60 protein-coding genes and 1 pseudogene (2 of these 61 cut by a window edge) are annotated in these 53,795 nt (G+C 63.6%); 27 read left to right on the top strand and 34 right to left on the bottom strand.

The window, feature by feature from the left end; translation table 11 throughout:
• Both AU465_RS24285 and AU465_RS24280 read left to right on the top strand, forming a co-directional pair.
• Positions 1 to 1,028, top strand: the 3' portion of a protein-coding gene (locus AU465_RS24285; protein WP_192253940.1) for a branched-chain amino acid ABC transporter substrate-binding protein. The gene continues 37 nt to the left of window position 1, outside the view; the window shows 1,028 of its 1,065 coding nt (coding positions 38–1,065); the start codon falls outside the window, past its left edge; the stop codon is at positions 1,026 to 1,028.
• Positions 1,028 to 2,044 carry a P1 family peptidase gene (locus tag AU465_RS24280; RefSeq protein ID WP_192253938.1) on the top strand — a complete coding sequence of 339 codons (1,017 nt, stop codon included), beginning with the start codon at positions 1,028 to 1,030 and terminating at the stop codon, positions 2,042 to 2,044. The genes AU465_RS24285 and AU465_RS24280 overlap by 1 nt, the downstream gene beginning before the upstream one ends.
• Before the next feature lie 71 nt (positions 2,045 to 2,115).
• On the opposite strand, the gene AU465_RS24275 is transcribed toward AU465_RS24280, so the two are convergent.
• Complete coding sequence (locus AU465_RS24275) at positions 2,116 to 2,376, bottom strand: DUF2171 domain-containing protein (protein WP_192253936.1); 261 nt, start codon at positions 2,374 to 2,376, stop codon at positions 2,116 to 2,118.
• 134 nt (positions 2,377 to 2,510) lie between these two features.
• Here AU465_RS24275 and AU465_RS24270 point away from each other — a divergent pair, with 134 nt between their 5' ends.
• Positions 2,511 to 3,080 (top strand): hypothetical protein, encoded by a 570-nt coding sequence (locus AU465_RS24270; RefSeq protein WP_246506352.1) that lies wholly within the window; start codon positions 2,511 to 2,513, stop codon positions 3,078 to 3,080.
• A 61-nt stretch (positions 3,081 to 3,141) separates the two neighbouring features.
• A complete protein-coding gene (purB, locus tag AU465_RS24265; protein ID WP_192253935.1) occupies positions 3,142 to 4,458 on the top strand; it encodes an adenylosuccinate lyase in 1,317 nt (438 codons plus the stop codon).
• 30 nt (positions 4,459 to 4,488) lie between these two features.
• On the opposite strand, the gene AU465_RS24260 is transcribed toward purB, so the two are convergent.
• Positions 4,489 to 5,301, bottom strand: a complete 813-nt coding sequence (locus AU465_RS24260; protein ID WP_192253934.1) for a VOC family protein — start codon at positions 5,299 to 5,301, stop codon at positions 4,489 to 4,491.
• 197 nt (positions 5,302 to 5,498) lie between these two features.
• Here AU465_RS24260 and AU465_RS24255 point away from each other — a divergent pair, with 197 nt between their 5' ends.
• Complete coding sequence (locus AU465_RS24255; RefSeq protein WP_192253933.1) at positions 5,499 to 6,056, top strand: RBBP9/YdeN family alpha/beta hydrolase; 558 nt, start codon at positions 5,499 to 5,501, stop codon at positions 6,054 to 6,056.
• Positions 6,057 to 6,134: 78 nt separating this feature from the next.
• Here the strand turns inward: AU465_RS24255 and AU465_RS24250 are convergent, their stop codons facing one another.
• Entirely contained in the window at positions 6,135 to 6,908 is a 774-nt protein-coding gene (locus tag AU465_RS24250) for an HpcH/HpaI aldolase family protein (RefSeq protein ID WP_192253931.1), read from the bottom strand.
• A 102-nt stretch (positions 6,909 to 7,010) separates the two neighbouring features.
• A complete protein-coding gene (locus AU465_RS24245; protein WP_192253929.1) occupies positions 7,011 to 7,331 on the bottom strand; it encodes a DUF1476 domain-containing protein in 321 nt (106 codons plus the stop codon).
• Positions 7,332 to 7,607: 276 nt separating this feature from the next.
• Between AU465_RS24245 and purC the strand changes: the two genes are divergently transcribed.
• The 6 genes from purC to AU465_RS24215 are packed head-to-tail and all read left to right on the top strand — an operon-like array spanning position 7,608 to position 10,730.
• Entirely contained in the window at positions 7,608 to 8,402 is a 795-nt protein-coding gene (gene purC / locus AU465_RS24240; RefSeq protein WP_124997632.1) for a phosphoribosylaminoimidazolesuccinocarboxamide synthase, read from the top strand.
• 60 nt (positions 8,403 to 8,462) lie between these two features.
• On the top strand, positions 8,463 to 8,702 hold the full coding sequence (gene purS / locus AU465_RS24235) for a phosphoribosylformylglycinamidine synthase subunit PurS (RefSeq protein ID WP_192253926.1): 240 nt from the start codon (positions 8,463 to 8,465) through the stop codon (positions 8,700 to 8,702).
• A gap of 18 nt (positions 8,703 to 8,720) precedes the next feature.
• Positions 8,721 to 8,975, top strand: coding sequence for a hypothetical protein (locus AU465_RS24230; RefSeq protein WP_192253924.1), 255 nt, complete (start codon positions 8,721 to 8,723; stop codon positions 8,973 to 8,975).
• Positions 8,972 to 9,640, top strand: coding sequence for a phosphoribosylformylglycinamidine synthase subunit PurQ (purQ, locus tag AU465_RS24225; RefSeq protein WP_192253922.1), 669 nt, complete (start codon positions 8,972 to 8,974; stop codon positions 9,638 to 9,640). The genes AU465_RS24230 and purQ overlap by 4 nt, the downstream gene beginning before the upstream one ends.
• A 42-nt stretch (positions 9,641 to 9,682) precedes the next feature.
• Positions 9,683 to 10,093, top strand: a complete 411-nt coding sequence (locus tag AU465_RS24220) for a hypothetical protein (RefSeq protein ID WP_192253920.1) — start codon at positions 9,683 to 9,685, stop codon at positions 10,091 to 10,093.
• A gap of 7 nt (positions 10,094 to 10,100) precedes the next feature.
• Positions 10,101 to 10,730 carry a Pr6Pr family membrane protein gene (locus AU465_RS24215; protein ID WP_192253918.1) on the top strand — a complete coding sequence of 210 codons (630 nt, stop codon included), beginning with the start codon at positions 10,101 to 10,103 and terminating at the stop codon, positions 10,728 to 10,730.
• A gap of 24 nt (positions 10,731 to 10,754) precedes the next feature.
• Here AU465_RS24215 and AU465_RS24210 read toward each other — a convergent pair whose 3' ends face one another.
• Complete coding sequence (locus AU465_RS24210) at positions 10,755 to 10,997, bottom strand: DUF1127 domain-containing protein (RefSeq protein WP_192254047.1); 243 nt, start codon at positions 10,995 to 10,997, stop codon at positions 10,755 to 10,757.
• 94 nt (positions 10,998 to 11,091) lie between these two features.
• On the opposite strand from AU465_RS24210, the gene AU465_RS24205 reads away from it, so the two are divergent.
• From AU465_RS24205 to AU465_RS24180, 6 genes are all read left to right on the top strand, one after another.
• Positions 11,092 to 12,501, top strand: a complete 1,410-nt coding sequence (locus tag AU465_RS24205; protein WP_192253916.1) for an aminotransferase-like domain-containing protein — start codon at positions 11,092 to 11,094, stop codon at positions 12,499 to 12,501.
• A gap of 144 nt (positions 12,502 to 12,645) precedes the next feature.
• A complete protein-coding gene (gene purL / locus AU465_RS24200; RefSeq protein WP_192253914.1) occupies positions 12,646 to 14,877 on the top strand; it encodes a phosphoribosylformylglycinamidine synthase subunit PurL in 2,232 nt (743 codons plus the stop codon).
• A complete protein-coding gene (locus tag AU465_RS24195; RefSeq protein ID WP_192253913.1) occupies positions 14,874 to 15,398 on the top strand; it encodes a hypothetical protein in 525 nt (174 codons plus the stop codon). Before purL ends, AU465_RS24195 begins: the two co-directional genes overlap by 4 nt.
• A 113-nt stretch (positions 15,399 to 15,511) precedes the next feature.
• Entirely contained in the window at positions 15,512 to 15,745 is a 234-nt protein-coding gene (locus tag AU465_RS24190; protein ID WP_192253911.1) for a BolA/IbaG family iron-sulfur metabolism protein, read from the top strand.
• A gap of 148 nt (positions 15,746 to 15,893) precedes the next feature.
• Positions 15,894 to 16,229 (top strand): Grx4 family monothiol glutaredoxin, encoded by a 336-nt coding sequence (grxD, locus tag AU465_RS24185; protein WP_120015458.1) that lies wholly within the window; start codon positions 15,894 to 15,896, stop codon positions 16,227 to 16,229.
• A 146-nt stretch (positions 16,230 to 16,375) separates the two neighbouring features.
• The gene (locus tag AU465_RS24180) at positions 16,376 to 17,620 is read left to right on the top strand and encodes a multidrug effflux MFS transporter (protein WP_312891306.1); all 1,245 of its coding nucleotides are present in this window, start codon (positions 16,376 to 16,378) and stop codon (positions 17,618 to 17,620) included.
• Between the two features lie 151 nt (positions 17,621 to 17,771).
• On the opposite strand, the gene AU465_RS24175 is transcribed toward AU465_RS24180, so the two are convergent.
• The 3 genes from AU465_RS24175 to rpsD form a co-directional block, all read right to left on the bottom strand.
• Positions 17,772 to 18,599, bottom strand: a complete 828-nt coding sequence (locus AU465_RS24175) for an inositol monophosphatase family protein (protein ID WP_192253907.1) — start codon at positions 18,597 to 18,599, stop codon at positions 17,772 to 17,774.
• Positions 18,589 to 19,485 carry a tRNA 2-thiocytidine(32) synthetase TtcA gene (gene ttcA, locus AU465_RS24170; protein WP_192253905.1) on the bottom strand — a complete coding sequence of 299 codons (897 nt, stop codon included), beginning with the start codon at positions 19,483 to 19,485 and terminating at the stop codon, positions 18,589 to 18,591. The genes AU465_RS24175 and ttcA overlap by 11 nt, the downstream gene beginning before the upstream one ends.
• 108 nt (positions 19,486 to 19,593) lie before the next feature.
• Positions 19,594 to 20,211 carry a 30S ribosomal protein S4 gene (gene rpsD / locus AU465_RS24165; RefSeq protein WP_192253904.1) on the bottom strand — a complete coding sequence of 206 codons (618 nt, stop codon included), beginning with the start codon at positions 20,209 to 20,211 and terminating at the stop codon, positions 19,594 to 19,596.
• 419 nt (positions 20,212 to 20,630) lie between these two features.
• Here rpsD and AU465_RS24160 point away from each other — a divergent pair, with 419 nt between their 5' ends.
• Positions 20,631 to 20,834 (top strand): hypothetical protein, encoded by a 204-nt coding sequence (locus AU465_RS24160; protein WP_192253903.1) that lies wholly within the window; start codon positions 20,631 to 20,633, stop codon positions 20,832 to 20,834.
• A 92-nt stretch (positions 20,835 to 20,926) separates the two neighbouring features.
• On the opposite strand, the gene AU465_RS24155 is transcribed toward AU465_RS24160, so the two are convergent.
• The 4 genes from AU465_RS24155 to AU465_RS24140 all read right to left on the bottom strand — a co-directional run bounded on the left by AU465_RS24155 (position 20,927) and on the right by AU465_RS24140 (position 23,593).
• Positions 20,927 to 21,109, bottom strand: coding sequence for a DUF3008 family protein (locus AU465_RS24155; protein WP_192253902.1), 183 nt, complete (start codon positions 21,107 to 21,109; stop codon positions 20,927 to 20,929).
• Positions 21,110 to 21,166: 57 nt separating this feature from the next.
• On the bottom strand, positions 21,167 to 21,967 hold the full coding sequence (murI, locus tag AU465_RS24150) for a glutamate racemase (RefSeq protein WP_192253901.1): 801 nt from the start codon (positions 21,965 to 21,967) through the stop codon (positions 21,167 to 21,169).
• Positions 21,968 to 22,364: 397 nt separating this feature from the next.
• Positions 22,365 to 22,673 carry a hypothetical protein gene (locus AU465_RS24145; protein ID WP_192253900.1) on the bottom strand — a complete coding sequence of 103 codons (309 nt, stop codon included), beginning with the start codon at positions 22,671 to 22,673 and terminating at the stop codon, positions 22,365 to 22,367.
• 80 nt (positions 22,674 to 22,753) lie between these two features.
• Positions 22,754 to 23,593: an RNA methyltransferase gene (locus AU465_RS24140; RefSeq protein WP_192253899.1), complete on the bottom strand. Its 840-nt coding sequence runs from the start codon at positions 23,591 to 23,593 to the stop codon at positions 22,754 to 22,756.
• Between the two features lie 207 nt (positions 23,594 to 23,800).
• Here AU465_RS24140 and AU465_RS24135 point away from each other — a divergent pair, with 207 nt between their 5' ends.
• From AU465_RS24135 to AU465_RS24125, 3 genes are read left to right on the top strand one after another with little or no spacing between them, the layout of a single operon-like run.
• Entirely contained in the window at positions 23,801 to 25,012 is a 1,212-nt protein-coding gene (locus AU465_RS24135) for an NADP-dependent isocitrate dehydrogenase (protein WP_192253898.1), read from the top strand.
• 2 nt (positions 25,013 to 25,014) lie between these two features.
• Positions 25,015 to 25,749, top strand: a complete 735-nt coding sequence (locus AU465_RS24130) for a hypothetical protein (RefSeq protein ID WP_192254044.1) — start codon at positions 25,015 to 25,017, stop codon at positions 25,747 to 25,749.
• A 5-nt stretch (positions 25,750 to 25,754) separates the two neighbouring features.
• Positions 25,755 to 26,381, top strand: coding sequence for a glutathione S-transferase family protein (locus AU465_RS24125; RefSeq protein ID WP_192253897.1), 627 nt, complete (start codon positions 25,755 to 25,757; stop codon positions 26,379 to 26,381).
• Between the two features lie 39 nt (positions 26,382 to 26,420).
• On the opposite strand, the gene AU465_RS24120 is transcribed toward AU465_RS24125, so the two are convergent.
• From AU465_RS24120 to recA, 4 genes are all read right to left on the bottom strand, one after another.
• Entirely contained in the window at positions 26,421 to 26,906 is a 486-nt protein-coding gene (locus AU465_RS24120; protein WP_192253896.1) for a DUF2269 family protein, read from the bottom strand.
• Complete coding sequence (locus AU465_RS24115) at positions 26,903 to 28,198, bottom strand: SDR family oxidoreductase (RefSeq protein WP_192253895.1); 1,296 nt, start codon at positions 28,196 to 28,198, stop codon at positions 26,903 to 26,905. Before AU465_RS24115 ends, AU465_RS24120 begins: the two co-directional genes overlap by 4 nt.
• Positions 28,199 to 28,206: 8 nt before the next feature.
• Positions 28,207 to 30,876, bottom strand: a complete 2,670-nt coding sequence (gene alaS, locus AU465_RS24110) for an alanine--tRNA ligase (RefSeq protein ID WP_192253894.1) — start codon at positions 30,874 to 30,876, stop codon at positions 28,207 to 28,209.
• 269 nt (positions 30,877 to 31,145) lie between these two features.
• A complete protein-coding gene (gene recA, locus AU465_RS24105) occupies positions 31,146 to 32,243 on the bottom strand; it encodes a recombinase RecA (RefSeq protein WP_112127716.1) in 1,098 nt (365 codons plus the stop codon).
• 283 nt (positions 32,244 to 32,526) lie between these two features.
• On the opposite strand from recA, the gene AU465_RS24100 reads away from it, so the two are divergent.
• Positions 32,527 to 33,465: a carbohydrate kinase family protein gene (locus AU465_RS24100; RefSeq protein WP_192253892.1), complete on the top strand. Its 939-nt coding sequence runs from the start codon at positions 32,527 to 32,529 to the stop codon at positions 33,463 to 33,465.
• 49 nt (positions 33,466 to 33,514) lie between these two features.
• Positions 33,515 to 34,432, top strand: coding sequence for a pseudouridine-5'-phosphate glycosidase (locus AU465_RS24095; protein WP_192253891.1), 918 nt, complete (start codon positions 33,515 to 33,517; stop codon positions 34,430 to 34,432).
• A gap of 2 nt (positions 34,433 to 34,434) precedes the next feature.
• Here the strand turns inward: AU465_RS24095 and AU465_RS24090 are convergent, their stop codons facing one another.
• Entirely contained in the window at positions 34,435 to 34,758 is a 324-nt protein-coding gene (locus tag AU465_RS24090) for a TfoX/Sxy family protein (RefSeq protein ID WP_192253889.1), read from the bottom strand.
• Between the two features lie 89 nt (positions 34,759 to 34,847).
• Between AU465_RS24090 and AU465_RS24085 the strand changes: the two genes are divergently transcribed.
• Entirely contained in the window at positions 34,848 to 35,345 is a 498-nt protein-coding gene (locus tag AU465_RS24085; protein ID WP_192253887.1) for a GFA family protein, read from the top strand.
• Between the two features lie 14 nt (positions 35,346 to 35,359).
• Positions 35,360 to 35,818 (top strand): RidA family protein, encoded by a 459-nt coding sequence (locus AU465_RS24080; protein ID WP_192253885.1) that lies wholly within the window; start codon positions 35,360 to 35,362, stop codon positions 35,816 to 35,818.
• A 24-nt stretch (positions 35,819 to 35,842) separates the two neighbouring features.
• Here AU465_RS24080 and sufA read toward each other — a convergent pair whose 3' ends face one another.
• From sufA to AU465_RS24045, 7 genes are all read right to left on the bottom strand, one after another.
• On the bottom strand, positions 35,843 to 36,223 hold the full coding sequence (sufA, locus tag AU465_RS24075) for a Fe-S cluster assembly scaffold SufA (protein ID WP_192253883.1): 381 nt from the start codon (positions 36,221 to 36,223) through the stop codon (positions 35,843 to 35,845).
• 108 nt (positions 36,224 to 36,331) lie between these two features.
• The gene (locus AU465_RS24070) at positions 36,332 to 36,724 is read right to left on the bottom strand and encodes an SUF system Fe-S cluster assembly protein (RefSeq protein ID WP_192253881.1); all 393 of its coding nucleotides are present in this window, start codon (positions 36,722 to 36,724) and stop codon (positions 36,332 to 36,334) included.
• A gap of 5 nt (positions 36,725 to 36,729) precedes the next feature.
• A complete protein-coding gene (locus AU465_RS24065; RefSeq protein WP_192253879.1) occupies positions 36,730 to 37,971 on the bottom strand; it encodes a cysteine desulfurase in 1,242 nt (413 codons plus the stop codon).
• A 175-nt stretch (positions 37,972 to 38,146) separates the two neighbouring features.
• Entirely contained in the window at positions 38,147 to 39,427 is a 1,281-nt protein-coding gene (sufD, locus tag AU465_RS24060) for a Fe-S cluster assembly protein SufD (RefSeq protein ID WP_192253877.1), read from the bottom strand.
• Positions 39,428 to 39,452: 25 nt separating this feature from the next.
• Positions 39,453 to 40,208, bottom strand: coding sequence for a Fe-S cluster assembly ATPase SufC (sufC, locus tag AU465_RS24055; RefSeq protein ID WP_192253875.1), 756 nt, complete (start codon positions 40,206 to 40,208; stop codon positions 39,453 to 39,455).
• A gap of 25 nt (positions 40,209 to 40,233) precedes the next feature.
• Positions 40,234 to 41,751: a Fe-S cluster assembly protein SufB gene (gene sufB, locus AU465_RS24050; protein WP_192253873.1), complete on the bottom strand. Its 1,518-nt coding sequence runs from the start codon at positions 41,749 to 41,751 to the stop codon at positions 40,234 to 40,236.
• A gap of 235 nt (positions 41,752 to 41,986) precedes the next feature.
• Positions 41,987 to 43,147, bottom strand: a complete 1,161-nt coding sequence (locus tag AU465_RS24045; RefSeq protein ID WP_192253871.1) for a cysteine desulfurase family protein — start codon at positions 43,145 to 43,147, stop codon at positions 41,987 to 41,989.
• A 247-nt stretch (positions 43,148 to 43,394) separates the two neighbouring features.
• Here AU465_RS24045 and AU465_RS24040 point away from each other — a divergent pair, with 247 nt between their 5' ends.
• Positions 43,395 to 44,069: an alpha/beta hydrolase gene (locus AU465_RS24040; protein WP_192253869.1), complete on the top strand. Its 675-nt coding sequence runs from the start codon at positions 43,395 to 43,397 to the stop codon at positions 44,067 to 44,069.
• A 10-nt stretch (positions 44,070 to 44,079) separates the two neighbouring features.
• On the opposite strand, the gene AU465_RS24035 is transcribed toward AU465_RS24040, so the two are convergent.
• Together AU465_RS24035 and AU465_RS24030 are read right to left on the bottom strand one after the other, a co-directional pair.
• Positions 44,080 to 44,931: a phosphatase PAP2 family protein gene (locus AU465_RS24035; RefSeq protein WP_192253867.1), complete on the bottom strand. Its 852-nt coding sequence runs from the start codon at positions 44,929 to 44,931 to the stop codon at positions 44,080 to 44,082.
• Positions 44,932 to 45,070: 139 nt separating this feature from the next.
• Complete coding sequence (locus tag AU465_RS24030; RefSeq protein ID WP_192253865.1) at positions 45,071 to 46,759, bottom strand: ArnT family glycosyltransferase; 1,689 nt, start codon at positions 46,757 to 46,759, stop codon at positions 45,071 to 45,073.
• Between the two features lie 284 nt (positions 46,760 to 47,043).
• Between AU465_RS24030 and tyrS the strand changes: the two genes are divergently transcribed.
• Positions 47,044 to 48,297 carry a tyrosine--tRNA ligase gene (gene tyrS / locus AU465_RS24025; protein WP_192253863.1) on the top strand — a complete coding sequence of 418 codons (1,254 nt, stop codon included), beginning with the start codon at positions 47,044 to 47,046 and terminating at the stop codon, positions 48,295 to 48,297.
• A 324-nt stretch (positions 48,298 to 48,621) separates the two neighbouring features.
• Here tyrS and AU465_RS24020 read toward each other — a convergent pair whose 3' ends face one another.
• The 8 genes and pseudogenes from AU465_RS24020 to AU465_RS23985 all read right to left on the bottom strand — a co-directional run.
• Positions 48,622 to 49,179 (bottom strand): hypothetical protein, encoded by a 558-nt coding sequence (locus AU465_RS24020; RefSeq protein ID WP_192253861.1) that lies wholly within the window; start codon positions 49,177 to 49,179, stop codon positions 48,622 to 48,624.
• Positions 49,176 to 49,832: a DsbA family protein gene (locus AU465_RS24015; RefSeq protein WP_246506350.1), complete on the bottom strand. Its 657-nt coding sequence runs from the start codon at positions 49,830 to 49,832 to the stop codon at positions 49,176 to 49,178. The genes AU465_RS24020 and AU465_RS24015 overlap by 4 nt, the downstream gene beginning before the upstream one ends.
• A 171-nt stretch (positions 49,833 to 50,003) precedes the next feature.
• Positions 50,004 to 50,726, bottom strand: coding sequence for an SCO family protein (locus AU465_RS24010; RefSeq protein ID WP_246506348.1), 723 nt, complete (start codon positions 50,724 to 50,726; stop codon positions 50,004 to 50,006).
• A gap of 3 nt (positions 50,727 to 50,729) precedes the next feature.
• Complete coding sequence (locus AU465_RS24005) at positions 50,730 to 51,275, bottom strand: TlpA family protein disulfide reductase (RefSeq protein WP_192253851.1); 546 nt, start codon at positions 51,273 to 51,275, stop codon at positions 50,730 to 50,732.
• Between the two features lie 4 nt (positions 51,276 to 51,279).
• Positions 51,280 to 51,714 (bottom strand): DUF411 domain-containing protein, encoded by a 435-nt coding sequence (locus AU465_RS24000; RefSeq protein ID WP_192253849.1) that lies wholly within the window; start codon positions 51,712 to 51,714, stop codon positions 51,280 to 51,282.
• Positions 51,715 to 51,751: 37 nt separating this feature from the next.
• A pseudogene (locus AU465_RS23995) lies at positions 51,752 to 53,010 on the bottom strand (multicopper oxidase family protein).
• A 138-nt stretch (positions 53,011 to 53,148) separates the two neighbouring features.
• The gene (locus AU465_RS23990; protein WP_246506346.1) at positions 53,149 to 53,604 is read right to left on the bottom strand and encodes a hypothetical protein; all 456 of its coding nucleotides are present in this window, start codon (positions 53,602 to 53,604) and stop codon (positions 53,149 to 53,151) included.
• 44 nt (positions 53,605 to 53,648) lie between these two features.
• A protein-coding gene (locus AU465_RS23985; protein WP_192253847.1) for a YhdP family protein crosses the window boundary here: on the bottom strand, positions 53,649 to 53,795 show its 3' end. Its footprint extends 3,264 nt past the window's final position; 147 of the gene's 3,411 nt are visible here — the last part of the coding sequence; its start codon lies off the right edge, out of view — the gene reads right to left on this strand; it ends in the stop codon at positions 53,649 to 53,651.

Genomic DNA, 53,795 nt, shown 5'->3' with positions numbered 1-53,795 from the left:
CGCTGGCCGCGAGCGTCCATGCCGAGACGCTGGTTGGCGTCGCCGCACCGCTGTCCGGGCCGTCGGCGATCCTCGGCAAGCAGATCGAGGCCGGAACCGGGCTGGCGGCGGAGGCCCAAGGCGTCGCCCTCAAAACCGTTGACGATGCCTGCACGGCCGACGGCGGCGCGGCGGCCGCTAGGCAATTCGTGGACGCCAAGGTCAATATCGTCGTCGGCTTCCTTTGCACCGAGGCGATCGAGACAGCGCTGCCGGTCCTGAAGGACGCCAACATTCCGGTCATCACGATCGGCGTGCGCACCGAGAGCCTGACCGATCGTCGCGCCAAGACCGGCTGGCCGATCTACCGGCTCGGGCCGCGCGGCGACGACGAGCGCAATGCGGTGGCCACGATCCTCACCCGGCTCTGGCAGAACGAATTGTTCGCCATTATCGATGACGGCACGATCTATGGCCGCGAGATCGCCGAAACTTTTCGCGCGGCCGCGGAGCAGGCGGCGCTGAAACCGGCCTTCGTCGACACCTTCCGGCCGCAGCTCGACAACCAGATCGGATTGATCGGAAGGTTGAAGAAGGCCGGCGCGACAAAAGTGTTTGCCGGCGGCGACGGCGACGACATCGCCGTCATGGGGCGCGATGCCGCTCAGCTCAGCGTCGGCATCACCTTCGCCGGCGGCGAGACGTTGCGCACGCCGCCCGGCGATGTGCCCTATGCGGTCGGCACGCTGATGATCGCGATGCCGGAGTGGGCGGAAGTCGCCGATCCCAAGGTCATGCAGGCGTTCAGCGAAAGGAACATCGTGACCGACGGCTACACCCTGCCGGCCTATGCGGCGGTCGAGATCGCCAAGGCGGCAACGGCGGACGCCGAAAGCTCCGGCAAGCCGCTCGCGGAGGCTCTGATCGGACATGAGTTCGCAACCGCGATCGGCCCGATCCGTTTCAACGAAAAAGGCGATCTCAGCCGGAATCCCTTCCGCGCCTTCCGCTTCGACGGCACGCATTTCGTGCCGCTGGAGGAAAAGTGATGTTCCGCACCGGGCCACGCAACCTGATCACCGACCTCGCCGGACTGAGAGTCGGCAATGCCGCCGACGCCAGGCTGAAATCCGGCGTCACAGTGGTGCTGTGCGAGGAACCGGCGGTGGCTGGCGTCCAGGTCCTGGGCGGTGCGCCGGGCACGCGTGAGACCGACCTGCTCGAGCCGCAAAACTCGATCGAGGCCATTCACGCCGTCGTGTTGTCCGGCGGCTCGGCCTTCGGTCTCGATGCCGCTTCCGGCGTCCAGGCGGCGCTGCGCGAAAGAAACATCGGCGTCGAGGTGGGCGGCTTCCGCGTGCCGATCGTGCCCGCCGCAATACTGTTTGACCTGTGCAATGGCGGCGACAAGGATTGGGGCCGCTATCCGCCCTATCGCGAGTTGGGCTACGAGGCGCTGCAGGCGGCAACGGCCGACTTCCCGATTGGTACTGTCGGCGCCGGCACCGGGGCACTGACTTCCGGTCTGAAAGGCGGGCTGGGCTCGGCCTCGACGGTGCTCGATAGCGGCGTCACCATCGGCGCGCTCGCCGCCGTCAACCCGACCGGCTCGGTGACGGTCGGTCGCAGCCGGCATTTCTGGGCAGCGCCCTTCGAGATCGGCGATGAGTTCGGCGGCCTAGGCTATCCGGACTCGCTGCCGGAAGACGCCAGAAAAATACTCTTGAAGTACCGTGACCAGCACGTCGGGGAACTGCCGGAGGGCGGCAGCACGACGATTGCCATTATCGCCACCGACGCGGTTCTGACCAAGGCTGCGGCCAAGCGGCTGGCGATTTCGGCGCATGACGGGTTCGCACGCGCCATTTGGCCAACGCATACGCCGGCCGACGGTGATCTGGTCTTTGCCCTCGCCACTGGCAAAAGCGGCATCGAGCTCAGCGCCGACGCCGCGATCGACCTTTTCGCAACAGCCGGCGCCACCATGGCACGCGCCATCAGCCGCGGCGTCTATGCCGCGACCCCCGTCGACGGTGACCTGTTTCCGGTCTGGTCATCGCGCTAGGGCAATTCCAGGAAAAGTGTGCAGCGGCTTTCTGTCCGGAATTGCGCAAGAGAAAATCTAAAGTTGCCGGTTCAGGTCGGGTCGGACTTCTCTTCCTCGAAGGTCACCGCGACATCCGAATTCGCCGACAGCCAGACTTTTTTTTCGTCGATCTCCGCGACGAGGCTGAGCGGAATGTAATGATGATGACCCTTGTGGTGCCTACCCATGCCGCTGTCGGCCTTGGTCAGCTTGATCCGCTGACCGTCGACCTTGTCGACGGTGCCGATATGGACGCCATCGGCGCCGATCACTTCCATATGCTCGCGTATCTTGCTGAGGTCGGTGGTCATGCTGGTCCTCCGTTGGGTGGCCGCATCCTTATCGGGACGGTCCACAATAACAAACGAGCGCCGGATTGGATGCATCGAGCAGCACGTCTCGTTCACCATGGTGTGATAGGCATGACGCCAATGAGACAGAGCGCATGACCAGCGACACCCGACCTGAACCGCCAGTCACCGCCGCGGAACGTGGCCTTGTGACCGTGACGCCGCTGCAATCAACCTCCTTGCGTCTGCACCTGGTGCGCGATGCGCTGCGCTCGGCAGGCAAGGTCGTTGTCGGCGCCTCGCTGTGGGGTCTTACGATGGCGGCCAGCGCTTTCCTCAATCTCTATTATTGGGAGACGCCGGGCAGGCTCCGCTTCGTCGTGCTGCTCTATGCGCTCGGCGGGGCGCTTGCCTTTCCCGTCGGGCTGACGCTCGCCAGGCTGGTATCGCGCGGCCGACACTGGGAAACCACGCTCGCTGCCGCTTTCGTATGTCTGCTTAGCGCGACGCTCGCTGTCACCGGCGGCCTGTTCGCGCTGCAATACCGTTCCTACTACGCCGAGTGGCACGCGCCGGCCTTCACGCTGACCTGGGCATTCGAACTTGTGTTCACGGCGCTGACAGCGCTCTACCAGTTCGTCGTCCTGGGAGTGCGGCTCTATTTTCCGCTCGGCTTTGCGGCACTTGTTGCCGCCAGCATCTGGATTGCGCGCCAGCGGCGTTGAGCATTGGCCCGGCCTCTGTTAGGACGCGGCCAAAGCTTCTCCCTGCAGGACTTGGAAACAGATGATCCCTCGTTATTCCCGGCCGGAAATGGTCGCCATCTGGTCGCCCGAAACCCGGTTCCGCATCTGGTTCGAGATCGAGGCGCATGCCTGCGATGCGTTGGCCGAGCTCGGCGTCATTCCGAAAGAGGCCGCGAAAACAATTTGGGAAAAGGGCGGCGCCGCCAAATTCGACGTCGACAAAATCGACGAGATCGAGCGCGTCACGAAGCACGACGTGATTGCTTTCCTGACCCATCTCGCCGAATTCGTCGGGCCGGACGCCCGCTTCATTCACCAGGGCATGACCTCGTCGGACGTTCTCGACACTTGCCTTGCGGTGCAATTGACGCGCGCCAGCGACATCCTGCTTGCAGACATCGACGCCCTGCTCGCGGCCCTGAAGCGCCGCGCCTTCGAGCACAAGGACACCATCACGATCGGCCGCAGCCACGGCATCCATGCCGAGCCGACGACTTTTGGGGTCAAGCTGGCGCTGGCCTATGCCGAATTCTCGCGTTGCCGCGAGCGGCTGCTACACGCGCGCGAAGACATCGCCACCTGCGCCATCTCGGGCGCGGTGGGCACCTTCGCCAACATCGATCCCTATGTCGAAGAGCATGTGGCAAGGAAGCTCGGACTGAAGCCGGAGCCTGTGTCGACGCAGGTCATCCCGCGCGACCGCCATGCGATGTTCTTCGCCACGCTCGGCGTGATCGCCTCGTCGGTCGAACGGCTGGCCGTCGAAATCCGCCATCTGCAGCGCACCGAGGTGCTGGAAGCCGAAGAATACTTCACGCCGGGGCAAAAGGGGTCGTCGGCGATGCCGCACAAGCGCAACCCGGTGCTGACCGAAAACCTCACCGGCCTCGCCCGCATGGTTCGCTCCTACGCCATGCCGGCGATGGAGGATGTGGCGCTGTGGCACGAGCGCGACATCTCGCATTCCTCGGTCGAGCGCATGATCGGGCCGGATGCGACCGTGACGCTCGATTTCGCGCTGTCGCGGCTGACCGGTGTCGTCGACAAGCTGCTCGTCTATCCCGACAACATGCTGAAGAACCTGAACAAGTTCCGCGGCCTGGTGCATTCGCAGCGCGTGCTCCTGGCGCTGACGCAAGCCGGCGTCTCGCGCGAGGATGCCTACCGGCTGGTGCAGCGCAACGCCATGAAAGTGTGGGAACAAGGGGCTGATTTCCTTGAGGAACTTCTGGCCGACAAGGAAGTGACAGCCGCGCTCCCCGACGCCGAGATCCGCGAGAAATTCGACCTCGGCTATCACACCAAGCATGTCGACACCATCTTCAAGCGGGTGTTCGGAAAGGTTGAGGTCGAGTAAAGGCGTCCGTTAGCTTGGCGCAGCCCTCGATCAAGCCTTGCCGGGCACTGTCTTGATCACCGTGCCCCAAGGATCCTCCCGCGCAGTCTCGGCCTTCACATTGTCCGAGCGCATCTCGACCCAGGCGAGACCCGACCGCGCCGGGTCGCGTCGGCCGGCGCCGGCGCTGTGCCAGGCATTGGCGCCGATATGGTGATGGTAGTGGCCGGAAGACAGGAACACCGCCTGGCCGCCATATTTGGCAACCGTGTCGAAGCCGAACTCGTCATGCCACCAGGCCTCGGCGTCCTCTGGGCGGCCGACGCGCAGATGCACATGGCCAACGATGGTGTTCTCCGGCGCGCCCTGCCAGCCGGCGTCGCCGGCCGGCACGCTGGCGACGACCGCGGGCAGGTTCAGCCGCTCGGTCGCCATGGCGATCCTGTCGCCGTTCCATTTCCAGTCCTGCGGACGGCGATCGGCATAGATCTCGATGCCGTTGCCCTCGGGGTCGGTAAGATAAAGCGCCTCGCTCACCAGGTGGTCCGACGCGCCTTCGATGCCGATACGGTTGGCGGCGGCGTGGTTGACCCAGCGGCCGAGATCGGCGCGCGACGGCAGCAGGAAGGCCGTGTGGAACAGGCCGGCGCTGCGCGGATCGTCAGGCTTGGCCGACGCGGCTGGCTCCAGCACCAGCAGCGGACGGTTGGCGGCGCCAAGCGTGATCGCGCCATCGGCGCGGCTCAGCTCCTGCAGGCCGACGACGGCGCGGTAGTAGGCGGCAAGGTTTTCAGCATCACGCGCCTTCAGGCCGACGCGCGAGACGCTGACCGGGGTGGTCGCGGCAAAAGGCAGTTCGCTCATCAAACTCTCCGTTCGGGCGCCGATCTCACCAAGGGCAGTCGCGCCGGCTTTTATTAGTCGTTCCTTTTCCTTCCTCAAATCGTCGATTGCGATCGTTCACACAAGACGGAAAGAATCGAACAGGTTGTTCACAATTGTGATGTGCAGCGTCCACCGGCATGGTTGCATGAGACAAGGCCGCTCGCTACATCGGCGCCATGAAAGTCAAGGACGCAGATATCCTCATCATACCGGGCTATACCAATTCCGGCCCCGAGCACTGGCAGACCCGCTGGCAGTCGAAGCTGTCGACGGCGCGCCGGGTCGAGCAGACCGAATGGTCAAAGCCCGTGCGCGAGGATTGGACGGCAAGCGTGGCGAAAGCCGTCAACGAGGCCGAGCGGCCGGTAGTGATCGTCGCCCATTCGCTGGGTGTGGCAGCGGCGGTGCAGGCCATTCCGCAATTCCAGAAGCCGGTCGCGGGCGCCTTTTTCGTGGCGCCGCCGGATGTCGCCAATCCGGAAATCAGGCCGAGGCATTTGATGACCTTCGGGCCCTATTCGCGCGAGCCCCTGCCCTTCCCGTCGATCGTGATCGCCAGCCGCAACGATCCTTTCTGCGCCTTCGAGGTCGCCGAGGACATTGCCGCCGCCTGGGGATCGCTTTTCATCGATGCCGGCGAGGCCGGCCATCTCAATGCCGATGCCGGGTTCGGCCCGTGGCCGGAAGGCTCGATGACCTTTGCCAAGTTCCTGACGGAACTGAAGGAACCCTGAACTGCTTGCCGGCTCTGGAAATCGGGAGCGATTTCCAGAAAGATCACGAGCAAAATCAGGGTGATACGGCGCGGCTGACTAAGAGCCGATCGAATCCCGCATGCTCTTCAGAAGCGTCTTGGCGCCGAGCGAGATCAGCGTGTGGTCCGAGCCCATGGCGAGCAGCCGGTAGCCCATCGACACCACGCGCCCCGCAACGGCCGGCTCGATGACATAGATCGCGGCATGCTTGCCTGCCTTGCGCGTCCGCTCGGCGATCGAGGCCACCGTCTCCATCATGCTTTCCAGCGTCGAATTGACGGTGCTGCCGTTCGACCAGGCGATCGAGAAATCCGACGGGCCGACAAAGATGCCGTCGATGCCGGGCGTCTCGAGGATCCCGTCGAGCGCCTCGAACGCCGCCCGCGTCTCGACCATGGCAAAGGCCATGGTGCGCTGGTTCGAGTCGCGCAGCCACTCGGCATGGTCGCCCTTGCCATGGCGCGGAAAGGCATAAGTCGGGCCCCAGGAACGCTCGCCCATCGGCGGATATTTCATCGCGGCGGCAAACTGCCGTGCATCCGCCACCGAATTCACCATCGGCGCAATCACCGCCTCGGCGCCGAAATCGAGCGCCCGGCTCGCCATGTCGAAGCGGCCGACCGGGATGCGCACCAGGGCCGGCTTGTTGGCGGCAAGCACCGGCACCAGGCCGCGCAGCACGCTGTCCTCATGGTGGCCACCATGCTGCATGTCGAGGGTGACGGCATCAAAACCCTGCTTGGCGATGATTTCGACCGTCAGCGCGTCCGGCACCCCGGACCATGCGGTGAACAGCGTTTCATCGGCAGCCAGGCGGGACTTGAGCGACATCGGAACTTTCCTTGTTAACGATCCGCAGTTTCGGCCGGAAACGGCGGCAAGGCAAAGAAAAACCGCCCGGCTCAGCCGGGCGGTCGATTGGTCCAGTGACGATTACGTGTTCTTGATCTGCTCGATCGCCTGCGCCATCAACTCTTCCATGGTGCGGCGGATCTGATGGTCCGACTGGTTGACGCCTGCGGCGTCGAAATCCTTGCGGATCTTGCGGAAGACGTCGTGATCGCCGGCTTCCTCGATGTCGGAGACTACCACCTCCTTGGCATAGACCTCCGCGTCGGCGCCGGTTTTGCCGAGCTTTTCGGCGGCCCAGAGGCCGAGCGCCCTGTTGCGGCGCGCCGAGGCCTTGAAGCGGAGCTCCTCGTCGAAAACGAATTTGCGCTCGAAGCCCTCTTCGCGGTCTTTCATGCTGCTCATGACGTCCCTCCGGTCAAATCGATTCGCTTGGCGATGAATATGTGTGCTTACCCAGCACAAACCAAAAGGCCGCGGGCCGGTCAATATGCTACGTCGCATGCTGCGCTGCGGCATTTCGGTCTCGAAACCGGTTGATCGGCAGGATTTGCCGATTGAGCAAACATTACGATTGCTATAGACACCGGCATTGAACGCTACCGTCGCCGCAACTAATTTAGGCAGACGGACAGGAACTGGTCGCTTGCCGCCTGCCCGCCAATCCAGAGAAAAAATCAGATGAAAAATCGCCGCCGCATTTACGAAGGCAAGGCCAAGATCCTCTATGAAGGACCTGAGCCGGGAACGCTGATCCAGTTCTTCAAGGATGACGCCACCGCCTTCAACAAGAAGAAACACGAGGTGGTCGACGGCAAAGGCGTGCTCAACAACCGCATTTCCGAGCACATCTTCAACCACCTCAATCGCATGGGCATCCCGACCCATTTCATCCGCCGGCTCAACATGCGCGAGCAGCTGATCAAGGAAGTCGAGATCATCCCGCTCGAAGTGGTCGTGCGCAACGTCGCCGCCGGCTCGCTGGCAAAGCGCCTCGGCATCGAGGAAGGCACGGTGCTGCCGCGCTCGATCATCGAATTCTACTACAAGGCCGATGCGCTGGACGATCCGATGGTGTCGGAAGAGCACATCACCGCCTTCGGCTGGGCAAGCCCGCAGGAAATCGACGACATCATGGCTCTGGCCATTCGCGTCAACGACTTCCTCTCCGGTCTGTTCCTCGGCGTCGGCATCCAGCTCGTCGACTTCAAGATCGAATGCGGCCGCCTGTTCGAGGGCGATATGATGCGCATTGTCGTCGCCGACGAGATCTCGCCGGATTCCTGCCGCCTGTGGGACGTGGCGACCCAGGACAAGCTCGACAAGGACCGCTTCCGCCGCGACATGGGCGGGCTGGTCGAGGCTTATCAGGAAGTCGCCCGCCGTCTCGGCATCATGAACGAGAACGAGCCGCCGCGCCCGACAGGCCCGGTGCTCGTCGCCTCTTCCGAGCCGCCCAAGGGCATGAAGCACTGACTGCCAGCGGCTTGCCTTCAACGGCAGGTCCGCCGCAAGACCGATCATTCAGGAGTACCGATGAAAGCCCGCATCACCGTGACCCTCAAGAACGGCGTTCTCGACCCGCAGGGCAAGGCGATCGAGCATGCGCTCTCGGGGCTGGGCTTCGACGGCGTCGGCCAGGTGCGCCAGGGCAAGGTGTTTGACATCGAGCTCACCGGCACCGACAAGGCCAGGGCTGAAGCCGACCTCAAGGCCATGTGCGACAAGCTTCTGGCGAACACGGTGATTGAGAACTATAGTGTGGCCATAACCTGAGGTTGCGCCGGAGGCATTGTGCCTGAAGCCACAAGCGACTTGATGTACGAGCGTCTGAAGCGTGTACACCACGAGCCTGCGGAACTTCGCCAGGACTTTTCTGAGCAGAAGCGAGAGATGAACGTGCTTCGGGGCCACATGGCGGCAACTCAAAGTGATATTCACAACATCTACGGAATTCTCGCCCGTCAAGACGATCGCCTCGAACGTATCGAGCGCCGGCCAGACCTGCGAGAGCTCGCCGAAAACCAGAGGCCTTTCGAACCGAAATGAAATCAGCCGTCGTCCTCCTGCCTGGCCTCAACCGCGACCGTGACATGATCGCGGCGCTGACCAAGATCTCCGGTCAGGCGCCGGCGACCGTCTGGCAGACGGACACTGAAATCCCCGACGTCGACCTGATCGCCATTCCCGGTGGCTTCTCCTTCGGCGACTATCTGCGCTGCGGCGCGATCGCCGCACGCATGCCGGTGATGCGGGCGGTGGCGGAAAAGGCCGCCAAGGGCGTCATGGTCATCGGCGTCTGCAACGGCTTCCAGATCCTGGTCGAGGCGGGGCTGCTGCCGGGTGCCCTGATGCGCAACGCCTCGCTGAAGTTCGTCTGCCGGCAGGTGAAGCTCGAGATCGCCAACGCCAACACCATGTTCACCCGCCGCTACCAGCCTGGACAGATCATCCGCTCGCCGGTCGCGCACCATGACGGCAATTATTTCGCCGACGCCGAAACCCTTGCCCGCCTCGAAGGCGAAGGCCAGGTGGTGTTCCGCTATGCCGAAGGCACCAATCCCAACGGCTCGATCAACGACATCGCTGGCATCGTCAGCGAGAAGGGCAATGTGCTCGGCCTGATGCCGCATCCGGAGAACCTGATCGAGGCAGCACACGGCGGCAGCGACGGCCGGGCGCTGTTCGAAGGCGCGCTTGGCATCGCCGCTTGATCCCTTTTTAGACATTTCCTTTCAAAGCGCGGGGCGGACTGTATGAGAATGACGATTACTCGCCTTGCTCTCGTGGCTGCCGCCGGGGTTGCTCTAACATCCTGCCAGTCCGGCTCGAAGACCACACCGGCGCCGTCGGGCAAGAGCGCCTCGCTGCTCGCCATGGAGCAGGTCGCGATCGCGGCGCATAAATGCTGGATCGCCAGCAAGGACCCGGCCTTCAAGGCCTACCAGATGGCCAACGAGCTCAACTCCTACAGCGGCACGCCGCGTTTCCTGCTGGTTCCGGCCAAGCACTATGGCGGCAAGCCGCTGCTTGTCGTGCAGGCGCAGGGCAATTCCAGCAAGGTGGACGTGTTCGGGCCGCTGATGGCCGAGCCGCTCGGCGCGCGCATCGGCTCCGACATCGCCCGCTGGCAGGCCGGCAACCCGTCCTGCGCCGCTGCCGCGTGAGCCTGCCATGAGCCGGTTCCTGCAGATCGCAGGACTGGTTATCGGGCTCATCGCGCTCGTCCTGCAGTTTGCGATCACCGTTCCGGCGTCGATGGCGGCAGGCCGTAGCCTGCTCGGCTCGATCGTCTTCTATTTTAGCTTCTTCACCATCCTGACCAACATCGCGGCAGTGCTGGTGCATGCTTCGCTGCTGTCACCAACCGGCTATGCCTGGTTCCCGGCCTTCGCCGGGCGGCGCATGCGCGCCGGCGTCGCGGTCGCCATAACTCTGGTCTTCATCGTCTATTCGACCGTGCTGGCGCGCCTTTGGGCGCCAGAAGGCCTGTTCCTGCTGTGCGATATCCTGCTCCACTATGTGACGCCGCTGATCTTCGTGCTGTGGTGGCTGATCGCAGGCACCGATGGGAAAACGCGCTGGCGCGACATCTCCTGGTGGATGATCTATCCGATCGCCTATCTCGCCTGTGCGCTGATACGCTCCCCATTCGCCGGCGAGGTGCCCTACCCGTTCCTCGACGTGGGGAAGAACGGCGCGGCCAGCGTCGCCATTTCGGCGCTGGCCACGACTGCGCTGTTTCTCGGCCTATGCGTGCTCGCCGTGTTTGCCGATCACGGCGTCGCCCGTCTGCGGAATTGATCCGCAGCCCGCGTCCGGGAGCGATTAGTCCCAGAACGGCCTGATGCCTTCGCGATGGGCGTCGCAGCGCGAGATGCCGATATCCTTGAGTTGCTCGTCGGTCATCTCCAGCAGAGCAAGGCGCCCGCGACGGCGCTCCAGCATCCGCCCGATCTGCCTTGCGATGGAACGAAGCACAAGCGCCAGCCGGCCGACGAAGCCGCGCCAAACCGATGAATGGCCATACAATTCAGCGCCATTGCGATGGAATGCATCAATTGTATTCATATCTCGTTCTGCCAGACTGATGAATTGTACCCGTGCCACCCGTGATCTCATATCGATTGACTCATCGCGCGGTGCAATATAGAAAATTGTCACCATGACAAATTGGCTCCCCGATCTCTCCTCTGGCTCTGGCCCCCTGTATCAGCGTCTTGCTGACAGCATTGAGTCAGATATCGACAAGGGCGTCATCGATGCCGGTGCAAAACTGCCGCCGCAGCGCGACCTCGCCTATGACATCGGCACGACTGTCGGCACGGTCGGTAGGGCGTATCAGCTGCTGCGCGAGCGCGGGTTGGTGAGCGGCGAGGTCGGGCGCGGCACCTATGTGCTCGCGCAGCATGCCGAGAACCCAAAGCCCGAGCTGGAGCCCGCCGCGCTAGGCACCCGCCTCATCGATGCCCCGGCGGGCAAGCTGCGCTTCGACAGCACCGCCGCGCCCGATGTCGGCCAGGGCGCAACCATCGCCGAGCTGCTGGCGCGGACGGCGCAGGAGCATCCGCACGACATTTCAAGTTACACGCGCGATTTTCCCGAACGCTGGTACGAGGCCGGCAGCCGCTGGCTGTCGCGCAATTCCTTCCGGCCCTCGCCCGATTCAATCGTGCCGACGCTTGGCACCCATGCCGCCGTGATGGCGGCGATCGCCGCGCTCACCACGCCAGGCGACACGATCGTCTTCGAGCATCTCACCTATTCGCAGATCTCGCGCAGCGCCGGCCTGATCGGACGCCGCACGGCGCTCGTCTCGGCGGACGATGAAGGTCTCGACCCCGACGATTTCGAGCGCGTCTGCGCGCAGAAACACCCGAAGATGATGTTCGTGATGCCGACAGCGAAAAACCCGACCTTGGTGACGCTCTCGGCGGAGCGGCGCCAGGCGATCGCGCGCATCGCGCGTGAATACAATGTCACGCTGATCGAGGACGACCTCTATGGCGAGTTGACCGACGATCCGACGCCGCTGCTTGCCGAATATGCCCCCGAACGCACGATCGTCGCCGGCGGCCTGTCGAAATCGGTCGCGGCCGGTGTGCGCGGCGGCTGGCTGTCCTGCCCGCCTGCCTACCGCCACCGCATCCGCGTCGCGCACAAGATGATGACAGGCGGCCTGCCCTTCCTGCTGGCGGAGGTCGGAACGAGGCTGGTGATGTCGGGCCAGGCCGGCGAGATCCGCAAGCGCTGCATTGCCGAGATCCAGACGCGTCTCCATGCCGTGCGCGAGACGTTGGCGGGCTTCGACTTCAAGGCATGTGACAATGTGCCCTTCGTCTGGCTCACCTTGCCGGATCCCTGGCTGTCGGGCACGTTCAAGAATGCCTGCCTGGCGCAAGGCGTGCTCATCGACGACGAGGACGAGTTCAAGGCCGGTCGTTCCGAGCAGGTCTTCCACAGCGTCCGCTTCGGTGTCTCGCAACCCCGGCAGAGCAAGGATGTCGCCGGTGGCGTCGCGGTCATCCGCCGCCTGCTCGACGAAGGCCGCGCCGGCTACGACAGTTTTTCCTGACCGCCCGGCGCGCTGCCGGCTGAGCAGGCGCCGGCACGGCAGTTTTCCGGCGTTTTTCGTCATCCGGTGGGGTGTATCGCGCGAAAGCTTGCGATAAGAGGAGACTCGAAAATCACCCTCTCCCACGGATACAAATCGCCGCTCATGACCATTTCCAATTCCGTGCCGATCACCCCCGAACTCGTCGCCGCGCATGGGCTGAAGCCCGACGAATACCAGCGCATCCTCGACCTGGTCGGCCGCGAGCCGAGCTTCACCGAACTCGGCATCTTCTCGGCGATGTGGAACGAGCACTGCTCCTACAAGTCTTCAAAAAAATGGCTGCGCACGCTGCCCACCAGCGGCCCGCAGGTCATCCAGGGACCGGGCGAGAATGCCGGCGTGGTCGACATCGGCGACGGCGACTGCGTCGTCTTTAAGATGGAGAGCCACAACCACCCGTCCTACATCGAACCCTATCAGGGAGCCGCGACCGGCGTCGGCGGCATCCTGCGCGACGTCTTCACCATGGGCGCGCGGCCGGTCGCGGCGATGAACGCGCTGCGCTTCGGCGCGCCGGACCATCCCAAGACCCGGCATCTGGTCGCCGGCGTGGTTTCAGGCATCGGCGGCTACGGCAATTCCTTCGGCGTGCCGACCGTTGGCGGCGAGGTCAATTTCGACCCGCGTTACAACGGCAACATCCTTGTCAACGCGTTCGCGGCCGGTCTCGCCAAGACCAACGCTATCTTCCTGTCAGAGGCCAAGGGCGTCGGCCTGCCGGTCGTCTATCTCGGCGCCAAGACCGGACGCGACGGCGTCGGCGGCGCCACCATGGCCTCGGCCGAATTCGACGACAAGATCGAGGAGAAGCGTCCGACCGTCCAGGTCGGCGACCCCTTCACCGAAAAATGCCTGCTGGAGGCCTGCCTCGAGCTGATGGCCTCGGGCGCGGTCATCGCCATCCAGGACATGGGTGCCGCCGGCCTCACCTGCTCGGCGGTCGAGATGGGCGCAAAGGGCGATCTCGGCATCGAGCTTGATCTCGACAAGGTACCGGTGCGCGAGGAGCGCATGAGCGCCTACGAGATGATGCTGTCGGAGAGCCAGGAACGCATGCTGATGGTGCTGCGCCCCGAAAAGGAGGAGGAAGCCGAGGCGATCTTCCGCAAATGGGGCCTCGACTTCGCCATCGTCGGCAAGACCACTGACGACCTGCGCTTCCGCGTGCTGCACCAGGGCGACGAGGTCGCCAACCTGCCGATCAAGGAACTGGGAGACCAGGCGCCGGAATATGACCGCCCGTGGGTCGAAGCGAAGAAGCCGGCGCCGCTGGCCGCAAATGACGCGCCTAAGGCCGATGTCGCCGACGCGCTGCTCAAGATGCTTGGCGGGCCGGACCTCTCCTCGCGCCGCTGGGTCTGGGAACAGTACGACACGCTGATCCAGGGTAATTCGCTGCAGCTTCCTGGCGGCGACGCCGGCGTGGTACGGGTCGACGGCCATCCGACCAAGGCGCTCGCTTTCTCCTCCGACGTCACGCCGCGCTATTGCGAGGCCGATCCTTATGAGGGCGGCAAGCAGGCGGTGGCCGAATGCTGGCGCAATCTCACCGCGACCGGTGCCTTGCCGCTTGCGGCCACGGACAACCTCAATTTCGGCAATCCGGAACGGGCGGAGATCATGGGCCAGTTTGTCGGGGCGATTAAGGGCATCGGCGATGCCTGCCGCGCGCTCGGCTTCCCGATCGTCTCCGGCAACGTCTCGCTCTACAACGAAACCAACGGCCGCGGCATCCTGCCGACGCCGACCATCGGCGGCGTCGGGCTGATCGCCGACTGGTCGAAGATGGCCCGTATCGGCTTTGCCGCCGAGGGCCAGATGATCGTGCTGGTCGGCGCACCGCCAAGCTGGGGCAGCCATCTCGGCCAGTCCGTCTATATGCGCGATATCCACGGCCGCGCCGACGGCCCGCCGCCGCCTGTCGACCTCGAACATGAAAAGCGCGTCGGCGACCATGTGCGCGCGCTGATCGCTTCCGGCATCGTGACTGCCGCGCATGACGTCTCGGACGGCGGCCTTGCCGTGGCGCTGGCCGAAATGGCGATGGCCTCCGGCATCGGCGCCACCATTCCGGGTCTTACCGGCACAGATCCGATCCCGGTCTGGTTCGGCGAGGACCAGGGCCGTTATCTCGTGACGCTGTCGGTCGACCCGCAAAGCGGCGAATGGGACAAGATCCGCGAGGAGCAGGGCAAGCTCGGCATCTTCGCGCCGTGGATCGGCACGACCGGCGGTCGTGAATTGAAACTCGGCGAGACGAGGGCCATAGCGGTCAGTGAATTGACGGCAGCCCATGAGGGCTGGTTCCCGCGTTTCATGGATCTGGCCATTTGACCAGGCTGGCGGTCCGGGCACTGCTTGCAGTCGTCTTCTGGCCGTCCCTGTTCTTCTTCTGGTTTCTCGGCCCGTTCGTCTTTCTCCTGCTGTCGACAACCTCGAGCGAGATCTGTCCGCGGCTCGAAACGCGGGCGGAGTTCCTCGCCGCGGCCAACGGCACAATCCCGATGATTGCCGTTCAGAACCTCGTCTACGCGGTTCCGATTCTTTGCCTGGTTCTGTGGGAACGCCTTTTGCCGGAGCCGGCGCGGGCAAGGCATATCGTCACTTGCGTCAAGCTCTTTGCCGCTACGGTCGTTATCGGGGCGCTTTGGGCGTATGGCTCCTCGCTTATGTGCGATGGCTACGGCCGGCCGTTTTTCTCGCCGCTCTGGCAGTGGACGAGTTACTTGCCCTTGGTCGGTATAGTGATCAACGTTCCGATCTATGTGCTGACCTTCAGTCTCGGTCGCACCTACTCGACGCCTGAGGACGTGTCCGCCGGCGATGCGGCTCAGCCGGACCGGAATGTCCCGTGAACTCCCGGTCATGGACGGAACGGCTTCAATCCGGACCGGAAAGGTTCTACGCTTAGCCCCGACTCTCCTCGTACGGGCTGCACCGCTCCCCGCTCGAAAACAGGATTTTTGTCATGGCAATGGACGCGCACGACATCGAACGGCTGATCAAGGAAGGCATTCCGGACGCCAAGGTCACGATTCGCGACCTTGCCGGCGACGGCGACCACTACGCAGCCGAAGTGGTGGCCGAAAGCTTCCGCGGCAAAAGCCGAGTGCAGCAGCACCAGATGGTCTATGATGCGCTGAAGGGCAATATGGGCGGCTTGCTGCATGCACTTGCCCTGCAGACCAGCGTTCCGGACTGAACCCTGTCCACTCAGGCTTAGCCCAAAACGCACCATCCCTTGCGCCATCACGATGGCGTCGTGGCTAACGTCTTGTTTCAGCCAACCTATGGGTTTATTTGATGGACATGCTTCGAGCCTGACTCCCACAGGCATGAAAGGATCGTCCATGAGTGGCATCAACGACTACATCGACAGCGAAGTGAAGAGCAACGACGTGGTGCTTTTCATGAAGGGCACGCCTGGCTTCCCGCAGTGCGGCTTCTCCGGCCAGGTGGTGCAAATCCTCGACTATATCGGGGCCGACTACAAAGGCGTTAACGTGCTCGACTCGGCGGAACTGCGCCAGGGCATCAAGGATTATTCCAATTGGCCGACCATCCCGCAGCTCTACGTCAAGGGCGAGTTCGTCGGCGGTTGCGACATCGTACGCGAGATGTTCCAGGCCGGCGAGTTGCAGACATTCCTCGTCGAGAAGGGCGTCAGCGTCAAAGGCGCTGCCTGATTTGAGCGCGTAGGCTGGCGGCTCGGCCGGCACGCCAAGACTCCGGGGCCACCCCACCTCGGCATTGTGGTTCCCCGATTGGGGAACGAGACGAATCTATGCGCCGGTCCACCGGCGCATGTTCGTTTGAAAGATCGGACTTTGCCGTGGACAAGCAGGTTGAAGCGACGCAACGGGCAAGCAGCTTGCCCATTCCGCGCTGGGAATTCATTGCGCTCTGCGCGGCGCTGATGGCGCTCAATTCGCTCGCCATCGATATCATGCTGCCGGCGCTGCAGCAGATCGGCGCCTCGCTCGGCGTCGAGAATGAGAACCATCGCCAGTACGTCATCACCGCCTACATCCTCGGCTTCGGCACCGGACAGCTCTTCTTCGGGCCGATCTCCGATCGTTTCGGCCGCCGTGCGCCGCTGGTCGCCGGCCTGATCATCTATGTCGCGGCGGTGGCTGCCGCTGCTGTGGCTCCAACCTTCGGCGTCCTGCTCGCCTGCCGTATCGTGCAAGGCATCGGCGCGGCGGCGACGCGCGTCATCGCCGTTTCGATCGTGCGCGACACCTTCGAGGGCCGTCGCATGGCCGAGGTGATGTCATTGATCTTCATGGTGTTCATGGCGATCCCGGTCGTCGCGCCCGGCATCGGCCAGTTCATCATGCTGTTCGCCACCTGGCACTGGATCTTCGTCACCATGGCCGTCGGCGCGCTGATCGTGTCGGCATGGTCGCTGCTGCGACTGCCGGAAACGCTGCATCCGGAATACCGCCGCCCGCTGACGGTCAACGCGGTCGTCGGCGGCTTCCGCATCGTGCTCACCAACCGCATTGCGCTTTCCTACGCCTTTGCCAGCACCTTTATCTTCGGCGCGATGTTCGGCTTCATCAATTCGGCGCAGCAGATCTATCTAGATGTCTTCCATGTCGGCGAGCTGTTCCCCTTGATTTTCGCCGGCGTTGCCGGCGTGCTCGCCTTCTCGAACTTCCTCAACGCGCGGCTCGTAGGCAAGGTCGGCATGCGCCGCCTGTCGCAAAGCGCGTTGCTCTTGTTCCTCGCCATCAGCCTGATCTGGCTCGTCGTCTCACTCGAAATGCAGATGCCGCTCTGGCTGTTCATCACCTTCTTTGCCGGTGCTATGGTGCCGTTCGGTTGCCTCGGCGCGAATTTCAACGCGCTTGCGATGGAGCCGCTCGGCGAGCTTGCCGGCACGGCGTCCTCCATCCTCGGCTTCATGCAGACCTTTCTCGGCGGCCTCCTCGGCACGTTGATAGGCCAGGCCTATAACGGCACGGTCACGCCATTGGCCGCCGGCTTCTGCAGCGTGTCCGTCGCAGCCTTGCTGATGATCTTGATTGCCGAGCGCGGGCGGCTGTTCCAGCCCCACAATCCGCCGGTTTGAGCCAATCTAGGGTGTGCCGAGATTCAGGTCAGGCCGAGTCGAAAATCGTGGATTCCGAGAACCGGAACGGAGCGGACATTTAGGTCCGTGAGTACCGGAAGCGCAGGAAGCCGCCATTTGCAGACCGGCATCACCTGAATGTCGGCGCACCCTACTCCGCCCAGAGCTCGCGGCGCAGTTGATCCCAGCTTTGTTTGTCGGGGGCCACCAGCAGGCCGCCATCGACATGCGACGGCAGATAAGGATCGCCGTCGATCCGCGCGGCGTGGCCGCCCGCTTCCTGATGGATCAGCACACCCGCAAGGTGATCCCACGGCATCAGCTTGTTGTAGACGACGAAATGTGCGTGCCCGCTGGCCAGCAGCCGGTATTCGTGCGCCGCGCAACGATAGCCGAACTGCGACAGCGCCTTGGTCTGGTTGCGCGCGAGCCGCGAGCGCTCCGGTTCCTTCAGATACTGCCACGAGACCGCGCCGGTCATCTGAGAGATCGGCACAGGCTCGGCAACCTTGACCTTCTCCAGCGCGCCATGCGCGTGGCGGATATGGCTGCCGGCCCCTTTGGCGCCGATCAGCCAGTCTTTGCCCACCGGATCGTGGATGATGCCGGCAACCGTCTCGCCTTTGACGACGACGCCCAGCATGACGCCGAAGAGCGGCACGCCGGAGGCGAAGTTGAAGGTGCCGTCGACCGGATCTATGACGAAGGCGAGTTCGGCATCGCCAAGGCCCTTAAGCAAAGCTGGATTGTCGGAGCAGGCCTCCTCGCCGACGATCATCGCCGAGGGATAACGCTCGCGCAGCCTGGCGGCGATCAGCCTTTCGGCATTGACGTCCGCCTCGGTCACCAGATCGGCCGCCGAGGTCTTCTGGCGGACGTCGCCCTCGCCCAGCCGGCGGAAGCGCGGCATGATTTCAGCCCTGGCTGCATCGGCGAGAAGGTCGGCCAGCCAGTCGATCGCGCGGTCGTCAAATGTCATCGGAAATGTCTTGCCCTGTGGTGAGGCGCGCATCGAGCGCGGCGAAGTCGAACAGTTTTCGGTCAAGCAGGTGTGAGGGCCGCACATTGGTCATGGCACGGATCATCGTGTCCTTGCGGCCAGGCATGCGTTTCTCGATGTCGTCGAGCATCGCCTTCATGGCGTTGCGCTGCAGCCCTTCCTGGCTGCCGCAGAGGTCGCACGGGATGATCGGGAACTTCATGGCGCCGGCGAACTTCTCTAGATCCACCTCGGCGCAATAGGCGAGCGGGCGAAGAACCATGACGTCGCCCTCGTCGTTGATAAGCTTGGGCGGCATGGCGGCGAGACGCCCGCCATGAAAGAGGTTCATGAAGAAGGTTTCGAGGATGTCCTCGCGGTGGTGGCCAAGCACCAGCGCCGAGCACCCCTCTTCGCGCGCGATGCGGTAGAGATGGCCGCGCCTCAGCCGCGAGCAGAGCGAGCAATAGGTGCTGCCCTCGGGCAGCTTGTCGGTGACCACCGAATAGGTGTCCTGGTACTCGATGCGATGCGGGATGCCGTTGGCTGTGAGATAGTCCGGCAGGATGTGTTTCGGAAAATTCGGCTGGCCCTGGTCGAGATTGCAGGCGAGCAGCTCGACCGGCAGCAGGCCACGCCATTTGAGGTCGAGCAGCAAGGCGAGCAGGCCATAGGAATCCTTGCCGCCGGAGAGCGCCACCAGCCAGCGCTGGCCGGGCTTCAACATGGCGAAGTCCTCGATCGCCTGGCGGGTGAGCCTCAAGAGCCGCTTGCGCAGCTTGTTGAACTCGACCGAGGACGGCACGTCGCGAAACAGCGGATGAAACCCGCCCTCTCCCTCGTCGGCGATCGGCTCAAGCGATTTGACGTCTGGCAGCATGTTCATGGCGCGTAGGCCCCGCGATCTTTGCTGCCGCTGGACTTAACGGACATGACCGACAAAGAAAAGGCCGCCTCGAGGGCGGCCTTCGATGATCTCGCTGATTGACTTAGATCAGCGCGAATAGAATTCGACGACCAGGTTCGGTTCCATCTGGACAGCGAACGGCACGTCCGCCAGGCCGGGAACGCGGCTGTAGGTCGCGGTCATCTTGTTGTGGTCGGCCTCGATGTAGTCCGGCACGTCGCGCTCGGCAAGACCGACCGATTCCAAGACGATGACGAGTTGCTTCGACTTCTCGCGCACCTCGATGACGTCGCCCGGCTTGCAGCGGTACGAACCGATATTGGTGCGCTTGCCGTTGACGTTGACGTGGCCGTGGTTGACGAACTGACGGGCGGCGAAGATGGTCGGCGCGAACTTGGCGCGATAGACGATCGCGTCGAGACGCGACTCCAGCAGGCCGATCAGGTTCTCGGAAGTGTCGCCCTTGCGGCGGTTGGCCTCTTCATAGACCTTGCGGAACTGCTTTTCCGAAACGTCGCCATAGTGGCCCTTCAGCTTCTGCTTGGCGCGCAGCTGCAGGCCGAAGTCGGAAAGCTTGCCCTTGCGGCGCTGGCCGTGCTGGCCGGGGCCGTATTCACGCTTGTTGACCGGGGACTTCGGGCGGCCCCAGATGTTTTCGCCGAGACGGCGGTCGATCTTGTATTTCGCGGATTCGCGCTTGCTCATCGCATTCCCTTTCAAAACGATATACCCGGAACCCCATGGCTCCGGGTGAAGGAAACGCGCCCTCCTCTGGCCTCCGTTTTCGAGACCTGACAGGGTTTTCCACGCAACGCGACGGAAAACCCACGGGACACGTCAGTTCGAACAAGACCGCCGACAGACTGGCTTCCGGTGAGGTCTCGCCCATGCAAAAGAAACCACCGGGCGTCGCCACCCGGTGTTGGAAGGCCTGTTAAACAGAGATTTAACCGGTGTCAAGCTTGTGACTGGCGACGCAGCGGGCGACTCTATACCATCCTGCGTTGCATGCGGTGCCAGATGTGGCGGACGCCGACGGCATCGGGGCGGGGTACAACTATTTTGGACGTAAGCTTGCCCTGACACTTTGATGAAGGGACTGGAGCAGAGGAGTCCGAATTCCCATGAAGACGTTCTTCCTTACGTTGACCGGAGCCGCGGTGTTGGCGGGATCGATGGCGGTCATGGCGCCGGAGCCTGCCATGGCAAGGCACTGGCATGGCCATAAGCAGGTCTGCCGCGTCGTGGTGAAGAAACGAGTCGTCTGGCGGCACGGCCACCGTCACGTCGTTCGCTACAAGGTGCGGCACTGCTGGTGGCGCCGGTAATTGCCGGCCTCGATCCAATCCAGACGAAGCCCGCGGTTCATCCCGCGGGCTTTTTCTATCGGGGTGTCCGACCCTGGCAGCCCGACAGGAATTCATGACTTCTTGTTGGGCAGGCCTTTGCGCTTGGTTTCGGCGAATTCCTCGAGCTGCTTCTCGCTCATCGATTCATACATGTCACGCGAAGCGCCTTTGAGCTCGCTCTTCTTGATCTCGCCGCGCTTGGCCGCGAGCGCGGCGCCGGCGGCCTTCTGCTGAGCTTGTGATGTGGCGGGCATGATTAGCTCCTCCTTTGCTGTAAGGAGAAACGCTGGCCCGCGGCCGCAGTTCCAGCGCTAGCGCGCGGTCAAGCCAAAGCCCTGGATGAGCCGTTTCGTGGCGAAATCCACCTTGCCGGAGGTGAAGACGGCGATATCCGGCTCGCTATCGCCGGACGGTTCGCCGACCGGTTCGAGCAGCGACATGGCGCGCCTGGCGATCGCTTCCGCCGGATCGATCCAGTCGACAGGCCAGGGCGCCGTCTTGCGCATGCGGTTGGCCAGGAACGGATAATGCGTGCAGGCGAGCACGACGATGTCGGTGCGCTGGCCGTCGCGCTCGATGAAGCACGGCGTGATCTCGGCGCGCACGGCCTCCTCGTCGACAAAGCCCTCGCGCATATAGATCTCGGCAAGTCCGGCAAGCCTGTCGCTGCCGACCAGGCGGACATGGCATTTCTGCGCCCATTTGCTGATCAGGTCGCGCGTGTATTGGCGCTTCACCGTGCCCGGCGTCGCCAGCACCGACACCAGGCCGGAACGCGTGCGCTCCGCCGCCGGCTTGATCGCCGGCACGGTGCCGACAAAGGGATGGCCAGGGAATTTTTCGCGCAGCGCATCGATCACCAGGGTCGAGGCGGTGTTGCAGGCGATGACGGAAATCGCCGGCTGCAGCCGGTCGAGCAATTTGCCGAACAGTGCCAGTATGTGTTGCTTGAGCGCCGGCTCTTCCCATGCGCCGTAAGGAAATGCTGCATCGTCGGCGACATAGACGAAGCGGCGGTCCGGCATCAGCACGCGCGCCTCGCGCAGCACCGTCAGTCCGCCGACGCCGGAATCGAACATCAAGATCGGGCGCTGGCTTGATCGATCGTTCATTGTCATCCGACCACAGGAAGAAGCTGACCCATGATTTGGCCAACGGCGCTTCTATCCTGAACGATCATGGTCTTGAAGTGGCAAACGCCAGCAGCTTTTGCGCAATGCTGTCCTGCTCAGAGCCCGCGCTTGCCGAAACCGGCAGGACGCGGCCGGCCGAACGGCTGCGGCGCCGGACGCGTGGCTTGCGCCGCAGCCGGAGCGACGCTCGCTGCGGTCCGCTCGGCGCGCGCGGGTGCCGGCAATGAGCCCTCAAAGTCAAAAACCTCGGTCAACTCATTGATATTGCTTCCTGCGACAGGCTTCGCCCACAGGATCGTGCACCAAAGGCCGAATATGGCAAGGCCGAGCAGGTTCAGGCCGCCAGGCGCGCTCTCGGGATTGCCGAAATCGATGACTAGAAGCGTGCCTGCCTGCAGGAAGCCATAGACGCCGGAAAAGACGATATAGGACCACAGGATCCAGCTCGATCCATGGCATCGCGGCAGCGGCGCCAGGCGATATTGCCGCGCAGCGCGACGAAGATGAGCGACACAATAAGCGCGGCACCGGCCAGGCCTTGCCGCGAAGGTCCCGGCATCGAATTGATCAATCCCGCGAAGCCGATCGTTCCGGCAATGCAGAGCACGACCGCCACCGCCTCCGCTATGAACAGGCTTAGCGAATAGAAGAAGAAACGCAGACGGCCAATATTGGACGTGAACATTTTCTACCCCACCGTTTCAATAACGATGGATCAAAACCGTATAATATTCGGTTACTTTGAAGGATCGGCTCTCACAGATTTTAACTTTCTTTGTCCGCTGGTCGCCTGCGCGCAGCCGGCACCCGCCTCGGATCGTCTCCCGGCGAGCCGTCGCCTCGTGGCATTGCCGGAGAAAACCTGTCGAGCGACGAGATGATGCCGCGCAGCACCTTAAGCTCCGGCTCGGCGAAGCCCGCCCGCGTCAGCACGGCGCGCAGATTGTCGACCATCTTCGGCTTCTTCTCTTCCGGACGGAAATAGCCTCGCGCCTCAAGCGCCCCTTCGAGATAGGTGAACAGGCTGTGAAGCTGTTCCTTGGTCGCCGGAACGAGCTCCGGTCCGGAAAAGTTGGTCGCGGTCTCTTCGGCGAGGCTGGACTTCATCCATTCATAGGACATCAACAGCACGGCTTGCGCGATGTTGAGCGAGGAGAAGCTGGGATCGACCGGAAAAGTGACGATCTCGTCGGCGAGGCCGACCTCTTCATTGTAGAGGCCGAAACGCTCGCGGCCGAAAAGAATCCCGGTGCGCAGCCCGGCCCCAACGCGGGCCCGGAGCGCCCTGCCCGCTTCCACCGGGCCGCGCACCGGCTTGAAGCCGTCACGCTCGCGCGCCGTGGTGGCGAAGACGAAGTTGAGGTCGGCGACCGCCGAGGCAAGGTCGTCGAACACCCTTGTCGCATCGATGACATGGTCGGCGCGGCTGGCGGCCGCGCGCGCCTTCTCGCTCGGCCAGCCATCGCGCGGATTGACCAGGCGCAGCTCCGAAAGGCCGAAATTCGCCATGGCGCGCGCGACCATGCCGATATTCTCGCCGAGCTGCGGCTCGACAAGGATGATCGCCGGTCCGGCGGGATTGGCGGCATCGTTCGCGGCTGGCATGGCTCTCCGTACATAGGGTTTGCGGCGTTTCGGCGTCCCCTGCCACATCCGGCCCGGAAAATGAAGCATTCACAAGCGCGGCACCGGTCTGCGGCTGGCTCATCGCGGTTTGCGCGCTCAAAAAGGCTTTGATATACGCTCCGCAACCCCGGCCGAAACCATGCGGGCAAGGCCGTTCAGATCCCCCAGCAACGAGGCATTCTTTCCATGGCGAAGATCAAGGTGGCGAACCCGGTCGTCGAGCTCGACGGCGACGAGATGACCCGCATCATCTGGCAGTTCATCAAGGACAAGCTGATCCACCCCTATCTCGACCTCAAGCTGGACTATTTCGACCTCGGCATCGAGAACCGCGACGCCACCAATGACCAGGTGACGATCGACTCCGCCAACGCGATCAAGAAATACGGCGTCGGCGTGAAATGCGCGACGATCACGCCCGACGAGGCGCGCGTCGAGGAATTCAAGCTGAAGAAGATGTGGAAGTCGCCGAACGGCACCATCCGCAACATCCTCGGCGGCACCATCTTCCGCGAGCCGATCATCATGAAGAACGTGCCGCGCCTGGTGCCGGGCTGGACCAAGCCGATCGTCGTCGGCCGTCACGCCTTCGGCGATCAGTACCGCGCCACCGACTTCCGCTTCCCCGGCAAGGGCAAGCTGACGATCAAGTTCGTCGGCGAGGACGGCCAAGTGATCGAGCACGACGTCTATGACGCGCCGGGCGCCGGTGTCGCGATGGCCATGTACAATCTCGACGAGTCGATCCGCGAGTTTGCCCGAGCTTCGCTGAACTACGGCCTGCTGCGCAACTTCCCGGTCTATCTGTCGACCAAGAACACCATTCTCAAGGCCTATGACGGCCGCTTCAAGGACATCTTCCAGGAAGTTTACGAGAAGGAATTCGAGGCTGAGTTCAAGGCGAGAAAACTCTGGTACGAGCACCGCCTGATCGACGACATGGTGGCTTCCAGCCTGAAATGGTCGGGCGGCTATGTCTGGGCCTGCAAGAACTATGACGGCGACGTTCAGTCCGACACGGTGGCGCAAGGGTTCGGCTCGCTCGGCCTGATGACCTCGGTGCTGATGACGCCGGACGGCAAGACGGTGGAAGCGGAAGCCGCGCACGGCACTGTCACCCGCCACTATCGCCAGCACCAGAAGGGCGAGGAAACCTCGACCAATTCGATCGCCTCGATCTTCGCCTGGACGCGCGGCCTCGCCCACCGCGCCAAGCTCGACGACAATGCCGAACTGAAGCGCTTCGCCGAGACGCTGGAAAAGGTCTGCATCCAGACCGTCGAGGCCGGCTTCATGACCAAGGACCTGTCGCTGCTGATCGGCCCCGACCAGCCCTGGCTGTCGACCACCGGCTTCCTCGACAAGATCGACGAGAATCTGCAGAAGGCCATGGGGTGACGATGCGGACCTTGGCCGACAAGGTCCGCATCTGTGCGGCAAACAATGCCGATCTCTACGAAGCGGTGTTTCGGGCTCTCGGATTAAGGGAGCACCGAAATCCGTTCATTTGGTGGAGTGAGTCGCCGGCTCCACCTTATTACTCCAATCTGACGACGTTGGATTCCGACCCAATCGAGCTTCAACTGAAAGCGGTCAAGCAGTTAAGTTTGGCGCTTGAAGGTCCCTTTGCAGTCAAGGACGGGTTTTGTCGGCTCGACCTTGCCGATCTCGGGTTCAAGCTTCTTTTCGGGGCAAGCTGGATATGGGCTGATCCGAATAGTGCAATCGGCGACACCGGTGGTCGCATGGCAGTTGGATGGCAGCGCATCTGTGATGCCGATGCGCTCAGAGCCTGGGAAAATGCATGGGCTTCCGACAACCCAAGTGACCGACGCGTGTTCCCACCGGCAATACTCGACAACCCTGGCGTTGCATTTTTTGGGCGCGCCACCACCGATGGCTTTGATGCCGGCTGCATCGTGAACCGCTCGCCAGAGGCAATGGGCCTATCGAATGTGTTTGCGAAAGGCAACGACGCTGAAACCGTCTATCGAGATGCCGCGAATGCAGCTTTTGCCCACGCCAACGGGCTTCCGCTCGTGGGATATGAACATGGTGACGCGCTGCGCGTGGCGCACATAACCGGCTTCGAACCGGTCGGGGACTTGCGCATTTGGCTTCAGCTTAGCGAGTGAACAGCTTGAACACCCCCCTCATCTACGGCTCCGACTACAGCGTCTATGTTCGTATCGTAAGGATTGCGCTGGAGGAGAAGGGCATCGACTATGAATTGGTGCCGGTCGACATCTTCGCGACCGACGGCATTCCGGCCTGGTACCTCGAACACCACCCGTTCGGCCGCATCCCGGCCTTCGAGCATGACGGTTTTCGCCTGTTCGAGACCGGCGCGATCGCGCGCTATGTCGACGAGGCCTTCGCCGGTCCGGCCCTGCAGCCCACGGATCCGCGCGGTCGCGCGAGGATGGGCCAGATTGCTGGCATGCTCGATGCCTATGGCTACCGCGCCATGGTCTGGGACGTCGCGGTCGAGCGGCTAGAGAAGGCGCCAGCCGACGAGGATCTGATCGCCGGTGGCCTAATCCAGGCGGAGACGGTGCTGAAAGTGCTGACCTCACTGAAGGCGAAAGGCCCATGGCTGCTGGGCGAGCAGCTGACGCTGGCCGACCTGCACGCAGCTCCGATCATCGCCTATTTCGTCAAGGTTGCCGAAGGACGCGACATGCTGGCGCGGTTTCCCGATATTCAAGGCTGGTATTCGCGCATGGCTGACCGCCCGAGCTTTGCCAAGACGGAGAAGGCTGGCTGAAGCAAGCGCGTCCCGGCCTGCGACAGTTCAGGCCGGGTTCTACGGCCAAAGACCTATCTCCGGCCGGGCCACCATCAGCCAGAGAATGGCGAGCACCGCGCCAAAGGCTGGAAAGCCACAGGCGAACCAGATGCGAAAGAGGCGCCTCTCCTCCTCGGGCAGAGGGGCATTTTTCAAGACCGCGTGCCGCGCCAGATCGCGCATGCGCAACTGGATCCAGACCACCGGCAGCCAGAAGGCGCCGGCAACCGCATAAAGCAGCAACGAAAGCACGATCCAGCCTTGGCTGAGCGGCCATCCCATCTCGCGCGCCAGCAACGCGCCGGTGATCGGCTGGACGACAACAGCCGTTGCCGTGAAGATGGCATCGGCAACCACGACCGTGCCGGCGACGTGAGCGACAATCTCGGGCTTGCCGGTCCGCTGCGCCATCAGCATGAAGAACGCTATGCCGGCACCGGTGCCGAACAGCGCGGTGGCGCCGATCATGTGCAGCCAGCGCAATATGTCGGCCCAGATGCTCATCGCTCTTCCAGGATTGCAAGAGCCACCAAGACGAGGCAAAGCGTCGGCACGGCCTTGACGATGGCCCCGAGAGGATCGAGCCACAGATCGGGGGCAAGCGCCGCCGCCGCGGCAAGGTAGAGCAAGGTGATGGCAATCATCGCCATCAGCGCCGATCGTGCGAAGGGTCGAACGACAACCGCGGCGCCGACAACGATGTCGGCAACACTTCCGGCCAGAACCATCCCGCGCGCGAGGAAGTCCGGCAGGCCACGCGAGATGAGGATGTCTGCGGCCACATCCTGCTGGACAAGCCCGACAATGCCCGAAACCAGCCAGAACACAGACAAGACGGCAAACACGATCGGCTTCAGCAGCCAAAGGCGCGCGAACCACCGTTCCTGAACATGCGCCGGCATGGCCGCCAGCGTTGCTTCCAAGGGTTGCGGCGGGCGACCAATGATTTCGACCCAGGGTTTCGGATTGCCGGTGACGCCCCTGTCGAGCGCGGCAAGCGCCGCACTGCGCAAGGGAGATCGCCACCCGAGAAGGCCGAGCCCATCGGCGACCATGCCGGCGAGCCAGCCGACAATCGCCGGCATCGCTACGACCGCCGCCTTCGGCAAGCCGAGCCAGGCTCGAAATTCAAGAAGGACGGCGCCGAGAGGTCTGGCGCGTTCCTCGACCACATCGATGATCTGCCCGCGCGCCAGAGACCCGCCGACGGCCCGCGATACCGCATCGGCGACATCCGCAACGGATAGCGTCTGGATCGGCCGGTCCGAAAGCACGGCCGGCACGAAGTATGGAAACGCGGCCAGCGCGCGCAACAATGCCGTTCCGCCATAGGCGGCGGGCGCGATGACCAGGCCGGGCCGCAGGATCGTCCAATCCAGGGAGGACGACTCGACGGCGCGGTCACCTTCGGCCTTGGTGCGAAAGAACGCGTTTTCGGATTTGAGGTCGGCACCGATCGCGGAAATCTGTACCAGCCGGCGCACACCGACCTGTTCGCAAGCGGTGACGAGAGCAGCGACCGACCGCCGATGGATGGCGTCAAGATGGTCGCGCGGACCGTCCTGCAAGGCGCCGGCGGCGTTCACAATCGCCTCCACGCCGGCAAGCAAGCGGGCCCAGTCCGCCGCTGCGAGCAGTCGTGACATGTCCGCCGCGATCCACTCTGCGCCCGGCTTCCGCCGTCGCGCATCGCGGACGTCACGACCGAGCCCAACGACGTCGTGGCCGTCCTCGATCAAGCGTCCGAGGACGGCTTCTCCGATCAGTCCGTAGCCGCCAAGGACGAGGACCTTCATCCGCTGGCTCAGGCGGCTTCGAGGGCCGCCCTCACCGCCGCGATCGCATCATTGGCCCTGGAAATGTCGGGGCCGCCGGCCTGGGCCATGTCGGGACGTCCGCCGCCCCCCTGCCCGCCCAATGCCGCCGAAGCGACGCGCACGAGGTCGACGGCGCTGAAGCGGCCGGTCAGGTCGTCGGTCACGCCTACAACGACACTTGCCTTGTTGTCCTCGCCGGCACCGACAAAGACGACAATGCCGGAGCCCAGCGTCTTCTTGCCGGCATCCGCCAGCGGCTTCAGGTCCTTCGGCGCGACACCCGTAACCGCCTTGCCGAGGAAGCCGACGCCGGCGACGGTCTCGTTGGCGGGCGGGGCATCGGACACGGCCGTGCCGGCACCAAGCGCCAGCTTCTTGCGCGCTTCGGTCAATTCCTTTTCGAGCTTCTTGCGCTCCTCGAGCAGCGCCTCGACGCGCGCCGGCACGTCGGCCGGCGAGATCTTCAAGGTCGCCGCGGCAGTCTTCAGGCGCCTGTCCTGCTCGTCGAGGTGCCTGCGCGCCGCCTCGCCGGTCAGCGCCTCGATGCGCCGCACGCCGGCCGCCACCGCGCTGTCCGACAGGATGCGCACCAGCCCGATATCGCCGGTCGACCTGACATGCGTGCCGCCGCAGAGCTCGACCGAATAGGGACGGTTGGCTTTGGCGCCATGCAGGCCGGTGCCCATCGACACGACGCGCACCTCGTCGCCGTACTTTTCCCCGAACAGCGCCATCGCGCCTTCGGCAATCGCATCGTCGACCGACATCAACCGCGTCGTCACCGGGCTGTTCTGCACGACGATCTCGTTCGCCATGCGCTCGACATCCTCGAGCTCCTCCGGCGAGATCGGCTTGTTGTGCGAGATGTCGAAGCGCAGCCGATCGGGCGCGACCAGCGAGCCCTTTTGCGCGACATGGGTGCCCAGCACCTCGCGCAGTGCCTCGTGGATGAGATGCGTCGCGGAATGGTTGGCGCGCAGCTTCGAGCGACGCGCATGGTCGACCTTCAGCTCGACGGCCGCACCCGTCTTGATCGTACCGCTCGTCACTTTGCCGAGATGCACGAACAGCCCATCGGCCTTCTTCTGCGTGTCGGAGATATCGATCGAGAATCCGTCGCCGGTAATAACGCCGGTATCGCCCATCTGGCCGCCGGATTCGCCGTAGAACGGCGTCTGGTTGACGACCACGGCGACGGCGTCGCCCTGGCTGGCGCTGTCGACAGTCTTGCCATCCTTGACCAGCGTCTGGACCAGACCTTCGGCCTGCTCGGTCTCGTAGCCGAGGAATTCTGTCGCACCGGTCTTCTCGCGCACCGGAAACCAGATCGTCTCGGTCGCTGCTTCACCGGAGCCCGCCCAATGCGCGCGCGCCTCCGCCTTTTGCCGCTCCATCGCATTGGTGAAGCCGGCTAGATCGACCGAAATGTTGCGCTGGCGCAGCGCGTCCTGCGTCAGATCGAGCGGGAAGCCGTAGGTGTCATAGAGCTTGAAGGCCGTCTCGCCGTCGAGCATATCGCCGGCATGGAGCGTGTCCGTCGCATCCGCGAGCAGGCCGAGACCGCGCACCAGCGTCTTGCGGAAGCGCGTCTCCTCGAGCTTCAGCGTTTCGGTGATCAGCGCTTCGCCGCGTACGAGTTCCGGATAGGCCTGGCCCATCTCGCGCACCAGTGCCGGAACCAACTGCCACATCAGCGGCTCCTTGGCGCCGAGCAACTGGGCATGACGCATGGCACGGCGCATGATGCGGCGCAGCACATAGCCGCGGCCTTCGTTGGACGGCAGCACGCCGTCGGCCACCAGGAAGGAGGACGAACGCAGATGGTCCGCGATCACCCGGTACGAGCCGACGTTCTCCTGGGTTGGGCCGTGCCCCAGCGCCGAGGACGCGGCGTCGATCAGGTGCTTGAACAGGTCGGTCTCGAAGACGCTCTCCACCCCTTGCAGGATGGACGCCATGCGCTCCAGGCCCATGCCGGTGTCGATCGACGGGCGCGGCAGGTCAATGCGCTCGTCCTTCGTCACCTGCTCATACTGCATGAACACCAGGTTCCAGAATTCAAGGAACCGGTCGCCATCCTCTTCCGGGCTGCCGGGCGGGCCGCCCCAGATATGCTCGCCGCGGTCGATGAAGATTTCCGAGCACGGCCCGCAAGGGCCGGTGTCGCCCATCGCCCAGAAATTGTCCGACGTCGGGATGCGGATGATGCGATCGTCCGAGAAGCCGGCGATCTTCTTCCAGTAGCCAGCCGCCTCGTCATCGGTGTGATAGACGGTGACCAAGAGCTTGTCTTTCGGCAGGCCGAATTCCTTGGTGATCAGGTTCCAGGCAAGCTCGATCGCGCGCTCTTTGAAGTAATCGCCGAACGAGAAATTGCCGAGCATCTCGAAGAAGGTCAGATGGCGCGCGGTGTAGCCGACATTGTCGAGGTCATTGTGCTTGCCGCCGGCGCGCACGCTCTTCTGCGCGGTCGAGGCGCGCGAATAGGCACGCTTCTCCAGGCCGGTGAAGACGTTCTTGAACTGCACCATGCCGGCGTTGGTGAACATCAGCGTCGGATCGTTGCGCGGCACCAGCGGGCTGGAGGCGACGATCTCGTGACCCTCCTTGCGGAAGTAGTCGAGGAATGTCGACCGGATGTCGTTCACGCCACTCATGGATACTGCCTTTTCGTAGGAACCGCCGGCGCGAAGGCCGGCGGCAAATGGGCTTCGTGTTTCAGAAGATAGATTGGCCTTTTAGCCGTAGCTCTTGACCCTGTCCAGAAACACGGAGTTGGACCAATCCGCCGGCTGGCAGGGTGTATCCTCGCCCAAAACGCAAACCGCCGGCGCGAAGGCCGGCGGTTCGAACGCAGTACTACGGAACTCGATTACATAAGCTTTAGATAATAGACCCGGATTATGGCCGAACTCCGGCAGTTGCCTTACATCGCGCCGGCTTCGTCTTCGAAGCCGTCGTCGCCGCCTTCGGAGCCGCCATTCTCGAGGAATTTTTCCGCGATCAGCCCGGCATTCTGCCTGAGCGCCAGCTCGATCTCGCGTGCCGTATCCGGATTGTCGCGCAGGAACAGCTTGGCGTTCTCGCGGCCCTGGCCGAGACGCTGCGAATTGTAGGAGAACCAGGCGCCCGACTTTTCGACCACGCCGGCCTTGACCCCGAGATCGACGAGCTCGCCGGTCTTCGACACGCCCTCGCCATACATGATGTCGAACTCGACCACCTTGAAGGGCGGGGCCAGCTTGTTCTTCACCACCTTGACGCGGGTCTGGTTGCCGACCACCTCGTCGCGATCCTTGACCGAGCCGATGCGGCGGATGTCGAGGCGCACCGAGGCGTAGAATTTCAGCGCGTTGCCGCCAGTGGTGGTTTCCGGCGAGCCGAACATGACGCCGATCTTCATGCGGATCTGGTTGATGAAGATGACCATGGTGTTGGAGCGCGAGATCGAGGCGGTGAGCTTGCGCAGCGCCTGGCTCATCAGGCGGGCCTGGAGACCCGGCAGCGCATCGCCCATCTCGCCCTCGATTTCGGCGCGCGGCGTCAGCGCCGCGACCGAATCGACCACCAGCACGTCGATGGCGCCGGAGCGCACCAGCGTGTCGCAGATCTCCAGCGCCTGCTCGCCGGTGTCGGGCTGCGAGATCAGGAGGTTTTCGAGATCGACGCCGAGCTTGCGGGCATAGACCGGATCGAGCGCGTGCTCGGCATCGACGAAGGCGCAGATACCGCCCTTCTTCTGGGCTTCCGCAACCGTGTGCAGCGCCAGCGTCGTCTTGCCCGAGCTTTCCGGCCCGTAGATTTCGATGATGCGGCCGCGCGGCAGGCCGCCGACGCCGAGCGCGATGTCGAGACCAAGCGATCCCGTCGGCACGGTTTCGATCTCGACGACCTGCTCGTTCGCGCCGAGCCGCATGATCGAGCCCTTGCCGAAGGCGCGCTCGATTTGCGACAGCGCCGCATCCAGAGCCTTTGATTTGTCCACTGCCTTATCCTCTACAAGCCGCAAAGTATTCTGAGCCATGATACATCACCCCTTGGTCGTCAATGAAGGCCGGACAATCCGCGATCCCTGACATTTTGTACCTTTTTTGTTCTCACTTGGCAAGAGGCATCAAACTACTGAAAACCAATCGATATCCGGATTTGTTCTATTTTTGTCCCGTCATGGCTGGATTTGCGCATACCCTATTTGGTCCAGCCTGGGCCGATTGCCTGGTCGATCCGAATCGCAGCCCCGATTGCGGGGCGATGCGCGGAAACCTAGTGTGCGCACGCGAACAATCAACAAAGGTCCACTCCGAGGCATGCCGACATCCCCAAAAATCCTGGCGCTGGGCGGCGCCCATATCGACAGGCGCGGCCAGGTGTCGGGCACCTATGTGCCCGCAGCGTCCAACCCCGGCGTCATGCGCGAGGATGTCGGCGGCGGCGTCTTCAACGCGCTGCGCAGCATGGTGAAGCGCGGCGTGTCGGCCTCGCTGCTTTCGGTGCGCGGCGGCGACGCGGCGGCCGAGACCGTCGCAGCGGCGATCGCCGGCGCCGGCATCGCCGATCTTTCGGTGATATTCCTCGATCGCACGACGCCGAGCTACACGGGGCTGATCGACACCGAGGGCGAGCTGATAGTCGGCTTTGCCGATATGGGTCTCTACGACCTCGCCTTCCCCAAGCAGATCCGCCGCGCCAAGGTGCGCGAGGCGATTGCCGAGGCCGACGCGATCCTCTGCGACGCGAACCTGCCGACAGCGGCGCTCGAGCGCCTCGTCGCGCAGGCCGGCGGCCGGCCGGTCTTCGCCATCGCCATTTCGCCGGCCAAGGTGGTGCGGCTGGCGCCGCTGCTCGGCAATCTCTCGCTGCTGTTCATGAACCGCCGCGAGGCGGCGGCGCTTGCAGGCGCCGACATGTCCGGCCAGGATCTTGTCAACGCGCTGAAGCGAGTGGGGCTGGCAGCGGGCGTGGTCACGGCCGGCAGTGCGCCGGTGCTGGGCTTCGACGAATCCGGCGTCTTTGCCATCGACCCGCCCGCGCCGCGACGGGTCGCCGACGTGACCGGCGCCGGCGACGCGCTGACCGGGGCCACAGTTGCCGCGCTGCTGCGCGGATTGCCTTTGCGGGCAGCGCTACGCGAAGGCGTTGCCGCGGCGACGCTCGCCATCGAGAGCGCCGAGGCGGTGCCGTCCTTCACGGCCGCCAGCTTCGCCCAAGCGCTTGCCCTTGTGCCGGAGGCGCGGCAGGTGGCATAGGGCCACCAAACCATCTTGCCGGAGCGTTTCTCCGGATTGGAGAACAGACATGACACCCGAGACCGCCCGCCCCTTCATCGACATCCACCCGCCGGTGGCGGAGGCGCTTGCCGCTGGGCGGCCGGTGGTGGCGCTGGAAAGCACCATCATCACCCATGGCATGCCCTACCCCGACAATGGCGCGATGGCCGCCAAGGTAGAGCAGATCATTATCGGCGGCGGCGCGGTGCCGGCGACGATCGCCGTGGTCGATGGCCGCATCAAGATCGGGCTGTCCGACGGCGAGCGCGAATCGCTCGCCATGACCGGCGACGCCATGAAGCTGTCGCGCGCCGATATCGGCTTTGCCGTCGCTCAAACGCGCACCGGCGGCACCACCGTTGCCGCCACCATGATCGCCGCGCAAATGGCCGGCATAAAGGTCTTCGCCACCGGTGGTATCGGCGGCGTCCACAAGGGCGCGGAAAAGAGTTTTGACATCTCGGCCGACCTCGACGAGCTGGCGCGCACCCCGGTCATCGTCGTCTCGGCCGGCGCCAAGGCGATCCTCGACATCGAGAAGACGCTGGAAGTGCTGGAGACGCGCGGCGTCCCGGTCATCGGCCATGGCTGCGAGACCATGCCGGCCTTCTGGTCCAGGCAATCGCCGTTCCGCGCGCCGCTGACGCTGCATGCGCCTGAGGACATCGCGCATTTCTACCATACGCGGCAAGCGCTCGGCCTTGGCGGCGGCATTCTGGTCGCCAATCCGGTGCCGCAGGATGACGAGATCCCGGCGGCCGAGATGGACGGCTATATCCAGGCCGCGCAGAAGGCGGCCGAAGTGCAGAACATCACCGGCAAGGCGGTGACGCCCTTCCTGCTGTCGAAGATCCTGGAACTCACCGGCGGGCGCAGCCTCAAAACCAACATCGCGCTGGTCGAGAACAATGCGCGGCTGGCGGCGGAGATCGCGAAAGCTCTCTAGGCCTACTTCCCCGCCCGCCTCCCGGCCTCATAGGCCCGCCTTGCCCACATTGCCATTTCGTCGGGATCGTCGAAGGCGCTGTCGGGAACGCTCCAATAGGGCATCGCCACCTCCTTGCCGTGCCGTGAGCCGGTATAGGTCCACTGGCTGCAGTCGGCGGCCTCGAAATCGGGGATGCTCTCGTCGTCCGCCTTCAGCATCAGTTCGCCGCGCACGACCACCGCGACGATGACGCCGTCGCAATAGATGCCCTTGCCGCCGAACAGCTTTCGGATGCTGATCGGACCCAGGCTTTCGAAAAGTTCCTGAAGGCGCTCGTCGTCCATGCCGCGATCATGTCATCGCCTTCCGGCCTTGTCATCGCCGCAACCAAAGCCATGCTGACAGGTTGTGACTTGGAAACGGAGTTCCCGCCATGCCTGCCCTGCTCAAAGGCTCCTGCCGCTGCGGCGCTGTTCGCTTCGAGGTGGAAAGCCACACGCCGGTGCCGTTCATGCTCTGCTACTGCTCGATCTGCCGCAAGCAGCAAGGCGGCGGCGGTTTCGCCATCAATCTCGGCGCCGACTACGAGACGCTGAAGGTCAGCGGCAAGCGCAGCCTCGGCGTCTATCGCGCCGAGATCGAGGACGACGAGCATCCGCATTGCGAGGTCTCGACCGGCGAGCGCAATTTCTGCAAGAAATGCGGCGCGGCGCTCTGGCTCTACGATCCGACCTGGCCGGACCTCGTCCACCCCTTCGCCTCGGCGATCGACAGCGATCTGCCGAAGCCCCCGGAGAAGGTCCATCTGATGCTGAAATACAAGGCGAACTGGGTCGAGCCTACGGTCGGCAAGAAGGACAAGGTGTTCGACGTCTACCCGGAAGAATCGATCGCCGACTGGCACAAGCGGACGGGCATGTGGGTGGATTAGTGACGGAGGCTGAAATGAACCTTACGACACATAAGAAATTCAAGGGCGATCGTTTGATGCCCTGGGGCAAGGGCACGGTCGTCACGGACGCGAAGGGATATGTCTTTCTGTGCGGCAACACCGCCACGGTCGACGACTACGATCCGTCGAGACACAAAGGCGGCGCCATCGGCGACCCAGCCACGCAATGGCGCGCTATCCTTGCCAACTTCAAAGCGGATCTGGAGGAACTTGGCAGCTCGCTCGACCATCTGGTCAAGGTGACGTTCTACGTCAAAGGGCCGTTTCCAACCGGCGGCGTCCTCAGTTCACCGAATTTCCGCCTGGACGTGTTGGACGAATTCTTTGCCGAACATTGCCCGAAACACTGCAGCTACAACAATCCGCCGCCATCGGAGGTGATCGGCGTTGCCGCCTTGGCGCAACCCGACTTGGTTGTGGAGCTTGTCGTCATCGCCGCGCTGCCGGATTGAGTACGCGCCGGCGGGCGGGCCTGATCAGGCCGAAGCACGCGCGTCGGCAAGCGCCTTCAGATCGGCCGGCTTCAGCTCGACGGATTCGCCGCAGCCGCAAGCCGAACTCTGATTCGGGTTCTTGAATGTGAAGCCGGTGCGCAGCGTCGTCTGCTCGAAATCCATCTCAGTGCCGAGCAGGAAGAGTGCTGCTTCCGGTGCGACATAGACATGCGCGCCGTCGCGCTCGACATGGTCGTCCTTGGGGTTCGGTTCGGTCACCAGGTCGACCGTATATTCCATGCCGGCGCAGCCGCCTTTCCTTATGCCGAGGCGGATGCCGTGCGCGTTGTCGCGCGCAGCGACGATCTCGCGCACGCGGTCGGCGGCCTTTTCGGTCATCGCAATGACGGCGAAGCGTCCCATGTCATTCTCCACGTTCGCGCGGGTTCAAGGCCCGCGGAATGAGTCTGCCCTTAAGATGGTGAAGTTTCACCTTTGCTGCAAGCCAAGCAATCTTTGTTGGGTCGTTGGTTAGTACCACCCGACCGCCACTTGAGCCTCTTCCGACATCCGGTCCGGTGTCCATGGCGGGTCGAACACCATGTTGACCTCCACGCCCGAAATGCCCTCGACGGCACCGACGGCATTCTCGACCCAGCCGGGCATTTCGCCGGCCACCGGGCAGCCCGGCGCGGTCAGCGTCATGTCGATTTTGACCGTGCGGTCGTCCTCGATGTCGATCCTGTAGACCAGGCCAAGCTCATAGATGTCGGCCGGGATTTCCGGATCGTAGACCGTCTTCAGGGCCGAGACGATGTCATCGGTCAGCCGCGCCAACTCATCGGCGGGGATAGCCGAGGCCGAGACGATGCCGTTGCCGGCCGTTTCCGGCGCGGTCTCTGTGGTGGTGCTCACATCGTCCATGGTCTTTACCCGAAAAACTTTCGCGCCTTTTCCAGCGCCTCGGCCAAAGCGTCGACTTCGGCCCTGGTATTATACATGCCGAACGATGCCCTGCATGTGGAGGTCACGCCGAAGCGTTTCAACAGCGGCTGGGCGCAATGGGTGCCCGCGCGGACAGCCACGCCTTGCCTATCGATCACCATCGACACGTCATGGGCATGGATACCCTGCAATTCGAACGAGATGATGGCGCCCTTGCCCGGCGCATCACCGAAGATGCGCAGCGAGTTGATGGCGCGTAGCCGCTCATGCGCGTAATTCTTGAGATCCGCCTCATGCGCGGCGATGCGCTCGCGGCCGACCTTGTCCATGTAGTCCAGCGCGGCGCCCAGCCCGATCGCCTGCACGATCGGCGGCGTGCCAGCCTCGAAACGGTGCGGCGGCTCGTTATAGGTGACGATGTCCTCCGTCACCTCCTCGATCATCTCGCCGCCGCCCATGAAGGGCCGCATCTCGTCCAGCAGGTGCTTCTTGCCGTAGAGGACGCCGATGCCCGACGGGCCGTAGACCTTGTGGCCGGTGAAGACGAAGAAATCGCAATCGAGATCCTGCACGTCGATCGGCATATGCACGGCGCTCTGGCTACCGTCGACCAGCACCGGGATGCCGCGTTGATGCGCGATGCGCACGATCTCCTTGATCGGCGTCACCGTGCCGAGCGCGTTGGACATGTGCGTGATGGCGACAAGCTTGGTGCGGTTGGTCAGCCGCTTCTCGAATTCCTCGATGTGGAAGGCGCCGAGATCGTCGACCGGCACCCAGACCAGCTTGGCGCCCTGCCGCTCGCGGATGAAATGCCACGGCACGATATTCGAATGGTGCTCCATTATCGACAGCACGATCTCGTCGCCCTCGCCGATCCTCGGCATACCCCAGCCATAGGCGACGGTGTTGATCGCCGAAGTGGTGTTGGAGGTGAAGACGATATTGTCGGTGCTCGGTGCATTGAGGAAACGCCGCACGGTTTCGCGCGCTTTCTCATAGGCATCGGTCGCGGCGTTCGACAGGAAATGCAGGCCGCGATGGACGTTGGCATATTCCTGCGAATAGGCATGCTGGATCGTGTCGAGCACCACCTGCGGCTTCTGCGCCGAAGCACCATTGTCGAGATAGACCAGCGGCTTGCCGTAGATCTGCCGCGACAGGATCGGGAAGTCGCGGCGGATCGCCTCGACATCGTAGGGAGTGGTTTCGATCTTCTGATCCATCACAAATTCATCGCCTCATTCCGTCCAGCACCCCTCACCCGTCTCGGCGCTTCGCCCCGATCCACCTTCTCCTACAAGGAGAGAAGGTCAGGCGCTCTTCCTTCTCCCCTTGTGGGAGAAGGTGGCCGCGAAGCGGCCGGATGAGGGGTACGGTCGAGGCTTAGCCTCGACCGCTTCATCCGTGCGTCAAAAACCAGCCGTCGAGCCGCGCTTCCAGCGCCTCGACGATGCCCTCGTCGTCCAGTTCCTCGATCACTTCGGCCACGAAAGCCTTCACCAAAAGTCCCCGCGCCGTCTTCTCGTCGATGCCGCGCGCCATCAGGTAGAAGAGATGGTCGTGGTCGATCTCGGTGACGGTCGCGCCATGGCCGCAGACGACGTCGTCGGCAAAAATCTCCAGCTCGGGCTTGGTCGAGAACTCGCCGTCGTCCGACAGAAGCAGCGTGTTGCAGGCCATCTTGGCGTTGGTCTTCTGCGCATATTGATGCACGTTGATGCGGCCCTGGAAGACGCCGCGCGCCTTACCCGTAACCACGTTCCGCATCACTTCCGTCGAGGTCGTGTGCGGCACCGTGTGGTCGAGCACCATGGTGGTGTCGGTATGCGTGTCGCCGGCCAGAAGGTTGATGCCGCGCAACTTGAAATCCGCCCCCTCGCCCGTCGTCCTGACCACCACCTCTTGGCGCACCAGCTTGCCGCCGGCATTCATGACGAACAGTGTGAGTTTCGCATCCTTGCCGACTTGCGCCTTGAACTGGGCGAGATGCGTGGCGGTGTCCGGCTGCTCCTGCACGATCAGCCAGGTCACCTCGGCACCTTCGTCGAGGACGAGCTGGCTCACCGAGCTGATGAGCGCATCGCTGCCTTCGCTTGCCTCGCCCGCCTGACGCTCGACGATGATCGCCTTGGCGCCGGCGCCGACGCGCGTCAGCAGCCGCACATGCGCCTGGCCGCCGGACTGAAGGTTCTGCAATTCGATCGGTTTTTCCAGTTCGGTGCCGTCGGCGATGTCGACGAAATAGCCATCGGCGACGAAGGCGGTGTTCAGCGCGCCGATCGCATCGTCGGCACCATAGGGATCCAGCCCTGGCGCCACACTGCCGTCGGTCAGCTTCTCGGACAGGCGCTGCACGGTGACGCCCTCGATCTCGGGCAGCTTGGCGTTCGAGACGCCGTTCAGCACCGGCAGCACGGCGGAACCGTCGAGGACCGGATCGAGCGCCTTCGCGACCACCTCAGCCTCGAAGGCCGGCACAGAGGTGAGCAGCCGGCGCAGGTCCGTATAGTGCCAGGATTCGACGCGCCGCGTCGGCAGGCCGTGCTTGATCGCCTCGATCGCGTCGTCGCGCTTGACCATCACCGCGCCGTCGCCGGGCAGCAGCGACAGCCGCTCGCCGAAGGCATCGATCAGCGCCGTCTCGGCCAAGGTCCGCTGGGGCTGTGCGTGCATGTTCATTGCTCTCGCCTCACTTGGCCCCATCTCACGCGGCTTCGCCGATGACGCCGGCATAGCCATTGGTTTCGAGATCGAGCGCCAGCGACTTGTCGCCCGACTTGATGACCTGGCCCTTGTAGAGCACGTGCACGCTGTCCGGCACGATGTGCTCGAGCAGGCGCTGATAGTGAGTGATGACGACGATGGCGCGCTCCGGCGAGCGCAGCGCGTTGACGCCATCGGCGACGATCTTGAGCGCATCGATGTCGAGACCGGAATCGGTTTCGTCGAGCACGCAGAGCTTCGGCTCAAGCAGCTTCATCTGCAGGATCTCGGCGCGCTTCTTCTCGCCGCCGGAGAAGCCGACATTGAGCGGCCGCTTCAGCATGTTCATGTCCATGTTGAGCAAGGCGGCTGCCTCCTTAACGCGCTTCAGGAACTCCGGAACCTTCAGCGGCTCCTCGCCGCGCGCCTTGCGCTGCTCGTTCATCGCCACTTTCAGGAATTCCATGGTCGCCACGCCCGGTATCTCCATCGGATACTGGAAGGCGAGGAAAATGCCTGCGGTGGCGCGTTCGGCCGGATCCATTTCGAGGATCGACTGGTCGTTATAGAGGATGTCGCCTTCGGTGACCTCATAGTCCTCGCGGCCGGCGAGGATATAGGACAGCGTCGACTTGCCCGAGCCGTTCGGGCCCATGATGGCGGCGACCTCGCCGGCTTTCACCGTCAGGTTCAGTCCGCGGATGATCTCGGTGCCGTCATCGACGATCCGGGCATGCAAATTCTTGATCTCAAGCATATTTCTTTCCTGAATATCTTTGCGGTCAGCCGACCGAACCCTCTAGGCTGATACCGATCAGCTTCTGCGCCTCGACGGCGAACTCCATCGGCAGTTGCTGGATGACGTCCTTGACGAAGCCGTTGACGATCAGCGCGATCGCCTCTTCTTCGGGGATGCCGCGCTGCATGACGTAGAATTTCTGGTCCTCGGAGATCTTCGACGTCGTCGCCTCGTGCTCGAACTGGGCGGTCGAGTTCTTGGCCTCCATGTAGGGCACGGTGTGCGCGCCGCATTGGTCACCGATGAGCAGCGAGTCGCAATTGGTGAAGTTGCGCGCGTTGGCCGCCTTGCGGTGCGCCGAAACCTGGCCGCGATAGGTGTTCTGCGAGAAGCCGGCGGCGATGCCCTTGGAGATGATGCGGCTCGACGTGTTCTTGCCGAGATGGATCATCTTGGTGCCCGAGTCGACCTGCTGGTAGCCGTTGGACACGGCGATCGAATAGAACTCGCCGCTGGAATCGTCGCCGCGCAGGATGCAGCTCGGGTACTTCCAGGTGATCGCCGAGCCGGTCTCGACCTGCGTCCACGAGATCTTCGAGCGGTCGCCGCGGCAGTCGCCGCGCTTGGTGACGAAATTGTAGACGCCGCCCTTGCCCTCGGCGTCGCCCGGGTACCAGTTCTGCACCGTCGAATATTTGATCTCGGCATCGTCGAGCGCGATCAGCTCGACCACGGCCGCATGCAGCTGGTTCTCGTCGCGCTGCGGCGCCGTGCAGCCCTCGAGATAGGAGACGTAGGCCCCCTCCTCGGCGATGATCAGCGTGCGCTCGAACTGGCCGGTGTTCTTCTCGTTGATGCGGAAATAGGTCGACAGCTCCATCGGGCAGCGCACGCCCTTCGGCACGAACACGAAGGAGCCGTCGGTGAACACGGCCGAATTCAGCGTGGCGTAGAAATTGTCGGTGGTCGGCACGACCGAGCCGAGATATTTCTGCACCAGTTCCGGATGCTCGCGGATGGCTTCAGAGATCGAGCAGAAGATGACGCCGGCCTGAGCCAGCTCCTTCTTGAAGGTGGTAACGACCGACACTGAATCGAACACGGCGTCGACCGCGACGCGGCCCGACTTGTAGACGTTGTCGTTGGCCTCCTCCAACTCGGACTCTTCGGTCTTCTGCACGCCCGCGAGGATTTCCTGCTCCTTCAGCGGAATGCCGAGCTTCTCGTAGACCTTCAAGAGTTCGGGATCGACTTCGCTGAGCGACGTCGGACCCGGCGTGCTCTTCGGCGCCGCGTAGTAGTGGATGTCCTGGAAGTCGATCTTCGGATAGCGGACGCGCGCCCAGGTCGGCTCTTCGAGCGTCAGCCATCGCCGAAAGGCCCCGAGACGCCATTCTAGCATCCAGTCCGGCTCACCCTTCTTCTCGGAGATCAAGCGAATAATGTCTTCGCTCAGGCCCTTGGGGGCCTTGTCCATCTCGATCTCTGTCTGGAATCCGTATTTATACTGGTCGACGTCGATCTTTCGGACTCGATCGATCGTCTCCTGCACAGCAGGCATAAGCGTTCTCCATCCACGCCGGGGTCAAGGCCCGGCAGTTTTCAAACTATGGCACCGCCGAGATCAGTCCCCGAGGGGACCGACAGCGGAGTAACCTCCATATAGTGCGTTCCGACCGGAAATTCACCCGGCCAAGACGAAACGCACGGCTCAACCAGGCCGGATGGCCTGAATTCATTTTCGAGCACCGGATTTAGAGAGCCGCCGGGATCTTTTGTCCGATGCCGTGCCACCGTCAGGCGGCCTTTTCTTTTCCAGCCCGACGCGCGGCTATGCCGGCCAGGGCAGCCCGAAACGCCTCGATCTCCCTTGCGCCGGTTGCGCGGCCGATCGAGACGCGCAATGCGCCAAGGCTATCGCCGTGGCCCATCGCCTTCAGCACACGGCTTGGCCCGACTTTCCCCGACGAGCAGGCGGAGCCGGCCGACAGCGCCACTCCGGCAAGATCGAAAGCGATCTGCGCCGTCTCGGCCTTGACGCCGGGAATAGCGAAGAATGTCGTATTGGCAAGCCTTGGCGCCGCCGCTCCAAAGATTTCCGCGTCAGAGGCAATTTCCTGGACGATCGCCTCGATCTCATCGCGGCAATGCGCGACCGCTTCCATCGCATCCAGCCCGACAAGTGCTGCCCGCGCCGCGGCGCCGAAACCCGCAATGCCGGGAAGGTTCTCGGTGCCGGCGCGATGGCCCTTTTCCTGACCGCCGCCATTGATCAGCGGCTTCGGCATCATCAGGTCGGCGTGAGCGACAATGGCGCCGACGCCCTTCGGGCCGCCGATCTTATGCGAGGACAGGATCAGATAGTCGGCATAACCGGCTGACATGTCGATCGGAATCCGCCCGGCAGCCTGCACGGCGTCGACCACCAGCACACCGCCCGCCCCCTTGACGATCTCGGCGATGCGGCCGATCGGCTGGATAACGCCGGTCTCGTTGTTGGCGGCATGGATCGCCACCAGCGGCAGGCCATCGGCCCTGTCGTGCGCGGCCAGCGCCTTGGTCAGCGCGTCGAGGTCGGCAATGCCGTTCCGATCGACGCCGATCCGCGTCACCTGCGCGGCCGGAAAACGTCCGCCGCCGAGCACGCAGGGATGGTCGGCCTCCGAGACGTAGAGGCGGCTCATGCGGATAGCGCCGCGCCCCATCTGCCAGTCGGGACCAAGCAGCGTCGAGGCGGCTTCCGTCGCGCCCGAGGTGAACACGACATGTTCGGGCTTGGCGTTGACCAGCCTTGCCACGTCGCGCCTGGCGTCCTCGATCAGCCGGCGCGCCGCGCGGCCCTCGCTGTGGACCGACGACGGATTGGCGGCGTCGAGCGCGGCGACCATCGCCGACCGCGCCTCTGCAATGAGAGGTGCGCTGGCGTTGTAGTCGAGATAGGCGCGAGTTGCGGCCATTTTCCTTCCGTCGGTCCCGTCAGCAGCCATTCCGCGAGGATAGCGCGTTATTTCCTTGAAATTGCAAGGCAAGCCGTCCTATTTACCCGGCTTGCGGCGCGGGCGGCCGGACCATTGCGTTTTCGGCCACCCAGTTTTGAACAATTCTAAACTAGCTTCTAGGAAGACGCTTGCCCGGCGTCAAGGCCACAGAATGGGCCAAGGGAAGTTCCGGGCAAGCGCCTTCGTATGCCACGTGGAGTATTTTATGCCTGAGGTCATTTTCGCCGGTCCGGCTGGTCGCCTGGAGGGACGCTACCAGCCTTCCAAGGAAAAGAGCGCGCCGATCGCCATCGTGCTGCACCCGCACCCGCAATTCGGCGGCACGATGAATAACAAGATCGTCTACGACCTCTTCTACATGTTCCAGAAGCGCGATTTCACCACGCTTCGCTTCAATTTCCGTGGCATCGGCCGCAGCCAGGGCGAGTTCGACCACGGCACCGGCGAGCTATCGGACGCAGCCGCCGCGCTCGACTGGGTGCAGTCGCTGCATCCGGATTCCAAGAGCTGCTGGGTTGCCGGCTATTCCTTCGGCTCCTGGATCGGCATGCAGCTTCTGATGCGCCGGCCCGAGATCGAGGGCTTCATCTCGGTCGCCCCGCAGCCCAATACCTACGACTTCTCGTTCCTCGCGCCCTGCCCCTCGTCCGGCCTCATCATCCACGGCGATGCCGACAAGGTGGCGCCGCCCAAGGACGTGCAGACGCTGGTCGACAAGCTCCACACGCAAAAGGGCATCACCATCACGCAGAAGACGATCCCCGGCGCGAACCATTTCTTCGCCAACCACGCCGAACTGCTGATCGACGAGTGCGCCGACTACCTCGACCGGCGACTGGCAGGCGAGCTCGCCGATCCGCGGCCAAAGCGGCTGCGGTAGTGAGAGCAACCTAAAGGCGGTCAGCCGATAGTTGCTCGCGGCTCCGCCTCGCCAGCGATGCTTTATCTTTCGACCTGCTGGACGACAGCAGCCGGAACGTGCGCTTGGGCACGGGTCTGGTCGACGACGGCCGGCAGAAGATGAAGCCGAGCCGCGCGAAGACCAGTCCCGTGACAATCGCAAAGGCGAGGCCAAGCCCGAAGCCGGCCACCGTGTCGCTCGGATAATGCGCGCCGACGAAGACGCGCGTCGAGGCAATGCAGGCGGTGACCGCCAGCGCGATGTGCCAGCGTTTTGGGAACAGCAGCAGCAGGATGCCGAATACGGCGCCCATCGTCGTGGCATGGCCCGACGGAAAGCCGGCGAAGCGCGCATCCATGGCGAAGGGATGCAGCGACAGCACCCCGAAACTGTCGAAATAGAGCGGCCGCGCCCGGCCGATGCCATATTTCAGCAAATTGACCGCCAGCCCGGAAAGGCCGACCGCGCAAAGCACCAGGAAGGCGAAGCACGTCCAGTTGTAGACCATTATCCGCGCCTGCCGTGAAAGGCCGCGCCAGTCCGTCAAATTGGCAGCGACGAGGCAGAGAGCCGCGGGGATGAGATACCAGCCGCCCAGGCCGAAATCCGTGAAGAAGTCGGTGAAATGGACGAAGCCGGGCGTCCAGGCCCCGCGCATCCTGCCGGCGGCGCTATCGAGGCTGAGGAAAGCGGCAGCCGCCAGCAGCGCCCAAGCGAGCGCCCAGACCGGCCACGCGATCTCGGGATAGCGCGCCGGCCGCACGGCAAACCGCCGCCTCACGATAGCAATCGTGTCGAGGAAGTTGCCGAGCGAGCGGCGGTAAAGGGCGACGGCGGACATGGCTGAGCCTTACAGCAATTCCAGGAAAGGTGCGTAGCGGTTTTCCGTCCGGAATTGCGTCAAACAAATACTTAGAGCGGGTCAACGATTCTGAGAAAGGTTGAACCGCTCCAGGGGCATCGAAGCCCGACGTTATTCCTCACGGGGTTACCCGATAAAGGCCGAGCGCCAGCTTGTCTCCTGACGAATAGTTGAGCCCGTCGATTTCGGTAAGCCGCTTCGCCGACTTGCCCTGCCCGGCAAGCAGTTCGTCGAGCTTCTGCTCTTCCTTGACCGGAGCAAGTCCCAGCGCGCAGGCTGGATCGGCAAGCAGGTGTTTTGCAACGCCGTCGATATCGGTCAGCACCGTATTGGTGCCGACCAGGAACACCAGGCTCGGTTCATGATAGGGCGATGAGGCAAGCACAGTTGTGTCGCAAGGGCGGTTGACATCGACCGCTGTCTTGATGGCGGGGCTTAGCCAGATCGGCTTCAAGGACGGCGCAATCACGCCGAACAGCAGGCTGAACGTTATGCCCGCGCCAACCGCGATCGCCGCGATGCGTCCGAGCGGGACCTGCAATTGGCGCGGGAAAGCAAGATAGCCGGTCACGAGCGCCGCTATTGCCGCCGGGATGCTCCACCAGGAAAAGGCCTTGGCGAAATAGATCGGCGTCCCGATGCAGACTGCGGCCAGCCCGATCGACACCACGACCACGCCGAAGGCAGTCGCCCACCAAAGCCAGCTCTGCCAGCGCTTCAGCGGCGCGTTGGCCTGGTCGGCCGGCAAGGTGAGCAGCCAGCCGACCAGCAACGCCATGCCGGGATAGGCGGGCATCACGTAATGCGGCAGCTTGGTCGGGATCGCCTCGAACACCAGCCAGAACGGGATGTACCAGGCGAGACAGAAGCGCAGGCGCGGGTCGTCCCGGAAGCGGTTGATGGCCTGCAACCCGGCGCCAACCGCGATCAGGCCGAACGGCCACATGAACAGCGAATAGGTGAGCATGTAGAAGCCGGGCGGCAGGCCGTGCGATTCCTCGCCTTGCAGCATGTAGAAGCCGGGCGGCAGGCCGTGCGATTCCTCGCCTTGCGCCACCTTGTTCAGCATGTCCTTGCCGACCGCCTCATGGAAGAAGGCGCCGCCGCTCTTCCAGCTGATGAGGACGATCCAGGGCAGGACGATGACGAGCACGATCGCGACACCGCGCACCAGCTTCAGCTTCAAAAGCCAGCGCCAGTCGCGATCGAAGGCAAACAGAGCCGCGGCCGTAAGCAGCGACAAGAGCGGGGCGACCGGTCCCTTGATCAGGATGCCCAGCCCCTGCCCGATCCAGAAGATCCAGGGCAGATGGCCTGCGACCGGCTCTTTGCGGCGGGCGGCCAGATAGACCTGCGCCAGCGCACCCTGAGCGGCCACGCAACAGGCGAGAAGCATGGCATCGGTCTTGGCGTCGCGGCCCTCGAAGGCGGTGGCGAAGATCGCCGCCATCATCAGGCCGGCGGCAAGGCCGGCATTGGCGCCGAAGAGCTTTGTGCCCGTCCAGCCGATGCCAACGACGGCGAGCGCAATGCCGAGCATGGAAACCAGGCGATAAACCCAGATCGGCGCTTCGGCCCCCTCGCCGCTCAGCGCGACCGCCGCCGATTGCAGCCAGTAGATGCCGATCGGCTTCTTGTAGCGCGTCACATCCTGCAGACGGATGTCGATATAATCGCCGGTCTCGACCATCTGCTTGGTCGACTGGACGAAACGGGATTCGTCGCGGTCGACCGGCGGCAGGCTTGCCAGCCCGCTGACGGTCATCACAACGCTGAACAGAAAGAGGAAAAGGTAGTTCCGGTTCATCGCGGGAGCTTGTCCGATCTGATCTGCTGGATGGCCCCGTCGCGGCGCTCGGGGCGCGCTGCCCTTGCGCGGGCGCCTCATTACGCCAGCAAAACGGGCGAAGCAAGGACGCGCGGCATTGCGGGCGATCGACGCAAAACCGGAAACACTTTTGCTGATCGCGCATTTGAGTGGCGGCGATCGACGCAAAACCGGAAACCACTTTTGCTGATCGCCCGCTGATGCTAAACGCGCCCCTTCACGTCACGCTCGGCCGGATGCCGGGCGAACTCCGGGAAGAAAAGATGTCCGCCTTCAAGTCCGATTTCCTGCGCGTCATGAGCGAGCGCGGCTTCATCCACCAGATTTCGGATGAAACCGGCCTCGACCAGCTTTTCGCCAAGGAAACGGTGAGTGCCTATATCGGCTTCGACGCAACGGCGAAGAGCCTGCATGCGGGATCGCTGATCCAGATCATGATGCTCCACTGGCTGCAGCAGACCGGCCACCGGCCGATCGCGTTGATGGGCGGCGGCACCTCGATGATCGGCGACCCCTCCTTCAAGGACGAGGCGCGCAAGCTGCTGACGCCTGAGGACATCGAGAACAATCTCGCCGGCATCCGCCGCAATTTCGCGCCCTACCTCAAATTCGGCAGCGGCGCCGGCGACGCCATCATGGTCAACAATGCCGACTGGCTGATGGAGATCAACTACGTCAACTTCCTGCGCGATGTCGGCCGGCATTTTTCGGTCAACCGCATGCTCGCCTTCGATTCCGTGAAGCTCAGGCTCGACCGCGAGCAATCGCTGTCGTTCCTCGAATTCAACTACATGATCCTGCAGGCCTACGACTTCGTCGAGCTCTACAAGCGCTTCGGCTGCCGGCTGCAGATGGGCGGTTCCGACCAGTGGGGCAACATCGTCAACGGCATCGACCTCGGCCACCGCATGGAGAATGCGCAGCTCTACGCGATGACGACGCCGCTGCTCACCACCTCGTCCGGCGCCAAGATGGGAAAGTCGGCCTCGGGCGCGGTCTGGCTCGATGCGGATATGCTGTCGCCTTACGAGTTCTGGCAGTACTGGCGCAACACCGAGGACGCCGACGTCGGCCGCTTCCTGAAGCTTTACACGACGCTGCCGCTCGACGAGGTCGCGCGGCTCGAAAAGCTCGGCGGCTCGGAGATCAACGAGGCGAAGAAGATCCTCGCTACCGAGATCACCGCCATGCTGCACGGCCGAGAGGCCGCCGAGACGGCGAGCGAAACCGCGCGCAAGACCTTCGAGGAAGGCGCGCTCGCCGACACGCTGCCGAGCGTCGAGGTGGCCAGGGCTGATCTCCAGGCCGGCATCGGCATGCTGTCGCTGTTCGTGACCGCAGGGCTTGCGGGCTCCAACAGCGAGGCGCGGCGGCACATCCAGGGCGGCGCCGTGCGCCTCAACGACCAGCCGGTCGCGGACGACCGCCGCGTGGTGACGCTTGAGGATCTGGGCGCCGAGGGTGTCGTAAAGCTCTCGCTCGGCAGGAAGAAACACGTGCTGGTGCGGGCGGTCTGACCATTCGCGACCACACCTCTTGTCGGCCGCGACCCTTGCCGGAATGCGCGGGGCCGGTCAGCTTCGCAGGTATTTGACCAGCGCCGCTATGCTGAGCAAAAGCGTGATGAAGACCAAGACCCAGATGAGCGCCATGCCGCCCATCATCCAAGCCGAACCATCCATCATGGCGATCATCCTCCATGGGTGGCGAGAGCCGGCCTCGCCGGTGCGTATCGGCGATTGCGGGGTGAACTAGGTCGCCGCGCAAGCCCGTCAAGGCGGACGAGGTTTCGAGTTGACGGGCAGCGATCAGCGGGCGGAAATGTCACTTCCCGGCAAGCCTTACATCCCGCCCCCGCAGCCGTCTGAAAGATCCCACACATCGACGATCTGTTTGCCGTCAAAACCGTGTTCGTGGATCAGGTATTTCGCCAGCCCGCCATATACCTTCCAGCGCCAGCATGGGCAGCAGCAGGGACCCTTCTCCTCGGAATTGGCCATCGCATAGTCATAGGCCTTCTGCTCGTCGCCGGTGAGCTTCAGATCGTAATATGGCATCATCTGTTGCGCTGTCGCAGCCGCTATATCGTAGGGATCGCCGGGGATCATCGGGATGGCGCGGTATTTGGTAAGCCCCCTCACCTGCTCGCCATAGCGCTTCAGCTCCATCGGGCTGCAGCACGAGCCCTTGATGCGCGCCATCGCCGGCATGGTCGCGATCGTTTCCGTGAACTTGGCCGAACAGGTGCTGTTGCCGTTCTCGCTGAGATCCTTGAAACGCCTTGCCAGCTCCGGATCTTCGGCGGCGATTGCCGATTCAGGCCGCTCGAAAAGGCTTGCGGCCGTGGCGACGCCAAACACGCCGAGAACAATCGTGCGCCGGTTTGGGGTGCTGGTCATTTGCCGGCCCTCGCTTGGTTGACGAATGTTTTCAGTGTCGCAAGGTCGGTCGCGCCAGGATAAATCTGGTCGCCGGCGACGAAGCCGGGCGTCCCCGTGATCCTGAGCGCTTGCGCCAGTTCCGTATTGCGGTCGATCGATGCCTGGATGTCGGGCTGCCGCATGTCGGCCTTCATGCGCTCGACGTCCAGCCCGGCCTCGGCGGCGATCTTGAGCACGACCGCCTCGGTCACCCTTGTCTTTGCTGCGTAGAGCGCCTTGTGAAACGCCGCGTATTTGCCTTGCTTGTCGGCGGCAAGCGCGGCCTTGGCCGCGAACACGGAATCCGGGCCGAGGATAGGGAATTCCTTGTAGACGATTCTGAGCTGTGGATCGTCGGCCACGGCCTGGTCCATGATCGGCGCCATCATGCGGCAATAGGGGCAATTATAGTCGAAGAATTCGACCAGGGTGACATTGCCTTGCGCATTGCCGCCGACGGGGCTCCGCTTGTCATGGAAGATGTCGTCCGCGCGCGCCTTGAGCACCTTTCTGGCCTCGGCCAGCTCCGCCTCGCGCTGGCGCTGATCCAGACTCTGCAGCGCCTGCACGAGAACCTCCGGATGCGCCAGGATATAGTCATGGATCCGCTGGTCGAGCTGATCTTGGGACATTTCACCGGCCGCGAGCGCCGGTCCCCGCACGCCCAGAAAGCCTGGATGGAGCAGGAACCATCCCGCCAGTGCAGCGAGCAGGATGCTGCGAAAGATGCTTCCGAAAGTTCGGCTCTTATGCGCCCTGGTGAACATGTGCTTCCCTTTCTTTTCGAGAGCGGTGGTCCTGCCTCACAGCAGGTTCTTCAGTTTCGCCAGCCAACCTTCGTCCTGCTCGTGGTGCGGGCGCTCGACATTGTTGGTGAGCGCGTTGACGAAGGTGACGAGGTTGATGGGCTGGAAGTTCAGCCCGTGGAAATTCGCCCGCCAGCGGCCCTCCCTGTCGATCACATGGGTGACGATGCCGTGCATCTGATAACCGTCATCGGTGAGGGTGAACTTGTGCCCGAAGGCTTCCGCCAGCTTGCGGGTCGCATCTTCGGGCTGGTCCGGGGCCGTGGTCAGGAACAGCCAGTTGACCGGGTCGAGCCCATGTGTCGGCCCGTAGGCCTTGAGCGCATCGGGCGTGTCCTTCCGCGGGTCGGTGGTTATGCTGATGAAGACGACCCGGTCCTTCATCGGCGTCGAGTTCACCATCTTCTGGACCTCGGCGACCTTCTCTGCATGCAGCGGGCAAACGTCCGGGCACGAGGTGTAGATGAAATGGGGCACGACGACCTTGCCGATGAGATCGGCCGGCCGCACGATACGCCCGTCGGCGGCGCGTAGCGTGAAGTCCGGCACCGGTTTGTCGATTGGCTGGAAATACTTCTCGTCGCTCTGCAGCATGGCGTCGATGTCATCCAGCGAATGCGCCCGGGCGCCATGGACGAAGCCAACGGCCAGCGCCGTAAGCGCGATCAGGCCGAGCAGCAGGCGCATCCAACTCGGCTCGTGGCGTGTCCGAACAGGCATCGCTCATTTCTCCTTCTGATCGTCGGCGATGCGGGCGCGGATGAAGTCGACCATGTCGGGAGCGTCCCACTCGGCCGGGCCGATCAGCCGGCCGATTTCCTTCTCTTGCCCGTCGATCAGCAGCGTCATCGGCAGGCCGACGGCGCCAAGCGTGAACATCGCTTGGGCGGAGGTGTCGATGTTGAGCGCAAGGTGCATGACACCTGTCTCGGCGAAGAATTTCTTCACGACGTCCGGACCCTTCCGGTCCATCGACAGCGCGACGACCTCGAAGTCCAGCCCGCCCAGCTTGGCCTGCAGCCGGTCGAGCGTCGGCATTTCCTTGCGGCAGGGCCCGCACCACGTCGCCCAGATGTTGAGCAGCACCACCTTGCCGGAATAGTCGGCGAGCGTTTTCGGCTGGCCGGCCGCATCCGCGAAGCTGATCTCCGGCAACGCGGCGGGCGTATCGAGAACGGCGAAGTTCTGCGGCGCCTCCGCCGCCGCTGCGGGCAGCGAGGCCGTGAGCAGCATTGCCGAAAGGGCCACGGCCAGCTTGCTTGCGATCATGCGCTCATTCCGTCGCATAGACAGTCGGCGCCTTGCCGTCCCTGGTGAAGGCATAGACCGTCCAGGTTCCGTCTTTCTGGCCACCCATGCCGGGTGCGCCGGCAGGCATGCCGGCGAGTGTAATGCCTGTGATGGCCGGCCGTTCGGTGAGAAGCTTCTTGACGATCTCGACCGGCATCAGGCCGTCGACGACATAACCGTCCACCATCATCGTGTGGCAGCCTTCAAGGTCTGCTGGCACGCCGGCATCGCTGCTGAAGAGATTGTTGACCGGCTTGATGTCGACCTTGAAGCCGTTCTGCTCGAGATAGGCGGCGTATGCCTCGCAGCAGCTGCATTGCGGGTTCTTGTACATCACCGCGGCGATCGTCGCGGCGAGTGCCGGCAGCGGCGTTGCGATCGCGAGGCCGAGGGCGGTCAGCGCGTAGGTCAGCTTCATTTTGCAGTTCTCCTTGGTTGATGGGTTGGATTGAAAATCAGGTCACCCGGAACACGGTCATCAGGCCGGACATCTGGTGGTCGGCGACATGACAATGCAGCATCCAGTTGCCGGGATTGTCGGCGACGAAGGCGCATTCGATCACGTCCTTGGGCGCCAGCAGCACCGTGTCCTGCCATTGATCGCCCAGGCGGCGGAGCCATTCATGCCGGGCATGCCCATACCCATCATGCCGCCGACGCCGGCGAACTTGCCGCCGCCCATCATGCCGCCCTGCAGCACGATTTCCTGGCGCACGGCGTTCGCCAGGTCCGGCGCCGGCAGCGGATTGCGCGGCAGGCCGACAGGGGCGTCGATGGGATGCGCCCTGAGCGGAGGCGCCTTGTCATAGGCAAGGTTGGTCAGCGTGTAAGCGAGCCCGTCGTAAAAGTCGTCGATCACGGCATGCCGGCTGCCCGGGTCGCCCTGCATGTCGAGCACGACGTCGATGCGCATGGCCGGCGCCAGCACCAGTCGACCGTCATCCGGTTCATGAGGATTGCAGGGCTGGCCGTCGATCGCCAGGACCATCGGCCGATGGCCTTCGAAGCGCAGCGCCATCATGCGGGCAAGCGAGGCATTGGCGAGCCGCAGCCTGAGGCGCTCGCCGGCCCTCACGCCGAGGTCGGCCGGCACAGTGCCGTTGATGGTGACCAGATTGCCGACGCGACCCGACATCGACGCATCCATCATGTTGCCGAAACCGCCGGCGATCTGGCCGTCCTTGGTAAGCCGCCAGTCCTGCAGCAGCCAGAGAAGGTCGCGGTCGAAGGCCGCGGGCTCGGCCTCCTCGACGATCAGCGGGCCGGCGAGCCCGCGACCGAGCTGCACGAGGCTGTCGGCGTGCGGGTGATACCAGAACGTGCCGGCATCCGGCGGCGTGAACTCGTAGAGGAAGCTTTCGCCCGGCTTGATGGGCGGCTGCGTGAGCCCCGGCACGCCGTCCATGGCGTTCGGCAAGCGGATGCCATGCCAGTGGACGGTGGTGTCCTCATCCAGCCCGTTTTCGACGGTGATGCGGACCGGCCGGCCTTGTCTGAGCCGCAACGCTGGACCGGATATGGCTCCGTTGTAAGTCCAGGCAGCAGTGGACGGACCGTCCGAGCCACTGAAGCGGGCTTCGCCGGGCGCGGCCTTGATTTGGCGCTCTTCGAGAGCGGAGGCGCGAGTTGGACGCAGCGAAGCAGATATGGCGGCACCTGCGGCTGCCGCGAGAAACCCGCGACGCGACACGGTGCAATGATAATCGTATTTCACCCTTCAAACCCTTTGCGATCTCGATCGATGGCGAACGGCTCGACAACGAACTGGATTGCTGTGCGCGCCCGCGGCGCAACGATGCGCGACGTAGGCGATCAGGCGCCGGGGATCAGCCGTGTTGCGGCTGAAACGGCGTCAAGCGCTGGGTCTTGGAGGGTATGGATCAGGCACGGAACTTCGCCCGTGCGGGAACGCAGCGGGCAAGGCCGATGGCTGCTGCACCGAGGGAACCGGGACTACCCCGAAATCCTGCGGCAGCACGGCGAGCGCTGGCGCGATGCAGACCGCCGGACACTGCATCGGGCTGCCCTTAGTGCCCGTGTCCTTGAGGCAGGCGTTGCAATCGCCCTTCATGGGCGTCTCGGCCATTTTGCCCATGCCCATATCGGCTGGCATCGTCATCGCGCCCGCCATGCGGACCGGCATGACACTGGCCTGGGCAGCGGACAGGCTGAACCCCGCGGTCAGGAAGACCGCGAGCAGCATGACCAAAAGATGTTTTGGCGAAAGCCGAGCCATCATTCTGTTAGGCTGATCGCAAAGCGTGGCTTTTGCAAGTCCCAAGCCGGTGATCGCCCGCCACTGCGACATCAAGACAGGCCAAGCCCCCTGCCCGAACGATGCGTCGCCAGCCCTCACCTGTACTCGAAGATCGACCGGAATATCCCGGGTGCCACCACGGAAAGCGGATTGATGTTGAGGGTCGGCTTGTTGGCGTTGCCGCGCAGCCGGTAGGTGACGCCGATCAGGCCGCGGTCGCGGCCGTTGCCGAGCAGCGGGCC

The sequence above is a fragment of the Mesorhizobium silamurunense genome (genome assembly GCF_014843905.1).
Classification (GTDB): Bacteria; Pseudomonadota; Alphaproteobacteria; order Rhizobiales; family Rhizobiaceae; genus Mesorhizobium; species Mesorhizobium silamurunense.
This window is presented reverse-complemented; position numbering and strand designations above follow the sequence as displayed.

Bases quoted from the DNA above. Each gene is read 5' to 3' on its own strand.
- AU465_RS24270 (WP_246506352.1), top strand. From the start codon at position 2,511: ATGACCAGCGACACCCGACCTGAACCGCCAGTCACCGCCGCGGAACGT.
- AU465_RS24190 (WP_192253911.1), top strand. From the start codon at position 15,512: ATGGCAATGGACGCGCACGACATCGAACGGCTGATCAAGGAAGGCATT.
- AU465_RS24010 (WP_246506348.1), bottom strand. From the start codon at position 50,726: ATGCCTGTTCGGACACGCCACGAGCCGAGTTGGATGCGCCTGCTGCTC.
- tyrS (WP_192253863.1), top strand. From the start codon at position 47,044: ATGTCCGCCTTCAAGTCCGATTTCCTGCGCGTCATGAGCGAGCGCGGC.
- AU465_RS24140 (WP_192253899.1), bottom strand. From the start codon at position 23,593: ATGCCAGCCGCGAACGATGCCGCCAATCCCGCCGGACCGGCGATCATC.
- AU465_RS24175 (WP_192253907.1), bottom strand. From the start codon at position 18,599: ATGACATTTGACGACCGCGCGATCGACTGGCTGGCCGACCTTCTCGCC.
- sufD (WP_192253877.1), bottom strand. From the start codon at position 39,427: ATGAACATGCACGCACAGCCCCAGCGGACCTTGGCCGAGACGGCGCTG.
- AU465_RS24020 (WP_192253861.1), bottom strand. From the start codon at position 49,179: ATGACCAGCACCCCAAACCGGCGCACGATTGTTCTCGGCGTGTTTGGC.
- AU465_RS24275 (WP_192253936.1), bottom strand. From the start codon at position 2,376: ATGACCACCGACCTCAGCAAGATACGCGAGCATATGGAAGTGATCGGC.
- rpsD (WP_192253904.1), bottom strand. From the start codon at position 20,211: ATGAGCAAGCGCGAATCCGCGAAATACAAGATCGACCGCCGTCTCGGC.
- AU465_RS24215 (WP_192253918.1), top strand. From the start codon at position 10,101: ATGAGCCGGTTCCTGCAGATCGCAGGACTGGTTATCGGGCTCATCGCG.
- AU465_RS24120 (WP_192253896.1), bottom strand. From the start codon at position 26,906: ATGAGCATCTGGGCCGACATATTGCGCTGGCTGCACATGATCGGCGCC.
- sufA (WP_192253883.1), bottom strand. From the start codon at position 36,223: ATGGGACGCTTCGCCGTCATTGCGATGACCGAAAAGGCCGCCGACCGC.
- purQ (WP_192253922.1), top strand. From the start codon at position 8,972: ATGAAATCAGCCGTCGTCCTCCTGCCTGGCCTCAACCGCGACCGTGAC.
- purC (WP_124997632.1), top strand. From the start codon at position 7,608: ATGAAAAATCGCCGCCGCATTTACGAAGGCAAGGCCAAGATCCTCTAT.
- AU465_RS24280 (WP_192253938.1), top strand. From the start codon at position 1,028: ATGTTCCGCACCGGGCCACGCAACCTGATCACCGACCTCGCCGGACTG.
- AU465_RS24085 (WP_192253887.1), top strand. From the start codon at position 34,848: ATGCCTGCCCTGCTCAAAGGCTCCTGCCGCTGCGGCGCTGTTCGCTTC.
- ttcA (WP_192253905.1), bottom strand. From the start codon at position 19,485: ATGAACATGCTGCCAGACGTCAAATCGCTTGAGCCGATCGCCGACGAG.
- AU465_RS24210 (WP_192254047.1), bottom strand. From the start codon at position 10,997: ATGAATACAATTGATGCATTCCATCGCAATGGCGCTGAATTGTATGGC.
- AU465_RS24205 (WP_192253916.1), top strand. From the start codon at position 11,092: ATGACAAATTGGCTCCCCGATCTCTCCTCTGGCTCTGGCCCCCTGTAT.
- sufC (WP_192253875.1), bottom strand. From the start codon at position 40,208: ATGCTTGAGATCAAGAATTTGCATGCCCGGATCGTCGATGACGGCACC.
- AU465_RS24015 (WP_246506350.1), bottom strand. From the start codon at position 49,832: ATGTCCCAAGATCAGCTCGACCAGCGGATCCATGACTATATCCTGGCG.
- AU465_RS24255 (WP_192253933.1), top strand. From the start codon at position 5,499: ATGAAAGTCAAGGACGCAGATATCCTCATCATACCGGGCTATACCAAT.
- AU465_RS24220 (WP_192253920.1), top strand. From the start codon at position 9,683: ATGAGAATGACGATTACTCGCCTTGCTCTCGTGGCTGCCGCCGGGGTT.
- AU465_RS24130 (WP_192254044.1), top strand. From the start codon at position 25,015: ATGCGGACCTTGGCCGACAAGGTCCGCATCTGTGCGGCAAACAATGCC.
- purS (WP_192253926.1), top strand. From the start codon at position 8,463: ATGAAAGCCCGCATCACCGTGACCCTCAAGAACGGCGTTCTCGACCCG.
- alaS (WP_192253894.1), bottom strand. From the start codon at position 30,876: ATGAGTGGCGTGAACGACATCCGGTCGACATTCCTCGACTACTTCCGC.
- AU465_RS24070 (WP_192253881.1), bottom strand. From the start codon at position 36,724: ATGGACGATGTGAGCACCACCACAGAGACCGCGCCGGAAACGGCCGGC.
- purL (WP_192253914.1), top strand. From the start codon at position 12,646: ATGACCATTTCCAATTCCGTGCCGATCACCCCCGAACTCGTCGCCGCG.
- grxD (WP_120015458.1), top strand. From the start codon at position 15,894: ATGAGTGGCATCAACGACTACATCGACAGCGAAGTGAAGAGCAACGAC.
- AU465_RS24045 (WP_192253871.1), bottom strand. From the start codon at position 43,147: ATGGCCGCAACTCGCGCCTATCTCGACTACAACGCCAGCGCACCTCTC.
- murI (WP_192253901.1), bottom strand. From the start codon at position 21,967: ATGAACGATCGATCAAGCCAGCGCCCGATCTTGATGTTCGATTCCGGC.
- AU465_RS24260 (WP_192253934.1), bottom strand. From the start codon at position 5,301: ATGAGCGAACTGCCTTTTGCCGCGACCACCCCGGTCAGCGTCTCGCGC.
- AU465_RS24035 (WP_192253867.1), bottom strand. From the start codon at position 44,931: ATGTCCGCCGTCGCCCTTTACCGCCGCTCGCTCGGCAACTTCCTCGAC.
- AU465_RS24145 (WP_192253900.1), bottom strand. From the start codon at position 22,673: ATGTTCACGTCCAATATTGGCCGTCTGCGTTTCTTCTTCTATTCGCTA.
- recA (WP_112127716.1), bottom strand. From the start codon at position 32,243: ATGGCTCAGAATACTTTGCGGCTTGTAGAGGATAAGGCAGTGGACAAA.
- AU465_RS24040 (WP_192253869.1), top strand. From the start codon at position 43,395: ATGCCTGAGGTCATTTTCGCCGGTCCGGCTGGTCGCCTGGAGGGACGC.
- AU465_RS24095 (WP_192253891.1), top strand. From the start codon at position 33,515: ATGACACCCGAGACCGCCCGCCCCTTCATCGACATCCACCCGCCGGTG.
- AU465_RS24245 (WP_192253929.1), bottom strand. From the start codon at position 7,331: ATGAGCAGCATGAAAGACCGCGAAGAGGGCTTCGAGCGCAAATTCGTT.
- AU465_RS24090 (WP_192253889.1), bottom strand. From the start codon at position 34,758: ATGGACGACGAGCGCCTTCAGGAACTTTTCGAAAGCCTGGGTCCGATC.
- AU465_RS24250 (WP_192253931.1), bottom strand. From the start codon at position 6,908: ATGTCGCTCAAGTCCCGCCTGGCTGCCGATGAAACGCTGTTCACCGCA.
- AU465_RS24100 (WP_192253892.1), top strand. From the start codon at position 32,527: ATGCCGACATCCCCAAAAATCCTGGCGCTGGGCGGCGCCCATATCGAC.
- AU465_RS24030 (WP_192253865.1), bottom strand. From the start codon at position 46,759: ATGAACCGGAACTACCTTTTCCTCTTTCTGTTCAGCGTTGTGATGACC.
- AU465_RS23990 (WP_246506346.1), bottom strand. From the start codon at position 53,604: ATGTCGCAGTGGCGGGCGATCACCGGCTTGGGACTTGCAAAAGCCACG.
- AU465_RS24065 (WP_192253879.1), bottom strand. From the start codon at position 37,971: ATGGATCAGAAGATCGAAACCACTCCCTACGATGTCGAGGCGATCCGC.
- AU465_RS24160 (WP_192253903.1), top strand. From the start codon at position 20,631: ATGAAGACGTTCTTCCTTACGTTGACCGGAGCCGCGGTGTTGGCGGGA.
- AU465_RS24005 (WP_192253851.1), bottom strand. From the start codon at position 51,275: ATGATCGCAAGCAAGCTGGCCGTGGCCCTTTCGGCAATGCTGCTCACG.
- purB (WP_192253935.1), top strand. From the start codon at position 3,142: ATGATCCCTCGTTATTCCCGGCCGGAAATGGTCGCCATCTGGTCGCCC.
- AU465_RS24000 (WP_192253849.1), bottom strand. From the start codon at position 51,714: ATGAAGCTGACCTACGCGCTGACCGCCCTCGGCCTCGCGATCGCAACG.
- AU465_RS24155 (WP_192253902.1), bottom strand. From the start codon at position 21,109: ATGCCCGCCACATCACAAGCTCAGCAGAAGGCCGCCGGCGCCGCGCTC.
- AU465_RS24080 (WP_192253885.1), top strand. From the start codon at position 35,360: ATGAACCTTACGACACATAAGAAATTCAAGGGCGATCGTTTGATGCCC.
- sufB (WP_192253873.1), bottom strand. From the start codon at position 41,751: ATGCCTGCTGTGCAGGAGACGATCGATCGAGTCCGAAAGATCGACGTC.
- AU465_RS24115 (WP_192253895.1), bottom strand. From the start codon at position 28,198: ATGAAGGTCCTCGTCCTTGGCGGCTACGGACTGATCGGAGAAGCCGTC.
- AU465_RS24135 (WP_192253898.1), top strand. From the start codon at position 23,801: ATGGCGAAGATCAAGGTGGCGAACCCGGTCGTCGAGCTCGACGGCGAC.